37 protein-coding genes and 6 pseudogenes (1 of these 43 running past the window's edge) are annotated in these 57,671 nt (G+C 64.3%); 16 read left to right on the plus strand and 27 right to left on the minus strand.

The features are described from left to right. The first annotated feature begins 77 nt into the window (after window positions 1-77). Together MKK69_RS07820 and MKK69_RS07825 are read left to right on the plus strand one after the other, a co-directional pair. Window positions 78-1,246: pseudogene (locus tag MKK69_RS07820) on the plus strand (IS3 family transposase). 33 nt (window positions 1,247-1,279) lie between these two features. Next, window positions 1,280-1,570: pseudogene (locus MKK69_RS07825) on the plus strand (integrase core domain-containing protein); the annotation flags it as partial. 644 nt (window positions 1,571-2,214) lie between these two features. Here MKK69_RS07825 and MKK69_RS07830 read toward each other — a convergent pair. Beyond that, window positions 2,215-2,733 (minus strand): annotated as a pseudogene (locus MKK69_RS07830) (sugar phosphate nucleotidyltransferase); the annotation flags it as partial. Between the two features lie 506 nt (window positions 2,734-3,239). On the opposite strand from MKK69_RS07830, the gene MKK69_RS07835 reads away from it, so the two are divergent. From MKK69_RS07835 to MKK69_RS07870, 7 genes and pseudogenes are all read left to right on the plus strand, one after another. Then, window positions 3,240-3,965: a glycosyltransferase family 25 protein gene (locus tag MKK69_RS07835; RefSeq protein WP_243967217.1), complete on the plus strand. Its 726-nt coding sequence runs from the start codon at window positions 3,240-3,242 to the stop codon at window positions 3,963-3,965. 15 nt (window positions 3,966-3,980) lie between these two features. Further along, on the plus strand, window positions 3,981-6,227 hold the full coding sequence (locus MKK69_RS07840) for a polysaccharide pyruvyl transferase family protein (RefSeq protein ID WP_243967218.1): 2,247 nt from the start codon (window positions 3,981-3,983) through the stop codon (window positions 6,225-6,227). Between the two features lie 176 nt (window positions 6,228-6,403). Further along, entirely contained in the window at window positions 6,404-7,711 is a 1,308-nt protein-coding gene (locus tag MKK69_RS07845) for a hypothetical protein (protein ID WP_243967219.1), read from the plus strand. Window positions 7,712-7,896: 185 nt separating this feature from the next. After that, window positions 7,897-8,202 (plus strand): annotated as a pseudogene (locus tag MKK69_RS07850) (transposase); the annotation flags it as partial. 537 nt (window positions 8,203-8,739) lie between these two features. Further along, entirely contained in the window at window positions 8,740-9,174 is a 435-nt protein-coding gene (tnpA, locus tag MKK69_RS07860) for an IS66-like element accessory protein TnpA (RefSeq protein ID WP_243967220.1), read from the plus strand. Beyond that, window positions 9,171-9,527, plus strand: a complete 357-nt coding sequence (gene tnpB / locus MKK69_RS07865; protein ID WP_243967221.1) for an IS66 family insertion sequence element accessory protein TnpB — start codon at window positions 9,171-9,173, stop codon at window positions 9,525-9,527. Before tnpA ends, tnpB begins: the two co-directional genes overlap by 4 nt. Window positions 9,528-9,596: 69 nt before the next feature. Continuing rightward, window positions 9,597-10,393 (plus strand): annotated as a pseudogene (locus MKK69_RS07870) (transposase); the annotation flags it as partial. An 83-nt stretch (window positions 10,394-10,476) separates the two neighbouring features. On the opposite strand, the pseudogene MKK69_RS07875 reads toward MKK69_RS07870, so the two are convergent. The 8 genes and pseudogenes from MKK69_RS07875 to MKK69_RS07910 all read right to left on the minus strand — a co-directional run bounded on the left by MKK69_RS07875 (window position 10,477) and on the right by MKK69_RS07910 (window position 23,686). Further along, window positions 10,477-11,217, minus strand: a pseudogene (locus MKK69_RS07875) (IS5 family transposase). Window positions 11,218-11,429: 212 nt separating this feature from the next. Beyond that, the gene (locus MKK69_RS07880; RefSeq protein WP_243967222.1) at window positions 11,430-12,686 is read right to left on the minus strand and encodes a glycosyltransferase; all 1,257 of its coding nucleotides are present in this window, start codon (window positions 12,684-12,686) and stop codon (window positions 11,430-11,432) included. A gap of 34 nt (window positions 12,687-12,720) precedes the next feature. Next, window positions 12,721-14,211, minus strand: a complete 1,491-nt coding sequence (locus MKK69_RS07885; protein WP_243967224.1) for a galactosyltransferase-related protein — start codon at window positions 14,209-14,211, stop codon at window positions 12,721-12,723. Window positions 14,212-14,403: 192 nt separating this feature from the next. After that, window positions 14,404-16,299 carry a tetratricopeptide repeat protein gene (locus tag MKK69_RS07890; RefSeq protein ID WP_243967225.1) on the minus strand — a complete coding sequence of 632 codons (1,896 nt, stop codon included), beginning with the start codon at window positions 16,297-16,299 and terminating at the stop codon, window positions 14,404-14,406. Further along, on the minus strand, window positions 16,296-17,636 hold the full coding sequence (locus MKK69_RS07895) for an HlyD family type I secretion periplasmic adaptor subunit (protein WP_243967226.1): 1,341 nt from the start codon (window positions 17,634-17,636) through the stop codon (window positions 16,296-16,298). Before MKK69_RS07895 ends, MKK69_RS07890 begins: the two co-directional genes overlap by 4 nt. A 10-nt stretch (window positions 17,637-17,646) precedes the next feature. Further along, window positions 17,647-19,869, minus strand: a complete 2,223-nt coding sequence (locus MKK69_RS07900) for a peptidase domain-containing ABC transporter (protein WP_243967227.1) — start codon at window positions 19,867-19,869, stop codon at window positions 17,647-17,649. A 207-nt stretch (window positions 19,870-20,076) separates the two neighbouring features. Then, complete coding sequence (locus MKK69_RS07905) at window positions 20,077-22,758, minus strand: beta strand repeat-containing protein (RefSeq protein WP_243967228.1); 2,682 nt, start codon at window positions 22,756-22,758, stop codon at window positions 20,077-20,079. Between the two features lie 52 nt (window positions 22,759-22,810). After that, window positions 22,811-23,686: a hypothetical protein gene (locus MKK69_RS07910; protein ID WP_243967229.1), complete on the minus strand. Its 876-nt coding sequence runs from the start codon at window positions 23,684-23,686 to the stop codon at window positions 22,811-22,813. Between the two features lie 891 nt (window positions 23,687-24,577). Between MKK69_RS07910 and MKK69_RS07915 the strand changes: the two genes are divergently transcribed. Beyond that, window positions 24,578-24,853, plus strand: coding sequence for a hypothetical protein (locus MKK69_RS07915; protein ID WP_243967230.1), 276 nt, complete (start codon window positions 24,578-24,580; stop codon window positions 24,851-24,853). Window positions 24,854-25,002: 149 nt separating this feature from the next. On the opposite strand, the gene MKK69_RS07920 is transcribed toward MKK69_RS07915, so the two are convergent. From MKK69_RS07920 to MKK69_RS07940, 5 genes are all read right to left on the minus strand, one after another. Then, a complete protein-coding gene (locus MKK69_RS07920; protein ID WP_279598257.1) occupies window positions 25,003-25,653 on the minus strand; it encodes a ParA family protein in 651 nt (216 codons plus the stop codon). Window positions 25,654-25,903: 250 nt separating this feature from the next. Beyond that, complete coding sequence (locus tag MKK69_RS07925; protein ID WP_243967231.1) at window positions 25,904-26,425, minus strand: hypothetical protein; 522 nt, start codon at window positions 26,423-26,425, stop codon at window positions 25,904-25,906. Between the two features lie 151 nt (window positions 26,426-26,576). Next, a complete protein-coding gene (locus tag MKK69_RS07930; protein ID WP_243967232.1) occupies window positions 26,577-27,563 on the minus strand; it encodes an NAD(P)H-binding protein in 987 nt (328 codons plus the stop codon). Window positions 27,564-27,640: 77 nt separating this feature from the next. Then, on the minus strand, window positions 27,641-28,759 hold the full coding sequence (locus MKK69_RS07935; protein ID WP_243967234.1) for a metallophosphoesterase: 1,119 nt from the start codon (window positions 28,757-28,759) through the stop codon (window positions 27,641-27,643). Between the two features lie 239 nt (window positions 28,760-28,998). After that, entirely contained in the window at window positions 28,999-29,382 is a 384-nt protein-coding gene (locus MKK69_RS07940; protein ID WP_243967236.1) for a hypothetical protein, read from the minus strand. A 200-nt stretch (window positions 29,383-29,582) separates the two neighbouring features. Between MKK69_RS07940 and MKK69_RS07945 the strand changes: the two genes are divergently transcribed. After that, on the plus strand, window positions 29,583-30,545 hold the full coding sequence (locus MKK69_RS07945) for a TAXI family TRAP transporter solute-binding subunit (RefSeq protein ID WP_243967237.1): 963 nt from the start codon (window positions 29,583-29,585) through the stop codon (window positions 30,543-30,545). Window positions 30,546-30,833: 288 nt separating this feature from the next. Here MKK69_RS07945 and MKK69_RS07950 read toward each other — a convergent pair whose 3' ends face one another. The 5 genes from MKK69_RS07950 to MKK69_RS07970 all read right to left on the minus strand — a co-directional run bounded on the left by MKK69_RS07950 (window position 30,834) and on the right by MKK69_RS07970 (window position 37,606). Continuing rightward, window positions 30,834-32,324: an amidase gene (locus MKK69_RS07950; protein ID WP_243967238.1), complete on the minus strand. Its 1,491-nt coding sequence runs from the start codon at window positions 32,322-32,324 to the stop codon at window positions 30,834-30,836. A 404-nt stretch (window positions 32,325-32,728) separates the two neighbouring features. Next, complete coding sequence (locus MKK69_RS07955; protein ID WP_243967271.1) at window positions 32,729-33,697, minus strand: zinc-binding dehydrogenase; 969 nt, start codon at window positions 33,695-33,697, stop codon at window positions 32,729-32,731. Between the two features lie 283 nt (window positions 33,698-33,980). Continuing rightward, entirely contained in the window at window positions 33,981-35,258 is a 1,278-nt protein-coding gene (locus MKK69_RS07960) for an MFS transporter (RefSeq protein ID WP_243967239.1), read from the minus strand. A gap of 70 nt (window positions 35,259-35,328) precedes the next feature. Beyond that, window positions 35,329-36,078, minus strand: coding sequence for a hypothetical protein (locus MKK69_RS07965; protein WP_243967240.1), 750 nt, complete (start codon window positions 36,076-36,078; stop codon window positions 35,329-35,331). Between the two features lie 148 nt (window positions 36,079-36,226). Continuing rightward, a complete protein-coding gene (locus tag MKK69_RS07970) occupies window positions 36,227-37,606 on the minus strand; it encodes an MFS transporter (RefSeq protein WP_243967241.1) in 1,380 nt (459 codons plus the stop codon). A 1,065-nt stretch (window positions 37,607-38,671) separates the two neighbouring features. On the opposite strand from MKK69_RS07970, the gene MKK69_RS07975 reads away from it, so the two are divergent. Both MKK69_RS07975 and MKK69_RS07980 read left to right on the plus strand, forming a co-directional pair. Next, a complete protein-coding gene (locus MKK69_RS07975) occupies window positions 38,672-41,884 on the plus strand; it encodes an efflux RND transporter permease subunit (protein WP_243967242.1) in 3,213 nt (1,070 codons plus the stop codon). Between the two features lie 12 nt (window positions 41,885-41,896). Then, window positions 41,897-43,153, plus strand: coding sequence for an efflux RND transporter periplasmic adaptor subunit (locus MKK69_RS07980; protein ID WP_243967243.1), 1,257 nt, complete (start codon window positions 41,897-41,899; stop codon window positions 43,151-43,153). A gap of 396 nt (window positions 43,154-43,549) precedes the next feature. Here MKK69_RS07980 and MKK69_RS07985 read toward each other — a convergent pair whose 3' ends face one another. Both MKK69_RS07985 and MKK69_RS07990 read right to left on the minus strand, forming a co-directional pair. Beyond that, window positions 43,550-44,854 (minus strand): MFS transporter, encoded by a 1,305-nt coding sequence (locus MKK69_RS07985; RefSeq protein ID WP_243967245.1) that lies wholly within the window; start codon window positions 44,852-44,854, stop codon window positions 43,550-43,552. A gap of 116 nt (window positions 44,855-44,970) precedes the next feature. Beyond that, complete coding sequence (locus MKK69_RS07990; RefSeq protein ID WP_243967246.1) at window positions 44,971-46,347, minus strand: NAD(P)H-dependent oxidoreductase; 1,377 nt, start codon at window positions 46,345-46,347, stop codon at window positions 44,971-44,973. Between the two features lie 168 nt (window positions 46,348-46,515). Between MKK69_RS07990 and MKK69_RS07995 the strand changes: the two genes are divergently transcribed. Then, window positions 46,516-47,421, plus strand: a complete 906-nt coding sequence (locus tag MKK69_RS07995; protein ID WP_243967247.1) for a LysR family transcriptional regulator — start codon at window positions 46,516-46,518, stop codon at window positions 47,419-47,421. Here MKK69_RS07995 and MKK69_RS08000 read toward each other — a convergent pair. Next, window positions 47,413-48,351: a LysR substrate-binding domain-containing protein gene (locus MKK69_RS08000; RefSeq protein WP_243967248.1), complete on the minus strand. Its 939-nt coding sequence runs from the start codon at window positions 48,349-48,351 to the stop codon at window positions 47,413-47,415. The two genes, MKK69_RS07995 and MKK69_RS08000, sit on opposite strands and share 9 nt — an antisense overlap. A gap of 130 nt (window positions 48,352-48,481) precedes the next feature. On the opposite strand from MKK69_RS08000, the gene MKK69_RS08005 reads away from it, so the two are divergent. Together MKK69_RS08005 and MKK69_RS08010 are read left to right on the plus strand one after the other, a co-directional pair. Next, window positions 48,482-49,786, plus strand: a complete 1,305-nt coding sequence (locus MKK69_RS08005) for an MFS transporter (protein WP_243967249.1) — start codon at window positions 48,482-48,484, stop codon at window positions 49,784-49,786. 35 nt (window positions 49,787-49,821) lie between these two features. Beyond that, window positions 49,822-50,685 carry a class II aldolase/adducin family protein gene (locus MKK69_RS08010; RefSeq protein WP_243967250.1) on the plus strand — a complete coding sequence of 288 codons (864 nt, stop codon included), beginning with the start codon at window positions 49,822-49,824 and terminating at the stop codon, window positions 50,683-50,685. A gap of 242 nt (window positions 50,686-50,927) precedes the next feature. Here MKK69_RS08010 and MKK69_RS08015 read toward each other — a convergent pair whose 3' ends face one another. From MKK69_RS08015 to MKK69_RS08035, 5 genes are all read right to left on the minus strand, one after another. After that, window positions 50,928-51,245, minus strand: a complete 318-nt coding sequence (locus MKK69_RS08015; RefSeq protein ID WP_243967251.1) for a hypothetical protein — start codon at window positions 51,243-51,245, stop codon at window positions 50,928-50,930. 151 nt (window positions 51,246-51,396) lie between these two features. Further along, window positions 51,397-52,614 carry a glycosyltransferase gene (locus tag MKK69_RS08020; protein ID WP_243967252.1) on the minus strand — a complete coding sequence of 406 codons (1,218 nt, stop codon included), beginning with the start codon at window positions 52,612-52,614 and terminating at the stop codon, window positions 51,397-51,399. Between the two features lie 64 nt (window positions 52,615-52,678). After that, window positions 52,679-53,317, minus strand: a complete 639-nt coding sequence (locus MKK69_RS08025) for a class I SAM-dependent methyltransferase (RefSeq protein WP_243967254.1) — start codon at window positions 53,315-53,317, stop codon at window positions 52,679-52,681. Between the two features lie 86 nt (window positions 53,318-53,403). Then, a complete protein-coding gene (locus tag MKK69_RS08030) occupies window positions 53,404-55,773 on the minus strand; it encodes a glycosyltransferase (RefSeq protein WP_243967255.1) in 2,370 nt (789 codons plus the stop codon). Then, window positions 55,770-57,671: the 3' portion of a glycosyltransferase gene (locus MKK69_RS08035; RefSeq protein ID WP_243967256.1), read on the minus strand. The gene runs 681 nt beyond the window's last position; the window shows 1,902 of its 2,583 coding nt (coding positions 682-2,583); its start codon lies off the right edge, out of view; its stop codon occupies window positions 55,770-55,772. Before MKK69_RS08035 ends, MKK69_RS08030 begins: the two co-directional genes overlap by 4 nt.

Consider the following 57,671-nt stretch of genomic DNA (forward strand, 5'->3'; position numbering starts at 1 on the left):
GTGCGAGCAGACTGGCCTGCCCCCTGGAAAGTGGTCCTCCCTGAGGTATGGCTTCGAGCCATGTGGAGGATGTTATCATGGGACGGAAGAAGCATACGGCTGAAAAGATTGTCGCCAAGCTGCGCCAGGTTGATGTCTTGGTCTCGCAGGGCCGTAAGGTTGCCGAAGCAATCCGCTCCATCGAGGTGACAGAAGTCACGTATTATCGCTGGCGGTCCGAGTACGGCGGCTTGAAGGGTGCCCAGGTCAAGCGGCTGAAATCTCTGGAGACCGAGAACCAGCGACTCCGTCGAGCAATCTCCGACCTGACCTTGGAGAAGCTGATTCTGAAGGAGGCCGCCTCGGGAAACTTCTGAGCCCGGCTCGCCGCCGGGCATGTGTCGACTACGTCGTTGCCGAGCACGGTGTGTCCGAACGCTTCGCTTGCCGTGTCCTGAGCCAACATCGTTCGACCCAGCGCAAGGTCGCCGTCCTGGCCGAGGACGAAGCTGCTTTGACGGGCGCCATCGTCGCCCTGGCGCTGCAGTATGGACGCTACGGCTACCGTCGGATCTCGGCCCTGCTCCGACGTGACGGCTGGACGGTGAACGTGAAGCGCGTCGAACGGATCTGGCGGCGCGAAGGGCTCAAGGTCCCGGCTCGCCAGCCAAAACGGGCACGCCTTTGGCTCAACGACGGCTCGTGCCTGCGACTGCGGCCGGAGCGGCCCAACCACGTCTGGTCCTACGACTTCGTCGAGCACCGCACGCACAACGGACGCAAGTACCGGATGCTGAACGTCATCGATGAGTTCACCCGCGAGTGCCTGGCCATCCGCGTATCTCGCAAGCTCAAGGCACTGGACGTGATCGACGTACTTTCTGACCTGTTCAGTCTGCGCGGAGTGCCAAGGCACATCCGCTCGGACAACGGGCCGGAGTTCATCGCCAAGGCCGTTCAGGACTGGATCGCGGCGGTGGGATCGACGACCGCCTACATGGAGCCGGGCAGTCCGTGGTAGAACGGCTATTGCGAGAGCTTCAACGCGAAGCTGCGGGATGAACTCCTCAACGGCGAGGTGTTCTACACCCTCAAGGAGGCCAGCATCGTGATCGAGCAATGGCGGAAGCACTACAACGGCATCCGGCCGCACTCGTCGCTCGGCTACCAGCCGCCTGCGCCAGAGGTCGTCATCTGGCCAACCGCATCGAGCGGATCAGTGCCGTCCGCTCGCCCTGCCATCGTCACGCGACCGACGATGCACTAACTTCGAACATGGGCCACCAAACGGGGGCAGGCCAAGACGAAGATCAAGCATCGTCTGACCAAGCCGCGCCGCCCGTGGACGAACGGTCAAATCGAACGGATGAACCGCAGAATCAAGGACGCGACGGTCAAGCGCTAACATTACACCAGCCACGACGAGCTCCGGCTGAACCTGCAGCTGTTCGTGGATGCCTATAACTACGGCCGCCGGCTCACGACCCTACGCCGCCTCACGCCCTACGAGTTCATTCGCCAGACCTAGACTAAAGGGCTCGAACGCTTCAGGCTCGATCCGTCATACCACATGCCGGGACCGAACATTTAATCAGCTGCGAAGATGGATGACGAAACGCTTTGGTGTCGAGCTCCCGAATATCAAATTCATAGAGGACATCCCGTTAGCAATCCGAATCATTCTCGATGAGACGGCCAAAGTGATCATCGAGCCTAAGATAGGATGAAAAATGATCAACATGACTGCCAGTCCCCTGAATTCGATAGAGTATTCTAGCCTGATTGAACAGTTAAAGTGGTTAGATCATTCAGCCAGGGATTACATAACATTTTCTCAGAGCTAGCATAGAGCGTATCGAAAACATCAAATGGTTACAGCGACACGTGTTGATTGTTACGGTTCCATACAATCGAATAATCGCGGAACGAATAGACTGAACGTATGAACGAATGCGCGACAAGTTCGAGTACCTTTCGCACAGAAACTTGGGGGGTGCGCATCAATAAATGTTGCTGCGGCCAGGAAGGGCCATCTAAGAGGCCGCAGGATCTATTGGTTCACAACATCGTCAAGTAAATCGTCCTGTAGATAACCGCCTGCGCCCCGTCCCATGAAAGACCCTCGAGCTCTACGAAAAAAATGAGTCTGCGTCACGCCGCAGCGGCAGGCGCATCGGGGCCGGAGGTAAGATCATGGCTGTCCAGCGGACCTGCCGATCGAAGTAGCTGTCCCGCTCAAAGAATCAGGGGCGTCTCGCCCCTCCCCCCCGGCTCCTCAACGAGGCGCAGCAGGTTTTTGCCGCAGACGATCTTGAGGGATAGCTGTCCGCAGGCGACGAGTTGATCGCGGGTGATGAAGCCCTGCAGGTAGGCGATCTCCTCCAAGCTGGCTACCTGAAGCCCTTGCCGGTGCTGGACAGTGCGCACGAACTTCGAGGCTTCCAGAAGGGTGTCATGGGTGCCGGTGTCGAGCTAGGCGTAGCCGCGGCTCATCTTCTCCAAGTAGAGCTGACCCCGTTCCAGACAGGCCTCGTTGACGCTGGGGATCTCAAGCTTCCCGCAGGGCGAGGGCAGCACCTGCGCGACGATGTCGAGCGTTTGATTTTCGTAAAAGTACGGCCCCGTCACCGCCAAGGTGGATTCAGGTTGCTCGCGCTTCTCGACGATCTTCATGGCTTTGACGGGCGCGTCCAGGCTGACCAACCCGTAAGCCTGCGAGTTCTTCATATGGTAGGCCAACACTGAGGTCCCGCTTCAACACGCGGAGACCCAGCCGCAACGACCGCGTTCTAACGGCGCTACGGCCGCCCGATTGAACTCCAGAGAAAAACCTCGTTTCGTTGTCACCATCAGGCACCTTCCCGCTCGCTCAAAAGCGTTGCATACGTGGCCCCATTCGGAAGAGGACCAGCTACCCATCTCATTAGCGGGGGGGGCTCAACGCTGAGCTGCTGGAGGCCAAGGGGAATAATGCACAAGTAGAAGACGAACGCCATTGACCCAAAATAGGCTTCAATAGCAGTGATGAACCAACCACAATGCGCTTTCTACAATCCGGTAGTCCACCCACCTGAACCATGTGGTATGACGCAGGAATTAGACCGTAGTCACAAAGGATGAGCTCGAAACCATTTTGCCGCAGACCGAGATTTCCGCTCCCGCGTAAATATGATAGTTTAAGCCGCCCAACGAGCGCCGGAAAATCACCACCACAAAGCAGACGGATTTTTGCGAATCAGATCAGCGAAAGGAGCAAGAGTATGGAAAAAACACCCGCGTTCATTATTAGCCTTCCAGAAGACGGGGCCAGCTTCGCAGCAACTGCATCCCAATTAAGCAACACCACTTACGAAATTTATCGACTGCCGGCGCTGCCAGGCAGTGCACTGCCAGATTGTGTATGTATGAAACTTACGCGAGATCCGCATTCTAAATTCAACAAAGGAGCGCTGGGCTGTATGCTTAGCCACATACGAGTCTGGGAACAGATTGCAAAATCGAACGCGCCGTATGCCTTAGTACTGGAGGACGATGCGAAAAATATAGCCCTGCAAAATACGTCCTGGCTTCGAGAGTTAAACTTCGATCTGATATTTTGTAACGACCGTATGGCAACGAACACCGGCGACAAGTCCCTTGCTGTAAACAATAATTTTATCGGAGCTTTGAAAGCAGTCGACACACATGGCCATTCAGTGGGTGCGGACGCTTACTTTTTATCCCCAAAAGGTGCTGCTAAATTAATTGAGAGATTTGCGGAAGATTTGTACTTCGGGCACGTCGATGTAAGAATGGCAGCATATTGTGTGAACGTGTGTAAAGACGACGCAATCGGAAATGTTACGGCTGAAATTAATCAGATTCACGCGATTATAAAATCTAGAGATCCGTTGGACGCTTATATAACCGGCGAGCCTCTATTTAGCCACCCCTCAAGAGAAAGCAGAAGGATATACCAAGACATCGCCGGTAAAGCAAGGCTGTAGATAGGAGGCTTACGTATGGCGCTGCCCGTGATCTCTAACAAAAATGTAATGATACTCATAAGAACCCATTTCTTCGACGAAAAGGTTTTAAGTCTCGCTCAGAATCTGAGTGGCGGCGGCAAGTATGAGGTTGCTATATTAGCTGATCACAGGTCCTGGGAATTTCCAACCGGTGATTGGCCGGTAATTTCCGTTACTTGGGACAACGTCAATGCACTGGGCCTAAAAACAGACGGAATGAGTGACGTGCTGTGGCAATGCGGCGACTACGGACTATACATCGCCAGAGAAAAATTTCCGCAAGTTAAATATTTTTGGCTTTTTGAGTACGATGTAGTCGTTCATGCTCCCAACATAGCGGAAATTCTGGAAAAGTTTGATCAGGTGTCGATGGCGGATCTTCTTGCGCCGGAGATCCGGCGAGTAGACGAAAATTACGTCTGGAGCCGCTGTGTTTCACGGACGTTTCCCATCCTACTCCGCTGCGCGTTCAGCCTGGTCCGGGTTTCTGCTCCTGCATTGGACGCGATGCGACGGTGTCGGCACCAATTGACCGAGCGGTACAGCCTTGGGGACTTTAAATGGTGCGAAGAGGAGGGCATCCCATCTTGGCCGAACGACGAAGTACTTACAACTACAGCTACTTATCTCGCCGGGCTCACAATCTCAGACTTCAATGACGTCGTTTCAGACTCGTATGACGAGTACAGTTTCTCGACAAACGATTTACTCCATCATCCATCAGATCTTATAAACCAAGCCTGTGATGGAAAGATCTACCACCCTGTTAGGTGGGGACGCCATTACCTAAATGGTGCATTAGCAAGATCTCAGCTTCTCAAGCCCGAGCTACTGCCTGCGACGATAAACACAATTGTCAAAAACATCGGATCCGACTGGGAAGCGGACGAGACTGTGCAGTGTCTCCGGGTCCTTTCAAATGCTGCGGTGAAAATCAGCCGTATTCAACCTAAACGTTTAGAGAGTTCAAGATTTAGGACTCGGGGAGCGGCACCTCCTCTAGAAGCGGACCGGATTGCTTATTGGAGCTGGGACAGAATTAGAAATTTCGGAGACGAGATTTTTCCGGTTCTACTAAGATACTTAGCTAATCGCGACGGCGTGCGTGTTACAAGAGATCGCCCGCATATACTTGGACCCGGCAGCATATTTTCATATGCAACGACTGAGAGTTTAATATGGGGCTCTGGTATACTCAATCCAGCAACTCGAATTCCGGATGTCAACAGGGTACAGATCAGGGCCGTGAGGGGCAAGCTTACTGCAGACTTACTCACACGACGAGGCATCTCGCTAAACGACGTTGCCCTAGGAGACCCGGGTGTACTTGTTGACGAAGCGTTGCGTGCTTTCGGAGTAAATAAAAGTTCGCAAAATTGCAGAGTTGCTATTGTACCACACCATTCGTACCGGCACGCCAAAATCTTTACAACAGAACGCCCGGACGGCGAAACATGTGTAGCTGATCCAAGTGAGAATATGCGCAGCTTCATACAAAAAATCGTAGACAGCGAAGTAATTGTGTCTCAGAGCCTGCATGGCCTTATCCTCGGCGAGGCTCTGAATAAGCCAACTCTTTGGATCGCCGATACGGAGCAAGCAGCTGATGAAAACTGGACATTCAAATTCCACGACTGGTATACTAACAGCTTAAATCCCCAGACCAAGCCGTTATTGATAAATCCAGATTTGTCTCGTAGAGAGGCCTTGAGGTGGAGCATTGCCGCAGAACTCCGTCCGGTAGGGGTAGATAGAGCACACCTCCTTGCTCAGCTGCCTAACGAGCCGCCGCTGTTATCAACAGGCCGTTTTATCGATTTTGAGGTTTGCCGAAATCTTCCACCTGCGGTGGTTTTTATCGATGATCTTGGAGCAACAGGCCGCCCGTACGAAGAAATTAATCCATATGTATTGGCGTCCTTATCGCGAGCTGCAAAAGACGCCGTCGATAATCACTTCAAGATGTGTCCGGAGCGCCGTTACTGTTTTTTAATTTCAACTTCGTTCCGTGATCACATTTCATATGATCAGATGGAGATCATCGAAATGATAATGGATAATATCTCGCACACTGATTATCTATGTCTGAGATCGCGTGTCGATGAGCAATATGATGGAGTCCCGGAGGATTTCGGTTGGGGCATCTCGGTCCTCAGAGAATCTGGGTTGTTCGGACATGCATTCTGCGTTCGGGGTGATTTCTCGGGTTTTAGTAGCAACTTCCTTACAGCTCTTATATGAACTTGACCTTAGTCTCCACGCTTCCCACCGCATTAAGCGTGTTGGAGGCTAACGACAAAGTGTTGACCATTTGGCTTTTCCTATAGTGCTCAAACGGATCGACAATCGCCTAGCGGCACCTAGGTCTGAGGCCACAACATGCTCAGTTTGTTCCGGGTTATTCCGCGAGACGGTACGTGGATGATGAAGTGCCTGATAAAGTCTCAGCAAAAATGGTGAGAGCTTATTGGAAGCTCGCGGCCGCATCTGCCGGCTGTGCGCTACATCTCGTCCCAATCAGCGTCGCCACACAATTAACGCTATACCCAGGGCTGATTGAGCTCAAAAACTATAATGCTCGCTGCGATGGTAGTACGAATGATAGGGACGCTTTTGCGGCGGGTATAGAGGACTACAACCGTGCGATGGCACGAGGAAGGCTCGCGGTTTTGCGCGTTCCGGCAGGCCAGTGCGTCATCGACGGCACCACGTTACCTTCGTTTGCTCCAGGCGTGGGCGGCGCTGTGGTTGGCGAGGGAAATTGGAAATCGGTCATACGGTTGGGCCAGCATTACTCGGGGGATTTATTCAGCTGGTCGGATTCATGGGGTGGCCGCTACGAACGACGGGTCGGGCACGGCAATATTGCTAATCCGCAGATATATGGTGCTAGGCTGTCCGATCTGACTATAATTGGAGATAGGAGCTCAACTAAGTTACAGAACGCTATTATGATGTATGACCACGAAGATTTCGTTACAATTTCAGATATTGATGTGCAGGATATAAACGGACGTGTATTTTACGGGGGCGGAAAGAAATATGGCCCGGTAAGCTATTTACGAGAGTCACTTATTACGAGGATGAGGATCTGGAACTCAGGATCGCAAGATGCACCTGTGTTTGAGATCACTTCTGAGTGCTCAGAGCAAGACTGTTCGAAAGAAGACAGCAGCAATGAGGTTATCTTAGAAAACATTAATATCTATGGTTCGCATGGTACGGGGATGGTCATACGTAACTATCAATCCGCTTCAGGAGGTGTCCTTCGCGATATTTCGCTTTCGCACGTCCGGATAGAGGGTACCGAGGGTAATCCACACTCTACTGCGGCAGACGAAATGGTCATTGGCGACCCAACTACGGACGGACGCATCAGAAACGTAAAGTGCAGCGACTGCGAGCTGATTTCGCCCTACACCGGCTATGTATCCCTCAGAATAACCGGCAGATCTCCTGTAGCGGCGCCCCATAACGTTTTCTGGCAAGGAGTCATTATCGCCGGAGCCGGCGGCGGGGGAGGGGTTAGCATAGATGCGGCGCAAAAGGTCGAGCTTGATTTGAGAGAGCTGAGTTCGAGGCAGGTGAACTTATCCGTACGCGGTCGAGAAGGTGTCCGCGGACCGATAAGAATCACCGGCCATGGGGAAGCAAAGTTCTGGAGTTGGAAAATTGACCCAACCGCACGCCCTTTCATACGCATTCTTGACCCCGGTGACGAATAGAAATCTGAACCACAACCGTCGCAATCATTAACACGATCTTCATTCGACAGTTTGATTAGATTATTTTCGATGATTTCGAGCGCGGTTGCTGGAACACGTCTTTGCTGGGCTGAATAGAATATTGCGAAAATTTATGGTTTGAATGAATGCTGGTACACTGCTTTGTTCGCAATTCGCTACATAGAAGGAACACCTCTTTTGCAGATTGGCTTGGCCTTGTGCCGCGGTAGGTCACGACTGGTGGACGGCCGAAACTCGTCGGCATCACCAACCGCGGCAGCAAGTACCCGAGCGAGAAGCTGTTCCAGGGTGTACGGTCCGTGATGCCGACGCTTTGGCAGAGTGAGACCCGCCTCGGGCAGTGGCTGCGCGCTTCTGGCTTGAGCGCGCGCCAACACAGCCGTGGTCGCGCTGGCTGCCAGGATGGCAAGGACTTTTGGGCGCTTCTGCGCAATGAACGTGTTTACGACGCGGCTGTCATCACCTCCTGAACCAAGCTCGGTCAGCGAAATCTTCGCTGATCTTCCGATGTCTGCGTGTGGTGAGAGGAAGATGGTCTGACAGTCAATTAGACACCTTGAAGAACCGGTTAACTGGTGAGATTGGCCGTTGATTTGACGCCGCCCGGAGCACTGGCGTGATCGGACTGGCATTCTGGTACTGTGCCGGAGGTGGTGAGTAGGCTCAGGGGCCGCTCTCGAGCGTCGCTCAGGCCACCACCGGCCGGGTTGCGATCCATAGAAAGCGCTTGAGGTTGTAGGCGAGGTTAGCGAGTCCAATTTTGTCCGGGCTCGGGCCAGACCGATGGTGCGCACGAAGAGGCCGAAGCGGTGTTTCTGGCTTGCGAAGACCGTCTTGACCGCTGAGCGGACCTTGGAGCGGGCGCGGTTGGCCTTGCGCTGCGGCGGCGTCAGTTCGTGGTCGACTTGTCGCCGTAAGTGGATCGTAAGCGGTGTCTGGATCCGCTCTTCTTGATGAACTGACGATGGTGGAGGCTGACGGTCCCTGGTTCGGATCGCTTTGTGTCTATGCTTGAAGATAGGGTCGAGTTGCCGCGGCGGGTACGCCGGCTTGAGGTTTTCACGGGCGTGGGCAGTCGTCGGCGCTGGTCCGACGCCGAGTGTGACCGCATCCTGGCTGAGGCGACCGCCTCCGGTGCGGTGGTCTCGGTGGTCGCACGCCGGCATGGGATAAGCTCGCAACACCTGTTCACGTGGCTTCGCGCGGCCCGGCGTTCGGCAGCTTTGCTTCCTGCCGCCCTGCCACTGACGTTCGTGCCGGCGCTGGTGGAGGATGATATCCCGGATCCGGCGGCACGACGGTCGCGGCCGCGGGTCTTGCATCGGGACATTCTTGCTGCCGAGATCGAGCTGGACTTGGCTGGCGTGACCGTTCGGATCGGTGCGGACGCGCGGGAAGCGACGATCACGGCGGTGATCCGGGCTTTGACGGCCACAGTATGATCGGACCGTCCGGTGCGGTGCACGTGATGATGGCGACGCGGCCAGCGGACTTCCGCATGGGCTTGGACGGGTTGGCTGCTCTAGCGCGAGATGCGATGGGCGCGGGACCGTTCTCTGACACGGTCTACGTGTTCCGATCGAAGCGAGCGGACAGAGCCAAGCTTCTGTTCTGGAACGGGAGCGAGGTGGTTCTGGCGACCAAGCGCCTGGAGGCTGGTCAGTTCTGCTGGCCGAAGATCGAGGATGGCTTCGTACGCCTCACGGCGGCGCAGCTCGCGGCCTTGTTCGAAGGGCTCGACTGGAAGCGTGTTCACACGGCTCGCACGGTCATCGCCCCAGGGCTGGCAGGGTGAGCAAGAAGGTCGAGCGTGCGGGCCAAATTACGATGGTAAGCTTCTGGCGGATATGCTTTAATCCGCTTCGTGGCTAAGACTGCTTCACGTCTGTCCGACGATCCTGACACGCTTAAGGCGCAGCTCGTCGAGGCGCAGGCTGAGAACGAGCGGCTGCGCCAGATCATCCTAGCGATGCAGCGCCACCGCTTCGGACGCCGGGCCGAGAGCCTGCCCGAAGACCAGCTCCTGCTCGGGTTGGAAGAGGCCGAGCAGGTCGAGGCCGCGGGTTTTGCCGCCGAGGAGGCCGAGCCGGCCAACAAGGCGGTCCTGGTCGGCTAACGTCGCACCAACCGCGGGGCGCTCCCAGCTCATCAGCCGCGGGTCGAGACCCTCGTCGACATCAACGGCACCGCCTGCCCGTGCTACTCGGGTGCTATGCACAAGATCGGCGAGGACGTGTCCGAGCGCCTCGACGTGGTGCCGGCGCAGTTCCGGGTTCTGGTGATCCGCCGCCCGCGCTACGCCTGCCGGACCTACGAGGACGCGTTCGTGCAGGCCCCGGCACCGCCTCGGCTGATCGAGAGCGGCCTCCCAACCGACGCGCTGGTCGCGCAAGTGCTTGTCTCCAAATACGCCGACCACCTGCCGCTCTATCGCCAGGCGTAGATCTTCGCCCGCCAGGGTGTCGTCCTCGACCGTTCGAAGCTCGCCGACTGGGTCGGACGCGCCGCTTTCCTGCTCCGGCCGGTGCACGAGCGGTTGCTGGAGACGTCGAAGCGCTCGGGCAAGCTGTTTGCCCACGTGGACGCACCAAGACCAGTCAGCTCTGGGCCTACGCCCATGACGACCGGCCCTGGGGCGGATCCGATCCAACCGGTGTCGCCTAACGGGCTCTCGCCCGAAATGGTGCTGCGTCAGCGCACAGACGGCGATCCCGCACCCACCTACCCAACCTCAAACCACTCACTCACGTCTCATCAACCAAGCTCTCTGCATCGTTGAAGACGCTGAGGTTTTTCACATCCAGACAGGTGGCGATACGGCGGAAGTCCTTAAGGCGGCCGAACATGCGCTCAATGCCGTTTCGCCGGCGATACAGGACAGGCGGGAAGCACGGATTCCACCGGAGGTTGATCTTCGGCCGAATAGGGTGCAGCTCCAGCCGCCCCGAGCTGCCTAATGATGGCGTCGTTGTCGAAACCCTTGTCCGCCAGAACCATCCGGCAGGCTGGCAGGCATTCGAGCAGCAGTGCGCGGGCCGTGCAACGGCAGCCTACCGGCCGGTCAGCAGGAAAGCGAGCGGCCGGCAGAAGGAGGCGATCGGTGAGGGCGCAGATTTTCATCGTACAACCGCCCCGCAAGCGGCCGATGGCTTGAATCTGCTTCCCCCTTTGCCCCCTGCGGCGCATCTAAAAGCATTCACGGCGGTGGAGTCGACCAGCGCCTGAAAAGGCGGCCAGCGGCTAGCGCCAGCGTCTCGAACAGCCCGAACCAGCCGCCCTTGGCCGCCCAGCGCACGAAGCAGTCGTAGGTTGTCTTCTTCTGACCGTATACCTCGCGCAGCGCGTCAGTCCAGCGACCGCCGCATTTGAGCCCATGAACCACTAATTACCCGCCGGTCGTCTACGAGCACCTTGCCCCGCGTGTCGTTCAGCAAACGCGGTGCGATCTTCGTGAACTGCTCGTCCGTCAGCCATGAGTGATTAATAGGCTCCACCCGCGGCAGCCGTGAAGCACACCGCGCAATCCGCGTTACCGTTATGGGTCCGGCCGATAGGATTGAAAGTTGGAAAGGCGAGGCAGGGGAGCAAACGAATATCAATTGAATGCACCCGTAAACATAGCAACGGCGCGTATCATTTGAGCTGTAGATTTTTGGCAACGGAAGGGCGTCTGCAAGACGCCTGGAAGAGTGAGACCTCAAAAATTGTAAATCGGCTGATGTAATTCAAGCATCTTGAAATTATCAATTATTTGAGGTGCAGCAGAACCCAGCTTTTCATGAAGAGCAGCGTTGTAAGCACATGACTTAATCGTCTGCGCCAACGCAACTGAACTGCCGACATCAAAGTGGAGACCGTTCTTTAAGTGCTCAACTCGCTCTGATAAAGCGCCAAGATTGCTGACAATCGGGACTTTGCCGAAGAGCCAAGCTTCAGAAACAACTAGTGCCCAAGTTTCCCACCAGACCGACGGGACTAAGACCCAGTCCACTCGCGCCATACGCGCGGCGAGTCCCGCCCTATCGTACTCACCGAGAAAATTGATTTCTACGCCAGCAGTCGCTAATTCGTCCCTTCTGACTCGGTACTCTTCGTAAATAGACTTTAGACGCGGGGATGCAAAACGAAGGTTGGACCCGTTGATGTCAATGACGATGGGCCTCCTTACCGACGGATCTTTGATAAGACTAAGAGCCGCATGAAAAATAACATCCAATCCCTTATTATCGACAATTTGGCCAAAAAAGCCGAACCGGTTGACTTGCTCAGACCGGCCTTGCGGACGAAAGCCCGCATCCCGCTTGGTACCGTTGGGTATCGCAGTAATCCTGTTCTTATCTATTCCCCAGTCAATGTAACGATTCATTAAAAAATTAGTAGGCGCAACAAAATGATCAACAAGCCTGAAAGCGGACTGAATCATCTCTTTCCTAATAAAGAAAAAGTCAGGGTCGCTCTCTGGAAAACATTTATGACAGGCAACTGGGGACGAAGCATAGCATAGCCGACGATCCGACGTCAGCATCTGCCCATCTTTCATACAAATCGCAAGCATCTCGTGAAGATGCAATACAATTTTCGCGCTCGGTAAAACCTTTTTGCAAAGTACTATGAGATCCGTACTTGCGAACAAATAATGATGGATATGAACCACACTAGGAGCAATATCCTGGAGGAACTCGGATAAAAAGTGAAGCGTCCGCTCGTCATTTATTTGAAAAGTATCATGCTTGTAATTCTGAGGGAAAAAAAGATACTCATGCGGCCGTCCCTCAAAGCCTGTGATTACAGCGCCCGGCTTCGATAGCTTCAAAGGATTATTCGGATCGATCGCAGCAAGGAAGGAAGCCTCGAATTTGGCCTCCGTTGCAGCTTCAAACATCTCGTAGGCGATCTGCTGAGCCCCACCTGGCGCAACCGCAGGATGAAGAAAGCTCACATACAAAATCTTCATTGACTTAGCCCAAAGAACAACGAGATAGTAAAATTTACTCAATGGCACTTGCAAGAACAGACGGATCCAAGGAAAAAAGCCACCGATTTAGCTTCGCTGCTCCGCGGTATGGTTCTTTATCGCCGTGAGAACCTTTCGACTCAAGATGCACAAATTTTATCTGATAATTCACCCGCACCGACCCAACTCCAAATTTCTCCCTCCAGCGGAGACAGAGGTTAGCGTCCTCGTAGTGCCCAAATATAAACTTCTCAGCAAAGCCGCCGATCGACATAAAGGCCTCTTTGCTGCAAACCATTAGGGCTCCTGAGAGCGCGGCCAGATCACCATTCCTATCGCGATCCGAAAATCGAGCAGGAGCACCCTTGTCTAGGTGCTCTACGCGGACCGCAGGGTAAAACGGTGGCCCTGTGTCTATCGACCGCCCCGGGAAGAGACGGTCCACGTAAAAATTCATCCCGTTATGCATGATAGTACCATCGGCGTAATAAAGCAATGCTCCCTGTAGGCTTTCGCCTTCACACTTTAAGATTTCGTCGAAGGCTAGTTTCTCAACCGGAATGATGTCCGGATTATAGATACAAATAATTTCGCCAACCGCATGCTTTGCCGCAACGTTATTCGCCAGTCCAAAACCTACATTACCATTGAAATTGATAACTTTCACGGAGGCATCATACAGGCCAGACACAATCCGTGCTGCCTGCAGTACGTCGTGAGCAAGTTCGGGCGAGTTGTTAGCAAAAATCCACTCAAACTCAGCGCCCGCGGCAGAAATAGCAGTTGACCCGATCATCCTAATCGGAGAGTGCATCCCGAATAGAACTGTAATCACACTACATCTGACTTTCTTTTCGTTGAACGCATTTATCGTATAATGTTGATGTGAAACATTCTTATCTGCGTAAACTTTGCGGACCGAGTCTGCGAAACCTGCCTCAAAGATTCTGAACAGGTGATACAGGTGGTCTCCATTGAAGCGAAGAGAGTTGATAAACGTCAACGAATGAAGACAGAGAGCTTCTTCGGTAGTCATTGAGCAAGCAAAGATTTCCGACGTCACGCCGGTATCGGTTACAATGGTGATGTTAACGCCGCCACGCACAAGTTCCGGCCGCTCCAGCCTGAAAAGTGTAAACATCCCGTAGTCGTGAGACTGTTTTAGAGCTGATAGTTCAAATGCCTCTTCAACATCGTCCCTCCTGTAGCGAAAAACTTCCTTATGATCGAGTCTCGCACGATAGGGCCCCCAGCTGAGCCATACCTCGAGTATCGGACTCGCGAAATCATTGCACCAGCCGCTCAAAAAAACATGCCCACGAGGGCTAAGCATGAGCCGTTCTATTTGGAAATTAGCAACTGCGGCAAGCTCGCCGCCGATACTGTACCGATTCTCTTTGAATCCCCTCTCCAAGTAGTGTGATACGCCTGACGTGTAGTGTTCCGCTGCCACCGCTGCTGCTACGTCGGGATTACTGTCAAGATAAAGCTTCTCATCAAATCCCTCCATATCTTCAACAGGCATAACGAAAACCTCTACACTTCGAGCAGTTCATCTTGACGCGCCAGCAACCAAAAAAAGAACACGTATGAAATTGGTAGAGCCCTACCACAGAAACTAGCTTGCTGCCAACCAACCGGCTTTCCCCCTGCTTTCAAGTACATGCCCCAGAAGACGCCCACGGTACTGCGCTGCCAGCCATAAGACGTAATCAATTTAAGGTCGATCCGGTGAGAGACTTTCCACGAGCTCCTTCGCTTTTAAGACGCCCTGTGCTGCCGCCTCGGTTAAAAACTCGGTGGCTCGGGATACGTCCCGCTCGCTTCCCACGCCGTTTAAAAGCATCAGCCCGGCGTTAAACTGTGCAATTGGGTGACCGGCTTTAGCTGCCTGTATATAGAGCGCCAGTCCCCTTGATAGGTCTTCGGTATCTCGATTACGTTTGCAATGGAATACACCGAGCTCGAAGGCAGCTGTCGGATCTCCGGTGCTGGCGGCAGAACCTAAGAGACGTTCGGCACGCTCCGGCTCGGCGGGTATGAAACGTCCGCTTAGAAGCTCCCTCGCTATGACTACCATCGCACGCTGGTTCCCTGACTCTGCCGCAGTGTCTAGAAGATCGAGCGCGGCTGGGATTGCTGAGTTTTCATCCACTCGCCGTTGCAAACTAGCTAAAGCGAATTCGGCCGCGCCTAAATGCCCCTTGGCCATCGCGCGGATGAGTAGATCCTCGGCGCGCTCCGCTTTCTCGCCTTGACTGTCAGCCAATAATCTTCTGGCGAGTTCAAACTCACCATCTGCATTATTTTGGGATGCTGCGAGCTCATACAGTCTCATTGCCGACGCGCAGTCGGGCGTACCGACTTGGCCAGAGGCAAGAAGAGATGCCAGTCGAACTTGCGCTTGGGCAATTCCACCATCCGCGGCTACCTTCAGCCATTTGATGGCCCGATCCAAATCCTTCGGAACACCTTCACCTTTTTCGAAAAATATTCCAACATTGAGGGCCCCAATAAGATGACCGTTCGTTGCACTCAGATCGAAGTAGCGCGCAGCATTAATCAAATCCCGAGGTACGCCCTCACCTCGGGCATAGAAACAGCCCATCTGGAATTGCGCTTGTACATGCCCGGAATCGGCTGCTTGGCGGTACCATAGAGCTGCCTCTCGTAAGTCCGGCTTTATCTTTTCGCCCCTGCTGTAAAGCTCACCAAGTAATAGAGCTGCGGGCGTGTGAGCTGACTTCGCCACAGATCGAAGGTGCTCGACCGCCAAATCGGACTCACGTTCGTCTGTACTCAACGCAAGGAGCAGTACAGCTAATTCGTAGCCCGCGGCTGGGTGGCCAAGCGAAGCCGCCATTTCTAAATAGCGCTTAGCGTCGCTGTAACCTTTTTCACCAGCTTGGTCCCGCATGAGTGTGCCAATTTGAAATGCTGCCGACGCATTTCCAAGATCTGCCGCTGTTTTTAACCAGCGCCGAGCCTCAACCGGCGAGAATTCTACTGACCGCTGGTCCGCATAGTACTCGGCCAAGCCAAGCGCCGCTTGATTGACGTTTTCTCCGACTGCGGCTTCAAACCAGTACCGCGCTCTTTCACGGTTTGGCTCACATCCCACTCCTCTCAACAGCAACCATCCAAGATTTGCTTGCGCTTCCGGCTTTCCGGCAGCTGCGGCTTTCTGAAGCCATGACAGTGCGTCTTGCTCGTTCCGTTCGTGGGTTAGGCCATTGTTGATAATTAACCGAGCCGCCTTGCTACCTCGCTCTGCGGATGATTGCGCCCAACGCGCGGACGGTCCAGCTGACCACGCCGCGTCGTGATCGGATAGCATTGCTACTCCGAGTTCAAATTGTGCTTCGCGATGGCCAGCATTTGCCGCTTTCTGGTACCAATGAAGCGCCTCAGCACCCGATCTCGCACAATTAAGCCCTTGAGCGTAGTTCAGTCCGAGCTGATAGGCGGCCTCAGAATGACCGTGACGTCCTGCCGCGACAAGGTGAAGAAAAGCCGACGCTCCGCGGGCTCGAAGTGTAAGTCTTTTCGCGCAGTAGAAATGAAAACTCGCATATATACGTTGCGCAATATTGATCCTCAGCTTTAACCTCATGGCTCTCGCATCGCTTCGTCCAGGCCACCTGTCACCCCGGCGACGAGGTAGCCTAGCACGGACCGCTCACCGATATGAATGTCGGCATTAAGGGTCATGCCGGGTATCAGGCGAAATGAAGACGGCACGCGTGTGAAGCGCATGTTTGTGACGGACACGCGAGCCTTATAATACGTGTCAACAGGTTTGCCGTCATCGTCCAAGGAAAACGCGCCCTCGCTCACCCAGTTCAATTTTCCTAGCGCCATTCCGTGTTCAACAAAGGGAAAAGCATCAACCTTCAACGCGACAGAGTCGCCTGCTCTTACGAAGCCGACTTCTCTTGCCGAGATGTTCAACTCAGCTTCGATCGGTGCATTTTCAGCTACTACACTCAGTAAAGTTTCGCCAGCTTTGAGCACAGCTCCAGCTGAAATTTTAGCGCGCGTAAGTACGAAGCCGTCCTCGGGAGCAACTAGCTGAACCAAATCTTTGTGGCGGGCAGCCTTTGCCATCTGCGTTGCTACGGTATCCCTCGTGCCTTGGGCAGTAACCAAATCCTGACTGCTGGCGGACAGCCACTGTTGGACAAACGCAGCTCGATCAGCCTTCAAAGCCTGCATTTGGTGTTTGGCCTCAGTAAGGCTATTCTCGCCGTTCTCCATCGTTCTAAGCATTTCGATCCGCGAGTCGCTTGCGACCAGCAAATTCAACAGACTTCCCGCCTGTCTCTCAACCAATGTTTGTCTCATCCCTTCGATCTGCTGAGAAATCTTCTCGCGTTCCTTATACCGCGCCTGATCCCCCTCGAGGCGCCTGATTGTGGACTCGGTCTGCGCCATTTTCTCGTCGAAACTTGCCGTCTGCGCCTTGAACTGCGCCTTCCTTTGATCAAAAAGCGTCTTTTGAAGATTAATGTATACGTTGCTCGCTTGATCTGCCGCCCCCGGCGAGTAATCTACGCCCCTCTGCTCAGCGCCAGCTCGACCAATTTGCGCGTCGAGACTAAATAGTTGTCTTTCAAGCTGGTCGACATCTGCATCCGCAAAAGTAGGATCAAGGGTAGCAAGTAACTGCCCTTTTTTAACGTGATCGCCTTCGCGAACATCGAGCGTCTTGATGAGCGAGTTGTCCAAGGCCTGGAACAAAACGGCTCCCTGCGCTGGAACGATTTTACCCCGATCGCTTGTGACAACTCGATCGACTCGAGCCACTGCGGCAAAGGCGATAGTTATGGCTACGGCTGCTGCCGCGCAAAAAGTTGTGACGCGTAGAGCTAGTGGCTCCGGTGCCTTACGGATCTCGTCAATCTCTGATTGAAAGCGTTCAATTTCTTGACTAGTGCGGTCTTTGGTCATTTATCAGTTCCTAGCTGACTAGCCATAACTTCTTTTCAGCATGGACGTTTGACGATCTATGCTGCTGGTTCCAAAGATCGCGGTAAATGTCACATCTTTCGAGAAGTGTGCTGTGGGGCGCAAGGTCGTGAACTCGCCCCCGCTCTAATACAAGGATCGTGTCGGCAGAGACTAAAGACGAAAGTCGATGAGAGATTACTATCACCGTTCGGCCCTCGCTAATGCGCTGCAAATTTGCGTTAACTATGGCCTCGCTATCGGGATCAAGGGCGCTTGTTGCTTCGTCGAGGATCAAAATACGTGGATCAGTGATGAGCGCTCGGGCGATAGCTAAACGTTGCCTCTGTCCACCAGACAGATTGGTCGAGCCCTCATTCAGGTATGTTTCGTAGCCAGCCGGCAAACGGTCGATAAACTCCTCCGCTCCTGCGAGACGTGCAGCCCTGACGACTTCGCTAAAGCTAGCGTCTATTTTCGCTGCCGTAATGTTGTCGCGAATCGTACCTGCGAAAAGGAAGTTGTCTTGGAGAACTACGCCTAAGCTGCCTCTGAGATGATCCAATGCGTATTCACGAACGTCCACACCGTCGATTTTGATCAGGCCGTCGTAGTCGGCGTGCAGCCGTTGCAAGAGGCGTGTTACTGTTGTTTTCCCTGAGCCGCTGCGACCCATAATGCCCAAGGTCGTTCCTGCCGGAATCTCGAAGGAAACATCGTTCAATGCTGGAGTCGTAGATCCTCGATATTGAAAGCGCACTGCATTGAAAGCTAGATGACCTGATAGCGGCTGGCGAACTCCTTTGCCACGTCTTGTATCTTCTGGCTTATTATTGATCATGGCGCTTACTAATTCGACTGACGATCGCGCTTCTTCGAACTGCTCCAGAAGTTGCGCCATCTGTTTCAGCGGCCCTACGAGTCGTTGCGACAAAAGAAGGAAAACAAATATTCCCGCTATTCCAGCCTGGTCCTTGGTTGTTACTGCAGAATACACTCCTACAGCGAGCACTCCGGATATCATAAAGCGCTCTATCGGAATAATTGCTGATTGAATAATGTTAGCGAGGTTACCTTCTTTCGCGCGTAGCTTTGCGACGTGCGCCACGTGAGTTTCATATCTTTCTATCTGGGCATTCTCCAGCGCTAGAGATTTAATTGTTCTAATTCCCTGTAGAGTCTGAACTAAAAAAGATCCGCGCGCGCCTTCCGCTGTGATCACGGCATTGGTTCTTTTTCCGAACTCTGGCAGCATGAGCATCGTCCAGATAAAGATTATAGCGCAACAAAATAGGACCATGAACGTTAAAAGTGGGCTATATAGGAACATCACTGGCAAAAAGATCAGCAAACACAAGCTGTCCAACATCGTTCCGAGTAATTGATTACTGATAAACGCGCGGATTTTTGTTGCTTCGCTCATATTTCTTGCTATGAGGCCCACGGGGGTGCTTTCAAACAAATCAACGGGCTGGCGTAGGACTCGTTCGTAAATTAGTGTCGTCAGCTTCACGTCTACTCGAGTCGTCAAATGCAGAAGCAGCGCTCTTCTTAGGGCTGCGAAAGCTGTTTCGAACACTACGCATAGCGCTAATGCGATGCACAGAACTGTAAAAGTGCTCATGGCGTGATGCGTGACCACTCGGTCGGTCATCAAGCGAAAAAACAAGATTGGGACGAGCGCGAGTAAAGATAAAAATGCGGCTGCCGTTATTATGTCGCGTAGAATTCGCTGTTCCCTAAATATTAAGGACGCGATGAGTCTCATACCGAACGGCTGCTCCTCATCTCTGAACGTGTGGTCGCGTTTCAGGAGGAGCGTTCTCCCGGACCAAATATTCGCTAGCCTGGCGCGTTCGAGGATCACAGGTGCGTCCTCGGGAGCCTCTGGGTCGAGTAGCGTCACTTGTTCTAATTTGTCGGTGGCCTCGGCCCGGGTGAGGACCATAGGAGTGCCATCGTTGAGAAAAACGATGGCAGGAAGTGCACGCCGTAGCTTAATTAGTTGGCGCCAGCGTAGGTTTATCGTTTTCCCTTTAAGACCGACGCGGCTTGCATATTTTAGTAAGTCGCTTGGGCCAATTTGGTCACAACGAATTTGATTATCTTGGATTAATTGCTTCGTCGAAAGATGAATTCCGTGGGAGCGGGCCACTAGCACCAAGCTGGCTAGTCCAGCGAGCACTTCCTGACTTGGGCTGTTTGATTTTTCTGGAAATGCGCCGGATTGGTTCATTTCGATGCTCTCGACTGACGTTTCGGTCTGCAACGTATTAGAAAACTGAATCTCACGTTATTGGTTTAGTCTGGCCCTGAGCTGCTATAACCGTGATTTAATGGCTTACTTTAACCGTCGGTTGGAAAAAAAGGGGGCGGCGTGAGCCGCCCCTCCAAGAGGCTATAAAAATCTTTTGCTTTCATGCTGAGCAAAAAGGGCGCGTTCTTAGCCAATTTTGTGATCGGTGTTGTTTCCGCCGAAGTGAAGCGTGTCGATATTTGTAACGGTGACTGACTGGCTGCTTCCGGCGAACGTGATCGTCGTTGATCCGTCGCCATTCGACCTGTACTGCGCGTCGGTTGAGCTATGGCCGTCGATAACGACAGAAGCTGAGCCGGTTCCCCCGACGATTGTGTCATTGCCGGTGAGACCGGTGATTTCAAAGCGGGTGTGGCCGGAGCCGCCGTAAAGCTTCGCGTCGCCTGACCCAGCGTAGAGCGTGTCGTCGCCCGAGCCAGCGTGGAGCGTGTCCGTACCGCCTGAGGCGTAGAGCGCGTTGTTGCCCTGTGTCACCGACAAGAGGTCATTGCCTGCACCGCCCATGAGAGTATCGTGGGCACCGGTGCCGAGTCCGCCGTACAGGGTGTCACCACCCGAGCCGGCGTACATTGCGCTCTGACCACCGCCGTACAGCGTGTCGTGTCCGGTGCCTCCCTGAAGTGTGTCGAGACCGGCGCCGCCAAAGAGCACGTTATTACCTTGTGACACCGATAGGAAATCGTTGCCGGCGCCGCTGTTAAGCGTGTCGTGGGCGGCGGCGCTTTGGCCCCCGTACAGGGTGTCGCCACCTGAGCCCGCATAGAGGGCGCTTTGGCCACCACCGTAGAGTGTGTCGTGCCCGACCCCGCCCTGGAGCGTGTCGAGGCCCGAACCAGCCCGAAGGACGTTATCGCCGTATTTTACAGACAACAAATCGTCACCGCTGCCGGCGGTCAGCGTATCGTGGGCGCCCGCACTCAGCCCCCCATACAGGGTGTCTCCAGCCGAGCCGCTATACAGAGTGCTCTGACTGCCCGCGAGATAGCTGGGGTTGTAGTTGGAGCCGCTCGCCATCGTGTCGTGAGTAATGCTCGTCCCCGCCGCAAGCGTGCTCGTCCCCGCCGCAAGCGTGCTTGTGCCCTGCGGCACGGTGAATTCCTGCGTGCCCCAATTGAGCAGGCTGAGGCTGCTATCAGATACGGACGCACCGTTGTAACTAGCGGAGTCGACGTACAGGTTTCGGTCGTTGCCCGGACCGTTGTAGGCGTCGTTGAGGAAGTTGACGCTGACCGTGTGCGGACCCGTACCGAAGCTGCCCTGCACCGTCACGGTATCGTCCTGCGCGGTCGAACCGGCCACGTGCGCGCCGCTCGCGGTCAGGGTGCCGCCGACCTGCTTGCCATCGACCGAGACCGTGTACTGCGCGTCGCCCTGGTAGGCGTCCTGGCTGACCTTCAGCACCAGATGGTCCGGGCCGGTCCCGACCGTGGTCGAGACCGGGCTCGACCCGCCGCCCGACGTACCGGTGCCCGGCGTGCCAGAGCCTGATGTTCCAGTACCCGGCGTGCTCGTGCTCGTGCCCTGCGGCACGGTGAATTCCTGCGTACCCCGGTAGAGCAGGCTCAGGCTGCTGTCAGAGACTGCCGTGCCGTTGTAGCTCGCGGAGTCGACGTACAGGTTTCGGTCGTTGCCCGGGCCGTTGTAGGCATCGTTGAGGAAGTTGACGCTGACCGTGTGTGGGCCCGCGCCGAAGCTGCCCTGCACCGTCACGGTATCGTCCTGCGCGGTCGAACCGGCCACGTGCGCGCCGCTGGCGGTTAGGGTGCCGCCGATCTGCTGACCGTCGACCGAGACCGTGTACTGCGCGTTGCCCTGATAGGCATCCTGGCTGACCTTCAGCACGAGATGATCCGGTCCGGTGCCCACCGTGGTTGAGAACGGGCTCGAGCCCGAGCCGCCGCTTCCGACGGTCGCCGAGCCGATCGCGTTGCTCAAATTAGAGCCGGTGTACTGTGTCTCGACGGACGACAGCGACTGCCCAGCCGGGACGCTCGACAGCGCCGACGTGGTCGCGCCCTGTGCCACCTGCTGCACGGCGGCACTCGAACTCAGGAGCTGCTGGCCCCCACCCGCGCCGGTGGCGGCGGTATCCAAGGCTGTGTTGCTGGATGCCGCAATGGTGCTGATGCTCGCCGCGGTGCCGGTGCTGATGTTGGCGCCCACCGACGTCGCCGCCGCGGTGACGACGTTCTGCAGCGTCGAGGCGGCGCTCAGATTCAGGGCCTGCCCGGAGCCGGCCGCCGCCTGGATCTGGTGCCCGAGCGCTGCGGCGATGCTGCCGCTAGCCGCGGCCGCCGACACACCGCCCTGGCTGCTCAAGCCGGCGCTTAGAATCGAGATGGTGTCATAAACTTTTGCGCCAGCGACGTAAGCCTGGGTCGCGGCCGCGTCGCCGCTGAGCGTGCCTGCGACCGGGTCCAGGGTCAGGAGGCTCTGCCCCGACGCGAGCGTGATCCCGAGACCCTTCGCGACGGTGCTCTCCGCTGCCGTGACGTCGGCCGCGCTGGGATTTGATGGCAACAGTGCGCTGATGAGCGTCGTCAGCGGCGTGATCACCGTCGCCCCCGCTGGCGCGGTGAGCGTCGTCGTGATCGTCTGACCGGTTGAGGTATCGACGCCGCCTACACCGATGAGCGGTCCAGACGCGTTCTGGAGGAAGTATTGCCCCAGGGCGTCCGTGATCGAACTCGCCTCACCCGTATCGAGAACACCGTTGCCGTTTGCGTCCGCGAACACCGTCGCACCAGAGACATACCCCTCGACCATGTGTCCGGAGAGGGTTTGTCCCCCGTAGGTGAGATCAGCCACGTATTGCCCCCTCGATCAAAGATCTAATGTCCGTGCGCCGTCTGGCGACGCGTCAACGCAGGTCCGCCGACCGGAACACGCGCACACGTCCTGCACGCGCTGCCGACTGGGGGCTCGCGGCCGGCGCATCCGCCGACCGCTGAGGAACAGGATTGGCCGCGGCGACGAGAAGCTTCAGACCGACCAAGGGATCGACTCCCGAGCCGCTGATCACCTCGATCGCCTGTCCCTTGAGGCGCATGACCGTCGCGCCGAGGAACAGGGCCTCGGCATCGATCTGGAACTGCGACGCCCGAGCGCCGACCAGGCGCAGCCGCGCACCGAGGAGCGCGCGCGCCTGTCCGCGGGTGCCGGCGAACCCGCCGGTCATCCACGGCGTCCAGGCGCCGCCCGGTCCGCCGACCTGGACCTGATACTCCAGGGCGAGGCCCGACGTCCGATCGAGCAAGCCGACTTCCAGGCCCTCGATCGGCGCCGGGCTCTCCGGCCCCGCGACCCAGCGCCCATCGCCAACCCGGACATCGCCGCGTCGCGAGACATGCCCCATCACGTCGAGCCGCGGGGCCGGCGGCGCGACCGTGGGCGGCTGGACGGAAGGCTGCGCCGTACCCTGGACGGAGGCGCCCGGCCGCGCCGCACCAGCCAGCGACTCCAGGCGCAGCTCGGCCTCGGCGCCCCCGGACGCGAGCGCGGATGAGATGGTGACGTGCAGGCTGCTCGCCCGCTCGGCGCGCACGACCACGCATCCGCCCGGGGCCGAAATCGATCCGGGGCGCTCGCCGGGCGGCGAGATCACTTCGACGACATCCTCGCTGCCGGGCGACGGCCGCACGAACACGTGCGGCGCACCATGGGCTGTCGGCGCCTGAACGTACCGCAGCACGTACAGCCCGGTCTCCAGCGGCACGGATGTGACGCGCTCAGCCATTGTCCCTTTCCGAATTCGATCTGAGCGCTCGGCGCGCATCTGATCTTTGTTTACGAGACACTACTGAATTCGGTCAATGAAAACTTAAACCAGGATTCAATGGCAGTTCTACTTAGGGTTACCGCGTTGCAAAATCGCAACGAAAACACGGCGAGAATCAACCCAGAGCGTCGTCCGGGCAGCCCGAGAACATCGATATTGGGACCGTTTTATTGAACTTTATCAGCCCGTTACGCCCGTCTGCCGCTGGCGGCGCCGGATCTCTGGTTCAGCCTTTTTCCGACGTTCTCGACCGGAAAATGCCGTCTCTCAGCCCGGCCCGGAATCGTTAACGATCCAGCACGCGGCGGGCTGAGGCAGTGCAATACTTAATAAACCGTCAACGGGGCCTGTCATCATTCATTTGAGTGAGACCAGTATAGTTTCTCGCCCTGAAGCCCCAAGACTGTCTGCGCGCCGCAATCCGAGCGCTGCAGCACACCGTCGCGACGGCTCGAACGACCGCGCCGCACGGTCAGGCCGGCGATAGTGATTCGGCCCCGTCTCGACCGGGATGATCAGTGTATCGGAAGGCGGCAGAATTTTGATCCAGCGCGGGGGGCATCGGCCGTCAGATGCGGACCATCCGCCTTCGAGCGAGGATCGCCGCCAGGTGATGCCCACCGGGAAGCGGTCGCGCGGTACTCCCGTCGCGGGCCTCTCGCATGTGCGAAGCCGGCGCCGGGCGAGGACGGCGGCGGCCGCGCGGCGCCGGACTTGCGGGCGTTCCCCTGCAAGTCGTACGCCCGGGATAGCGTTCGCGTGAGCACGCGAAACGCGCGATGACACGGGGACGCGCCGCGCCTACGGTGCCTCCCATCGGGACGCGTGTTTCACCCGGCGAGCGAGACGATGGCGATCTATCTTGCCAGCTTCGACATGAGGGCGGTCGGCCACGATTACAGCGTGCTCTATGGCCATCTCAGCGCGATCGACGCACATCAAGCTCAGTCTTGCGCGTGGCTGATCGAGAGCGCGGAAACCTTGCGGGATCTCAGCGAGAGCTTGCTCGGATATCTGCACAAGGACGACAGCCTCCTCCTGATCGAAGTCGCTCCCTCGACCGCCTGGGCGGCCACGCATCTCTCCGAGCAGACCGGCGAGTGGTTGAAGCGCAAACGGCCGTGACCGCCGCCGGGCCGGACCTAGGACTGCCCCCCGGAGGGCCCGGGTCTAACGGGCGCGCGTTCGCGCGGTCCCGAAATTCCCGGCGCTGTGCGACGTCAGGGGAGGGCGTTTGACGGGGTGAGGTGCGGACCGACGTGATCCCGCACCGGTCACGCGCCGCTCGCGGCCAGCGATTCGAGCAGGAAGTCGGTGAGGACCTTGATCTCCTGCGCGGCGTTGCTCGCCGGCGCCGCGGCCGTCACCGAGACGCCCTGCGTGAACGCGCGCACGAAATAGACGTCGTGGCTCAGGGGGGGGCTGACATTCTCGCCGAGGGCGCTGAGTTCGTCGGTGATCTGCTGCCCCTCCGGGGTGCGCACGTCGACGCGCGTCGGGACGATGGCGATCTGCGTGCGCGATCGGGCGTCGCTGCGCAGCGCGGAGACCACGTTCAGCAGCGTGGTGCGCGCGGCGTTGATGTCGAGGCTCGACGGCCCGCACGGGATCAGCACCAGATCGGCGACGTCGACGGCGGCGCGAAACACGGAACTCAGGCCGGCTGGCGTGTCGATCAGGATCACGTCGGCGCGCTGCTTGAGGATGTTGCGCAGCCAGATCGAGAGCGTGCCGTTGGCCAGGAGTTCGGCCTTCACCTCGAACCCCAGCTTGCGCGGGAAGGCCCAGGCGGTCGCGGAGCCCTGCGGATCCGCATCGACCACCATCACGGACAGGCCGCGCTGCTTCAGGGCGCCGGCGACGTTGATGGCGAGCGTCGTTTTCCCCACGCCACCTTTTTGCTGAACGATCGAGATGACCTGCATGGGAGCCGTGCGAGAGAGGCCGCGGGCGCAGCGTTCGGGGGGAGGGCAGCGACGTCCCGCACCGGTGAAGCCGGGGCTGCCGAAGGCGGGGAAGACTGACGATCGCTGTGTCGCACGACTGATCTGTTACCGGCAACAGAAGAACCGTGGGCGTGGAGAGTCTCTATCTCCGGCGCGCGCCGCGACGGTCAATCGATCCGGGCGACGCCCCTGAACGCGGCCCATGCCTGTTGCCATCGGGCGACACGCGTCACCGGGCCCGGGGCGGGGTACAGGTACACCCGGACCAGATTGGCCCCATCTGGCGGAAACCCCGACCCTCTCTCCCGGAGCCTGTTCGGGCCACGTCGAGGAGATAGTCGTCGAGCCCGACGGCGCCCGAGACGGTCCCGACAGACCAGTCGCTCGCCTCCGACAGGGTCGAGGCCGTCTCCCATGCCACGACGATCCGATTGAAACGGTTCGGTCTCGCCTCGCAGGTGCGAAGCCACTCGCGGCGGATCACGGTGCCGCCGGCGGGCGCGGGATCCTGCCGGTACTGCGCCTGGAACGTCAGCGAGCCTTGGGCGCGGCGCATCTGCGCCAACACCGCCATCGGCTCGCGCTCACGGTGCAACAGCTCCCCGCCCTGGCGCCGGCAGACGTCCCCCGGTGTGTCGCTCGGGCGATGACGGGTCTCATCCGCGGTGATCGCGGGCAGCGACACCACCTCCGCCGCATCCCGCTCCACGACGTGTCCGACCAGATCGTCAGCGTGCAGCCGCTGCGGCACGATGATGATCGCCCCGCTGATCGTTCAGGCGCGTGCGCAAGGTGTCGTCGAACGCCTCGTTGACCCGACGCCGCTCGGCCCGCGAGGGCGCGTCCACCACCGTGATCGGATGGTCGCGCCATCAGCTCGCGTCACTCGGATCGGAGCATCGTCAGAACACCGCGTGGTCGCCACGCTCGGCGACGGCCTGACCACCGATCACGCGCGCATAATAGTCGAACAGCGTCTCCGACCCCGTCGAAGGGGTGGCCTGCGCATCGTATCGCCCGGTCGCCGGGTCCCACACGAGCATGGACTCGGTCGCGTAATACCGGCCGATCCGCGCGAGTTCGGATTTGGCGGCCACGGTCGGCACCCATCGTCCGATCGTCGCCAGGACGGCGACGATCACATCCAGGAGCGCCACCGGAACGTGCGTGAAGCGCGGTTCGCGCCCGAGCAGGGCGAAGAGCCGCTCGCCCTGCGCCTTCGGGGTGATCGCTTCGCCCGGCCCACCGATCGGCAGCACGCGATTGCGCCGGTTCTCATCGTCGAGGCAGTCCGCGAGATAGCGCCCCAGGTCGTCGTCACTGATCGGCTTGCAGGCGGTCAGGGTCCCGTCACCGAAAACCAGGAACGGCTTGCCGCGTTTCAGGCGATCGATCTGCCCCGAGAGCGATTTGAAGAAGGCCGTCGGCCGAACGATCGTGTAGTCGAGCCCTGAAGCGATCAGCTCGGCTTCGAAGGCAAGCTTGGCGTGCTGGAAAGCCAGGGCCGGCTTCTGAACGCAGATCGCCGACAGGAGCACGACCTGCGTTACGCCGGCCGCCTGGCTCGCGTGCAGGGCATTGACATGCGCGCGGTAATCGATCGCCCAGGCGTCGTCGGGCAATCCGGTGCGCGATGCGAGGCACGACACAAGGACGTCGAACGGTTCGCCGCGGACGCCCGCGCGCGCCAGCGATTCCGGATCGGTCAGATCCACGATCCGTTCGGTGGCGCCTGCGGGGATGGCGGTGTCGGCGGGGCGCCTGACGAGGCAGACGACCTCGTGACCGCGGGCCACCAGCGCCCGCACGGTCGCCCGGCCGATCGTGCCGGTCGCCCCCAGAAGGAGGACGCGGCGCGGCCTCACACGCTCCGGTCGATCCGTAGTCATGATCGCTTCATCCTGCCGTTACGTCATCTAACGCGACGGCGACGCTTGCGCTGCTCAGCCGAGCGGCACAGGCGGTGTCACGGCGCGGTTCGCAGCGTGATCCGCGTCAACTCGGAGGGGCGGCCGAGCCGAAGCGCGAAGCCCGGCCACAGCCCGGTGCCGTTGCTGACATAGAGCAGCATGCCCCCGACCCGGTACGCCCCGGAGACGAACCCGGCGTTGCCCCGAGCCACCAGCCGGTCCAGCCCACGGATCATGCCGCCATGGGTGTGCCCCGACAATTGCAGCCGCACCCCGTGCGCGGCGGCCCGTGCCGCGTTCGCCGGCTGGTGATCCAGCAGCACGACCGCCGCCCCTGCGGGCGCGCCCGCCAGCGCAGCGGCGAGATCTGGAGCCGCATGACCGGTCGCGGGCGCCGAGCGGTCGGTCACGCCCGCCACCACGAGCGCACCGCCATCGCGCCTGAGGACCGTGTGGGCGTTGGCGAGAACGCGTATCCCCAACCCGGCGAGGTGGGCCATCCAGGCGTCGTAGTCGAAGAAGTACTCGTGGTTGCCGGGCACAGCCCAGACGCCGTCCCGCGCCGTCAAGGCGCGCAAGGGCTCGACGTCGGTCCGTCGGGATGCGAGCGACCCGTCGATGAAGTCGCCCGTCACCACGATCAGGTCGCTCCCGAGGGCGTTGGCACGTGCCACCACGGTCTCCGCCCACGCTTCAGGGAACAGACGGCTGATGTGCAGGTCGGAGAGATGCAGGAGCGTGTAGCCGTCGAAGGCGGGGGCCAGATCCTGGATCGCCACGGTGATGTCCTTCAGCGGCGGTACGCGCACGGCCTGAGACACGGCCACCACCGCCAGCACCACGGCCGCGAGGACCGCCACGTAGCGCCAGGCCATGGGGACCGCCCATCCGCCCCCGGACAGGACCCAGCCCACCAGCGACGCGGCATCCAGGGCAAGGAGCATCGGTGTCGCCAGCGCGAGCGCACCGAACGCCCCGTTGAACAGGATCACCACCGGGCGGGGGAACTCCGGCGCGAAGACCGATCCGGAGGAGAGGCGACACCAGAGATGGTATTGGGATGCGACGAGCAGGAGGACGGTCACGCTGAGCTTGAGCGCGAGCGGCCACGGGCTGGGCCACACCACGCGTGCGATGACGTAGACGGCGGGCAGGCTGGGGATCAGTCGGATCATGGCCCGCTACATGGCGAGCGGGCTCCCCAAAGCAAAGCTTATGGCTTGGCCCCGGGGCGCGACGGCATTTGTGGCCGCCGCGGTGATCGTCAGATGACGGTCTGCGCGGATATCGCCGGCGCGCCGACCGCCTCGATGACGAGGTCGCGCACGGCTGCTCTTCAGCTGGGTATGGCCGGGCAGGGGCTGACGGGCGCGTCGGTCGCCCGCGAGCTGCCCGAGCCAAAATATCCGTCCGGTCACGTTGATGCGGCGACGGGCCTGACGACGACGTCCTCGGCGGAGACAAGGGTCGCCATGATCCCGGACTGGATCTGGACGAAGACCGCGTCGAGATCACCGATGCTCTGCATCAACACAGCGCACGAGAGGGCGACAATCTGCGGCGTGCGATCGGTCCCTTCGGCGAGGAACGCGCGGATCGCATCGCCGAATGACGCGCAGGCATCCGCCTCCACCGAGGCGCCGACGACCTGTGCGCAATCCTCCCGCAGTGAGGCGATCTCACCATCGACGACCGAGACCCATTGGCGCTTATCGTCATAGATCAGCCAGCGCACGGACCCCATAGCCACCGGGGCTAATCCCGCGAGATAGCGCTGAGCGGCTGCGTCATCGAACATGGCATGGGCTTTAACGCCCGCCCTTCGGGACGCCAATGCCCAGCGATCCGATGCTGTCGATCGCGCGGCATCGCGGTAACGCCATGCGCCTGCGGAACAAATCAGTGGTCAAAATCTCACGTCCATAGACGGTCCGGAATTCGCCAGGCACCGGAAGCGGTGGTTGACGCATCGGGACGGGCCCGTCGGTGGAGCGCAGCATGGGACGGCGACGGGAACTGCTCCTCGGGATCATCACCCTCGCTGCGACCGGACCCGCGCGCGCTCAACTCTCTGAGCCAGAGCTGCGTCTGACGCTCGGGACGGCGACGCCCGGTGGCTCATTCCCCGCCTTCGGCCGGGCGCTGATCGCCGCCGTCCGTGAGGTCGACCGAGGTGTGGTGATCGAGCCGAGGATCACGAAGGGCTCGACGGAAAACCTGACCCTGCTCAGAACGGGCACGCTCGACCTGGCCCTCGTGCAGGGTGAGTATGCTTACGAGGCCTTGTCCGGTGGACCGGCCGACGGGAGCGGCTTGTCGGTCGTGGCACCCATCGATGCCTCGCCCGGCATGTTTGTAGTCCCCGCCTCCAGTCCGATTCAGAACGTGCAGGATCTGCGCGGCCGTGCCGTCGCGCTCGGCACGCGCGGCTCGGGCTTCACGATCATGGGGCGAACCGTGCTCCAAGGCTCCGGCATCGATCCGGACCGCGACATCACGCCGATCCTCCTCGACGACGCCGGCGACGGCGCCACGCAAGTTCTCGACGGCCGCGCGACGGCTCTGTGGGGCGCGAGCCTCGGCTGGCCAGGCTTCAAGACCCTCGCGGACGCGCCCGGCGGCGCCCGCTTCTTCGGCCCTGCGCCTGAGGCGATCCCGAAGATCCTGGCCCTGCGCGCCTCCATGCGCCGCTTGACCGTCCCGGCCGGCTCCTTCCGCGGACAGGATGCCCCCATCGCAACCGTCGGGTCTTGGAGCTTCATCCTGGCTCGACCCGGCCTCGACGCCGCCCGTGTCACCCGGCTCGTGCGGGCGATCGACCGAGGTCGGGAGGCCCTGGCCCGCGCCTATCCCCAGGGCCGCGAGAGCGACCCGCGCACCCTAGCCTCGACCGTACCGGCCGCTTGGCTGCACCCGGCGACGGCGTCGTATCTGCGTGACATCGGAGTTCGTCCGGAGTGACCAGCGGCTGACGACGTCCGAACAGTCGATCGTTCGACGGTCGATCCGTGCGGGCGCCGCAGCGTTCGGAACGTTGCGCAGGCGCTGTCTTCCGCAGCTACTCAGAATGAGTCATCCGCCGCAGGTCCTCGGCGTCCGGCAGAGAGACCGCGGCTCTCAGGCTGCGCCTTCGTCGGGCCTCCGGCTGTCCTCCTGGGTCGTCGGGCCGGTGAGCGTAGCCGTACGGGCCGCCGACGCCGCGCGCATCAGCCGGTCCGGCAGATCCCTCACGGGGCTCGCTGCCCCGACCTAGATGCTGGGCGCGGTCCAGCCGCCGAAGCGGGTTTCCAGTCGTCGGACGAGGGCGAGCGCGATATCCTCCCGCCACGGGCGAGCCGCCACCTGCACGCCGAGCGGCAGTCCCTCGGGCGATGTCCCGATGCGCACCGTCGCGGCCGGCCAGCCGGTCAGATTGTGCATCTGCGCGTAACCGATGCCCTTCTGCAGTTCCTCGTCGAAGCTCGTGCCATGTGGCGGCGCCACGTAGGGCAGGACCGGCGAGAGCAGGGCATCGTAATCCTGCATGAAGGCCAGCATCGCGTTGCGGTAGGCATCCCAGCGATTGAATGCGGCGAGCGCCTCCGTGATGCTTCCCATCGCGGGCGAGGAGCGCGACTGCAGCGACCGCTCGAACAGCGGCGAGATCTGCTCGGTGCCCACCGATTTCAGGAAGGCCCGGACACCGGCTGCGCCGTCGCCGCGTGTCATATCGTAGTAGATGGTCCCTGCCTTGGCCGCGTCCGGCGGCCGGCGCTCCGTCACGGCCACCCCCGCCTGTGCCAGGGCCTCGACCGCCTGGTGTACGGCCGCCGCGATCTCGGCGGTGGGCGATGCGAGGCCATCGTCGTCGAAATACGCCAGCCTCAACGTCGCGATATCGACGCTATGGCTGTCGAGCAGCGGCATATCGACGACGGTGTAATCCTGAACATCGGGCCCGGCGATGATCGGCAGAGCCAGCGCCAGATCATCCACGCTCCGGGCGATCAGACTGACGTGGAAGACCGCGTTGCGCGCGCCCATCGGCCGGGGGAACTGGCCGGTCCGCGGGACGCGCCCCGCGGTCGGCTTGAGCGCGGCGAGGCCGCAGTAATGCGCCGGGACACGGATGCTGCCGCCCGCATCGGTCCCGAGGCCGAGCGGCGAGCCGGCCGCCGCGACGATCGCGGCTTCGCCGCCGCTGCTTCCACCCGGGGTGCGGGCGAGATCGTAGGGATTGTTGGTTCGCCCGTAGACGAGGTTGTCGGTCTCCAGGGCTCCGGCCAACTCCGGCACGTTGGTCTTCCCGAGCACGATCGCTCCGGCCGCCCGCAGCCGCGCGACGGCGGTGGCGTCGGTCCTCGGCACGGAGTGCGCCCGCCCGAGGGTACCGCCCGTGCAGATCGTGCCGGCCGTCTCGAGCGTATCCTTGATCGTGACCGGAACACCGTGGAGCGGGCCCTTGACCTGACCACGCGCCAACATCGCATCGGCCTCGTCCGCCTCCCGGCGCGCCGCATCGGCGGTCAGCTGGACCACAGCATTCAAGCGCGGGTTCACCGCGGCGATGCGTTCGAGATGCAGATCGACGATCTCGCGCGCCGAGCGGCGGCCGCCCCGGATCGCGGCAGCCAGTTCGCCCGCGGAGGCGGTCGTGCTCGAACCGGTCGCACCTGTGGCCGGTCCGGGCCCGACCGCCGACAGGGCGCCGGTGGCAGCCATGCCGACGAGCGCGCTCCGGCGGTTGATCTGGTCAGCCATCGTGTCCCTTATCTTCCCCGCCAGATGTCCGGATCGCCATCGCGAAACTCGTGCCCGCATCCAAACCCTGGCCCCATCGCCGTGGAGGTCGTCCCGCGGAACTCGAGCACGCGGCAGAACGGCTTCACCCGTCCGGCGGGCGCAGGCGTAGCGGGACCGCGCGAAGTGCTCTTGCGGCGATCGCAGGGCGGACATCGCTCGACCATGCCGATCCCGCGATGCGGCAGCCCGCGCGTCCGGCCGCGGCGCCGAGAGGCGGAGATCGGCGCGATCGGCGCGCCATGATCGCCGGCCGGATGCGATCGCGTGGCCCGGTATCGCGCCGCTGAAGCGCGACGATCCGGCCGGGAGCGCTGCGGTCGCCGCGAGGTTGGCCGCGCAGCCTGGACGATGCGGGCCGGGCGTCAGACGCTCAGGACGATCTTCCCGAAATGCGCGTTCGCCTTCATGCGCGCGAGCGCGGCCGGCGCCTCGGCCAGCGCATACCGGCTGTCGATCGGCAGGCTGAAGCCCCCGGTCGCGATAGCCTGCCCCAGGTCGGCCCGGACGCGCGCGGTGATCGCGCGTTGCTCCTCGATCGTCCGGGTCCGGTTGGTCACGCCGATGTAGCTGATGCGCTTCGTGGCGTGCAGGTCGAAGTCGAACTCGCCCCGGCTGCCGCCGAGCCGGCCGACGTTGACGATGCGTCCGAGCACGGCTGCGGCCTGCAGGTTGCCGTTGGCCACCGGCGCGGAGACCTGATCGATGATCACGTCGACGCCCCGACCGCCGGTCGCCGCCTGCACCTGCTCGGGCCAGGTCGGATCCTTGGTGTCGATAGCCAGCGTGGCGCCGAACTCGGACAGGCGCGCGCGGTGCTCGGGGCTTCGCGACGTACCGATCACGACCGAAGCCTTGCGCCACCGGGCGATCTGAAGCCCCATCAGCCCGACGCCGGAACTCGCCCCCTGGATCAGCACGGTCTCGCCCGGCTGCAGGCGCGCCTGCGTGATCAGGGCGTCGTGCATCGTCTGCAGGGCGACCGGTAGGGTCGCGGCGACCTCGAACGACAGGCCCGCGGGGAGCGGAAGGGTCCGCCCGTGATCCGCCACGGCATACTCGGCGTAGCCCCCGGCGCCGGAACACATGACGCGGTCACCGGGATGGATATCACTCACGGCCGCGCCGACCGCCACGACCTCTCCGGCCCATTCCAGGCCCGGCACCGCGCCGGAATCACCGGCCGGGCCGTGCGGCTGCCCGGCGGCGACGGAGAGATCGGCGCGGTTGAGGCCGGCCGCCCGAACCCTCACGAGCACCTCCGTCGGCTTCGGGGAGGGAATGTCGATCTCGGTGAGGCTCGCCCCCTCCGGTCCGGCGACGATTGCCTTCATCCGGCCGCTGACCGGGGGGATGGGGCGATCCTCGGCCGAGGCGGTGCGGGTGGGCAGGAACTGCGCGGCCGCGCCGGCCAGGAGGACGCGTCGGTCGATGTCCATGGGTCTCTCCTGACCTTTACCCCGCCCGCTGTCGTACGCCGTCCAGCGGTGATGACGGGCGCGCGGGAGATCCCGCTCGCATGCGTGGGACGTCGCGGCGCACTGCAGCCGGATCGCGGCAGACATCGTAAAACCATCCCGCGCGAACGGCTATCGTGCCTGGCGGGCGCGGCTCGGATCATCGCGGCCCAACATCGGGTGCGCCGACGCCTCCCAGGTCGACGCCGGTCGTCTCGGGTAGCGCCAGGGTCGCGGCGAAAGCTATGGCGTAGGCGCCCAACGCGCACGCGCCCATCGCGGTGCCGAGCGGAGCGGCCGCCGCGATGAGCCCGACCAGGGCCGGCATCACCGAGCCGAACCCCCGGCCGCCACCGAGGCAGAAGCCCTGGGCGTTGCCCCGCAGGCTCGTCTCGAACAACTCGGCGAAGGTCGGCGTCATGCCCGACGCCAGGGCGTTCTGGCAGGCGCCGAGGGCAAAGCTCAGCCCGATCAGGGGGCCGAGGCTCGGCGCGGCGAACACGTACAGGCTCACATTGAGCGCTTGTAGGAGCAGGAACACGCCGAAGGCCGGCCGGCGGCCGACCCGATCGGCCAACTGGCCGTAGAGGAGGGGGCCGACCAGCGAGCCGGCGATGTTGGCGGCGAGGTACCCCGCACTGGTCGCGACCGTGAAGCCGAGCGCGGTCCGCAGATACGTGGGCAACCAGATGATCATCACGTAATTGCCGCCGAAGATACCCGTCGACAGGGTCGCGGCCACGAGCGTCGTCCGCCGATGCGCACGCGTGAAGATCCGCAAGACATCGAGTCCGCCGGTACGGCGCGATGCGGCGGCGCTCTCGGCGTACACGCCGGATTCCGGCACGAACCGGCGGATGAGGAATACCGCCGCGGCCGGGATGAGCCCGATCGTGAAGAACACGCGCCAACCGAGGTCCTGCGGGAACAGGTTGGCTATGATCGGAAACAGCGCCACGGCACCCGCGTAGCCGACGGCGTAGCCGCTGCTGACCGCGGAGGCGACGCGCCCGCGCAGGGCGGGCCGCACCACCTCGCTGATCAGGGTAGCCCCGACCGCTGCCTCGCCGCCGTAGCCCATGCCCTGGCCGAAGCGCAGCAGGGCCAGCGGCGCGAATCCGGTCGCGAACGCGGCGCCGAAGGTGCACAGCGCGACCCATAGGATGGTCCCTTGCAGCACGCGGATCCGGCCGATCCGGTCCGCCGCCACGCCGGCGCCCCAGCCCCCCACCGCCGCGCCCAACAGCGCCGCGGTCGCGAGGTAACCCGCTTCGGGCCGCGTGATTCCGAGCGTGGCGATCAGGGCCGGGATCACCAGCGCGTAGATGCTGTTGTCCATGGAATCGAGGCCAAAGCCGGCAAAGCAGGCCCAGAACGTCCGGCGCTCGGTCGCATCCAGTTGGCCGTACCAGCCGATCGCTGCCGCTCGTGTCCGCAAGGGGCCCTCCCGGCCGTCTCGTTCGGGGTGCCTTCGCGGCACTGAGCCTCGCACCGCCGCGGGGGGCGCCTCAGCGACCCTCAGACCGGCCATCGGCTCCCGCCAACAGGGCGCCGTACCCCGGAACGGCCTCGCGCAGGCCCGCGGCGCGAAGCGCGTTCCACATCATACCCGAGGCCGCCGAGATCACGGGCTTGCCGAGGTCGCGCTCCAGCGTGGCCATCGTCGCAAGGGTGGGCATCCCGACGCCGCTCAGCACCAGGGCCTCGGCGTCGGGATGATCCACGAGGCGGCCGAGGCCGTAGGCCCGCTCCGCCGTCTCGTCGTAGATGTTGCGCACGCCCGGCAAGTTGCCGTGATTGACGACGGCGAAGCCGTGCGCCTCGAGCAGCGCCTTGCCCTGCAGGGTCGCCTCCGGCGCGTAAGGCGTGCCGAAGGCGATCGTGCGGACACCGAGGTGCCGGAGCCCGGCCACGACGCTCCCGAAGGCGGTGATGAAGCGCGTGGCGTAGCGCTCCTCCATCCGCGCCACGAGAGCGGCCTCCTCGGCCTGCCCGAGCGTGTAGCTGGTCGCGGTGTGCGCCAGCACGACGACCTTCGGCTTGACCAGACAGAGCAGGGCCATGTTCGCGTCGAGGCCGGCGATCTGCTCGCGGTTGCGCGCATTCTGTCCCGCGAGACTGCCGGTCTCGCCGGTCGCGTTCATCCGGGTGTAGTGGACGGAGACGCCCGTCACGGCGGCCAGAGCGCCCATCTCGACCTCGACCGTCGGATTACCCGGAGGAACCAGGAAGCCGAGGCGCGCCCGCCATCCTATCATGCCCGCTCTCCCTTTGGCTCTATGTCGGTTTGGATCGCGCCCGGTCGGACCGTCATCCCGCTGCGCGGATTCATGCTGGCCTGGGCATCGGCAGCGAGTGGCTCCGCCCCGCCGAGCAAGGCGAGTGGCTCGCCAGCCGGCGACGACCTTATGAACTTACGGCCAGACGCAGGAAACTCACCGCGCTTGCAAATCCGGCAAAGGCACACCCAAGGCCCATGGCGAGCGCCGATCCGTGCACGCCCGCGACCGCGAAGCACGCAGCGACGAGGGCAGCGCCCAGGGTCTGGCCGAGAAGCCGCGCCGTCGCCACGATGCCGCTCGCCCCGCCCGAGCGGGCCGGCGGCGCGCTCGTCATGATGGCGCGTAGATTCGGGGCCTGGAAGAAGCCGAATCCAGCCCCGCAGATCGCCATTCGCCAGATGATATCCGGGACGCTCGGATTCGCGGGCAGCACCGCGAGCAGACCCATTCCGACCGCGAGGCCGGCGAGCCCGACCCCGCCGAGCAGACCTGGGGCATACCGATCCGAGAGGCGCCCGGCCACAGGCGCCAGAAGCGCGACCACCACGGGCCAGGGCGTCATCAGGAAGCCGGTCTCGACCTGCGAGCGGCCGAGCGTGTGCTGGAACAGGAAAGGCAGCGAGACGAAGGCGAGGCCCTGCGCCGCGAAGGCGCACACCGCGGTCAACGCCGACAGGGCGAACAGGGGGCGCTTCAGGAGATCGGCAGCCAACATCGGCGCCGGGTGGTTCCTTTGGCGACGGAGAAGGAGGGCGCCGCAGACGAGCGCGGCGCCGATCTCCGCCATGACGCGCCAGAGCGGTTCCTCGTGTGCCGCCTCGCCCAATCCGAGCACGAGCAGCGCGAACGCGGCCGCGTTCAGGAGCGCGCCCGGGGCGTCGAAGCTGTGCCCGGACCGTCCTGTGTCGGGCAGGGCGATCCAGGCCAGTGCGAGAGCACCGAGGCCGATCGGCACGTTGACGGCGAACAGCCAGGGCCAGGGCGCGGCTAGCAGGATCAGCGATGCCACGGTCGGACCGACCGCGAAGCCGACGCCGACGACGAAGGCATTGAGCCCGACGCCGCGGCCGAGCTGATGCGCGGGGTAGATGAAGCGGATCAGCGCGATGTTGACCGCCATGAGGGCGCTCGCCCCGATCCCCTGGAGCACGCGCGCGGCGACGAGCGTTGGCAGGGACCAGGCCAGGGCACAGACCAGCGAGGCGCCGATGAACAGGATGAGCCCGGCGACGTAGATCCGGTGCTGCCCGACGATCTCGCCGAGTGCCGCGATCGGCAGCAGCGTCGCCACGACCGCGAGCTGGTAGGCGTTCACGATCCAGACCGAGGCGCCGGGATCGACCCCGAGATCTGCGGCGATGGTGGGCAACGCCGTGTTGGCGATCGCGGTATCGAGCGTGGCGAGCGCCACCCCGGTGAGCACCGCGGCCATGGCCCGGCCGCGCTGGCCGGGCGGCAGCCCGTCGCGCAGTTTGGCGGTCGGTTTCAGCGTTGTGATAGACATTCGGACGGAAAGTCCCGCGTTTCGAGCCGACCTCGGCCTGCGCCCCCTGCCGCAGCTTGGCAATCAGGCACCGGCATCACCTCTGCGCGAGACGGCGCCCCACGGTCCTGCCGGGGAGACGGTGTCGACGCAGTGGGGCCCCAGCGGCGATCTTGGCTCCGGCCCGGCTCATGGACAACCGGGGCCTACGCGCGCGTGCAAGCCCGCGCCGGCGGATCGGCGGGATCGACCACCCTCACCACCGAACTGGCCACCGAGCGCCCTGAGACGCCCACGGCCGGCGACGATCGCTGCTTCGGCCAGAGAGGTCCGCCAGATCCCCGATACCCGCGCAGCTGGGCCGGCCTCGCGATCGGCTGCCGGGTGCCGATCACCGAGGGCGAGGTGGACGGCTGGTATGACGCCGTCGTCGTGTCTCAAAGCCGGGCGGCGAGGTCACACGGCGATGGCGTGACGGGCCGGATCTGCCGATGCCGACGCGCCGGCGGGATGAGATCGCCTTGCTACACCCGAGTGCTGCGGCGGCGACTGAAGACACAGTCGGCCGGCGGCGCGATGTGCGTTGCCGGCCGGCGGGCCCCTGGGAGCAGGGCATGTCATGTCTGAAATGCGTCCATCCTGGTCATGCCAGGAACCGCCGAAGCCGCGCCAGAGTGGCCCAGCGCATAGCTGCTGCGTGGCTGAATTCATCAAACCAGGGCGCTGTCTCAGCTCAAAGCCGCGTGCGGAGCGTCGATTTTATTCTGCGATCCGATAGCGAATGCTTGAAGGCAACGCCCCGCGATTGGGTGACGGATAATCGCGAAGGGCCAAACGCAACCCACGGACTTACCGTCACGAAAATTTTCACGATCTGGACATCTAATCCGAGCAATCTTTAATATTATATTAGCAGAAACATCCTTGTTGTCTAGAATCCAGACATTGTCTCTCGATGTTTCTGATCGTCACGCGCGATCGACATCATCAAATTGCCGCACTGGCCCTATGAATGCATAATACGGTATGCGGATGAACGCGGTCGGCGGCTTTCGTCAACCGAACTGATTGAGGCGGATCCAAGGCATGGCGGCGATCGTCCGACTGGCTCTGCTGCGGCCTTACACCTTCGTCGTGATGTCGATCCTGATCCTCATCTTCGGGGTCATGTCGATCGTCCGGACGCCGACCGATATCTTCCCGCGTATCGGCATCCCGGTCATCAGTGTCGTCTGGCAGTATACCGGTCTGCAGGCCGATGACATGTCGGGTCGGATCGTCTCCGTGTTCGAGCGCTCTCTGACCACCACGGTCAACGACATCGAGCACATCGAATCCCAGTCGGTCCCGGGCTATGGGATCGTGAAGATCTACTTCCAGCCCGGCGTCGACATCACCGCCGCCCAAGCGCAGGTCACCTCGATCTCGCAGACGCAGCTCAAGCAGCTGCCGCCGGGCATCACGCCGCCGCTGATGCTCGCCTACAACGCGTCGAGCGTGCCGATCATCCAGCTCGCCCTGTCGAGCGACAGCCTCTCGCAGACGGCCCTCAACGACCTCGCCCAGAATTTCATCCGGCCGCAGCTCACCACGATCCCCGGGGCCCAGCTGCCCTACGCCTACGGCGGCGCGGCGCGGCAGGTGCAGATCGACCTCGACCAGTCGGCGCTCCACGCGCACGGCCTGTCGGCGGCCGACGTCGGCGCGGCACTGGCCCGGCAGAACCTGATCAACCCGGTCGGCACGCAGAAGATCGGGACCTTCGAGTGGATCGTCGACCTCAACGACTCCCCGAAGACGATCGAGGCGTTCAACGACCTGCCGGTCAGGGTCGTCGACGGCGCCGTGGTGTTCATGCGCGACGTCGCCCACGTGCGCAACGGCTCGCCGCCCCAGACCAACGTCGTCCAACTCGACGGCAAGAAGGGCGTGCTGATGTCGATCCTGAAGATCGGCAACGCCTCGACGCTGGACATCATCGCCGAGGTCAAGGCGCGCCTTCCGGCCATCCAGGCGACCCTGCCGGCCGGGGTCGACCTCAAGTACGTCGCCGATCAATCCGGCTTCGTGCGGGAATCCGTGGTGGCGGTGGTGCGCGAGGGTGTGATCGCCGCCGCCCTCACCGGCCTGATGATCCTGGTGTTCCTGGGCAGCTGGCGCTCCACCCTGATCATCACCGTCTCGATCCCGCTCGCCGTGCTGTGCTCGCTGATCGCGCTGTCGGCGCTCGGGCAGACCATCAACGTGATGACGCTGGGCGGGCTCGCGCTGGCGGTGGGCATCCTCGTCGACGACGCCACCGTGACCATCGAGAACATCAACCGGCACATGGAGGAATTCGGCGAGGATATCGTCACGGCGATCACCCGCGGCGCTCAGGAGATCATGCCGCCGGCCACCATCGCCCTGTTTTGCATCTGCATCGCCTTCGTGCCGCTCCTGGCGCTCGGCGGCGTGGCGGGCTTCCTGTTTCGACCTCTGGCGATGGCGGTGGTGTTCGCGATGATCGCGTCCTACGCGCTCACCTATACCCTGGTGCCGACGCTGGCGCGCTACCTGCTGACCGAGCACACCCACGGACAGGACCCGGCCGCCAAGCCGGGCCCGTTCGCCCGGTTTCAGGGGGGCTTCGAGCGCCGCTTCGAGGCGCTGCGACAGGCCTATCTCGGGCTGCTCGCCCTGGCGCTGGCACATCGGAAGACGTTCGCGGCCGGCTTCCTCGGGGTCGTCGCCCTGTCGTTCGGCCTCGTTCCCTACCTCGGGCGCGACTTCTTCCCCGATGTGGACGCGGGCGCGTTGCGCATTCACCTGCGGGCGCCGACAGGCACGCGCATCGAGGAGATGACGGCGCTGACCGGGCGGGTCGAGGGGCGCGTGCGCGCCCTGATCCCCGCGCGGCGCGTGGCCAGCGTCGTCAACAACATCGGGCTTCCGATCAGCGGCATCAATATTTCCTACGGCAACAGCGGCACCATCGGCACCTTCGACGCCGACATGCTGGTGACCCTCGACGAGGCCGGCGGCCAGGGGGAGGCGGCGGGCGGCCCGTCGACGGCCGCGTTGACCCGCGCCCTCCGCGAGCGGCTGCCGCAGGACTTTCCGGGTGTTACCTTCGCGTTCCTGCCCGCTGACATCGTCAGCCAGATCCTGAACTTCGGCTCCCCCGCCGCGCTCGACGTGCAGGTTGCAGGGCGCGACGTTGTTGGGGGGCGCGCCTACGCCAACAAGCTGCTGGCCCGGGTCCGACGCGTGGCGGGGGTCGCCGATGCGCGCATCCAAGAGCAGGCGCGCAACCCAGCCCTCCGGGTCGACTTCAACCGCGCGCTCGCGGGTGTCGTCGGCCTCACCGAGGGCGACGCCGCCACGAGTATCCAAGCGACGCTGTCCGGCAGCACGCAGACGGCCCCGACCTACTGGCTCGACCCGCGCAACGGCGTGTCCTACCCGGTCTCGGTCCAGACGCCACAATACGCCATCGATACGCTGGGCGACCTCAACAACCTGCCGATTACCGCCGCCCGCTCGGAACAGCTCCTGGGTGGACTGGCCTCGATCGCGCCTGAACCGCTCAGCGCCGTGGCGACCGACTACAACATCGCGCCCACCGTCAACATTCTGGCCACGACGCAGGACCGCGACCTCGGCGGTGTTACGGCGGACATCGAACGGGCGATCGACGCGACGAAATCCGACCTGCCGAAGGGGTCGACCGTCACCGTGCGCGGGCAGGCGGTGACCATGGCGCAGGCCTACCAGCAGCTGCTCGTCGGTCTCGCCTTCTCGATCGTGCTGATCTACCTGCTGATCGTCATCAACTTCCAGTCCTGGATCGATCCGTTCGTCATCGTGACGGCGCTGCCCGCGGCGTTGGCCGGGATCGTCTGGATGCTGTTTGCGACGCACACGCACGTCTCGGTACCGGCGCTGACCGGGGCGATCATGTGCATGGGCGTGGCCACCGCCAACTCGATCTTGGTCATCAGCTTCGCCCGCGAGCAGCTCCGCGCCGGGCGCAGCGCGCTCGAGGCCGCGCTGGCAGCCGGAGCGACGCGGCTGCGGCCGGTGATGATGACCGCGCTGGCCATGATCATCGGCATGGCGCCGATGGCGATCGAGCCAGGCCAGAACGCGCCGCTCGGCCGCGCCGTCATCGGCGGCCTGCTGTTTGCAACGCTGGCGACGCTGTTCTTCGTGCCCGTGGTCTTCGGCATCGTGCACGGGCGGCCGCGTCGAGCGGGAAGCCGGCGCACGACGCCGCTCGACGCCGCTGCCCATGCCGTCCCGTCCTCGTCCGCCTGATCCGGATCCCGCATGCATCCCCGAGACGACATCGATCGCGATCGCGTCGAACCTCCCCTCGCGCCGCCCCGCACGCCGTCGGCGCGCAGGGTCAGCCTGCTCCTGGCCGGCGTGGCAGTCGGCGCGGCGGCGCTGGCCTGGCTCGGCATCGGCGACCGGGCGAAAGGAATGCAGGACGTCGAGGCTTGGACCGAACGCCAAGCGGTACCCACCGTCCGGGTCGTGCAGGCGCGGCGCGGCCCTATGGACGAGGACCTGACTCTGCCCGGGTCGCTCAACGCCTTCTACACGGGCTCGCTCTACGCGCGCGCCAGCGGCTACGTCACGGCCTGGCATCGGGATATCGGCGCCCGGGTGCGCAAGGATGAGATCCTGGCCGAGATCTCGGCGCCCGACCTCGACCAGCAGTTGGCGGAGGCGCGCGCCACCCTCGTCCAGCTGCAGGCCGCGGTCGATCAGGCCCAGGCGAACGCCGACCTCAGCGCGGCCACCAACAAGCGCACCGCCCGCCTCGTGACACAGGGTTGGTCGAGCGAGGAGCGCGGCGACACCGACCGCTTCACCGCGGCCTCCCGGGCCGCGGCCCTGTCGGTGGCCAAGGCAAACATCGTCGCCCAGCAGGCCAACGTCGGGCGCCTGGAGGAGCTGACGCGGTTCAAGGAGATCAAGGCGCCGTTCGACGGCGTCGTGACCGCGCGCAATGTCGACATCGGCGACCTGCTCACGGCGGGGGGGACGGCGGGGCGGCCGCTCTATCGGGTGTCTGACATCCATCGCGTGCGCGTCTACGTGAACGTGCCGCAGGCCTTCCTGGCCGTGATGAAGCCAGGGCTTCAGGCGGCCCTGAGGGTGCCTGGGCAGGACTCGCCGTTCACCGCGGAGGTCACGTCCATGTCCAACGCGATCGCGGAGGATTCCCGGAAGGGCTTGGTCGAGCTTCAGGCGGACAACCCCGAGGGCAAGCTCTGGCCGGGCGCGTTTGTCGAGGTCCGATTCCACGTGCCCTCCGACCCCGGCATTCTGCGCGTGCCCGCCACCGCGCTGATCTTTGACCGCAACGGCACGCAGGTGGCGGAAGTGGCGGACGACGACAGGGTCGTCTTGAAGCCCGTGACGCTGGGCCGGAACCTCGGCAACGAGGTCGAGGTGCGCTTGGGCATAACGACCGCCGAAAAACTCATCGACAACCCGCAGGAGTTCCTGGCCAGCGGCGATGTCGTGCACATCGCCGGAGGGGAGGTGGCCCCGCGCACGGCGGCGGCCGACTGATGCGCATCTCCCGCGGCTGGCGTTCCACACCCCTCGGAGGCCGGCAGGACCGACCGTCGCAGGGGGGACGGAAGCGTCGTGCGTTCCGATCGCGCGACGCTTCCGTTCGCCGCGGACGATCAAACCCTGCGGATCGGAAGCAGACGCCTGCGGGACCCGTCCTGACCGCTTCCGGCACGGGTCCCTGTATGGCCGCATCGACCTCACGGCAGCGGCCTGACCGCGCTCGGCCGGTTCCGACCGGCCGCTTGGCACCCAACCCGGTCATTCCGGGCCATTCGGACCCGGAGCCGGAGGAGACATTCAGCGCGACACCCGCGAGGCCGGGCCGTTCGCAGAAGTCCGGCTCCATGACACCCGCCCCGACCCCACGGCTTCGGATCGGCGAAGGCGCCGCTATCGATCGCTCAGCGAGGCCGGGATGATCCGGATCAACGCCGCGCCCACCAGCATGCAGGCAGCCACCGCGTAGAGGCCGATCGCCGGATTGCCGGTGAGGACGTTCAGCCCCCCGACCATGTAGGGCGAGACGAACCCAGCGAGGTTGCCGATGCAGTTGATCGTCGCGATCCCGGCGGCCGCCGAGGTGCCGGCCAGGAACGCGCAGGGCACACCCCAGAACAGCGACAGCGCCGAGAGCATGCCGGCGGTGCCGACGCACAGGCAGGCCACCGCGGCGGCGGGGCTCTGGCCGACATAGCCGGCGAGCGCCAAGCCGACCGCGCCGGTCGCCAGGGCCACGGCGAAATGCGCCCGGCGCCGGCGGGTGCGATCGGCACTGATCCCGGTGAGGATGATGGACGGGATCGCGACGAGGTAGGGGATCGCCGAGAGCCAGCCGATCGTCGCGACGTTCGTGATGCCGGATTCCTTCACGATGGACGGCAGCCAGAAGCTGATCCCGTAGAGACCGATAATGGTCATGAAGTAGACGCCGCTGAGCTTCCAGATCCGCGCATCCCGCAGAAAGGCCGCCGAGGAGGCGTGCGTCACCTTCTCGCCGTCCTCCCGGCGCAGCTCGGCACTCACCTCCGCCTTCTCGGCCTCGGTCAGCCAGGAGGCCTGCTCGGGCCTGTCGACCATCAGGAAGAGCACGGCGATGCCGGCCAGCAGGGAGGGCGCCGCCTCCAGCAGGAACAGCCACTGCCAGGCCTTCATCACGGTGGAGCCGCTGAAATGCTCCAGGATCAGCCCCGAGACCGGACCACCGACGACGCCCGCGAGGGGGATCGCGATGTAGTAGAACCCGAGGGCGAAGCCGCGCTTCTTCGCCGGGAACCAGTAGGTCAGGTAGAGCATGATCCCGGGCGAGAACCCGGCCTCGGCCAGCCCCAGGAAGAACCGCGCCACGTAGAACTGGAGCGGGGTCGCCACGAACAGCGTCAGGGCCGAGATGATCGCCCAGCTGATCATGATCCGGGCGATCCAGACCCGGGCGCCGAGCCTGTGTAGGGCGAGGTTGCTCGGGACCTCGAACAGGAAGTAGCCGATGAAGAAGACCCCGGCCCCGAAGCCGTAGACGGCATCGCTGAAGCCGAGATCCGAGATCATCTGCAGCTTGGCGAAGCCGACATTCACCCGGTCGAGATATGCGCACAGGTAGCAGACGACGATGAACGGCATGATCCGCCACGTGATCTTGCGATAGACGTTCGTCTCCGCCACCCGCGCGTTCAGGCCGAGGCTGGTTGCATGGTCCATGGTTTCCTCCGATCGGCCCGTTGGGTGGGCTCTGTCGCGGTCGTGCTGGACTGTGGCCCGCTCCGCCGCACGGGCGGGGCGGGCTCCCGATCAGGGGGGCGGGGCGGACGCGCGGCTCAGGCGACCTTCCGGGCGGCCGCGCCGAGGCCCAGTTCCTGCCGGAACAGGCCCTCCATCTCGCGCCGGACGCGGATCGCCTCCTGGCCGGCGTCGAACGCGACGTCGCTCCAGCGCACGGCCTGGCCGGCGGGCACGTCGTTCCTGAGCACCATGTTATGGGCGAGCCCGATCGGCAGGGCATCCTGCGCCAGGGAATCGCGGGTCGGCATCAGCTTGCCGTAGACGGTGAAGCCGCCCTCGCCGTCGAGCTTCTCCCCCGCCCGCAGGGCCCGCTTGGCGGTGGCCGCCACGTCTCCGCGCCAGTCCCCCGTGGCGCCCGTGGCCTCGCCGCGGACCGCGATGGAGGCCACCGAGATCCCGAGTTCCAGGCCGATCAGGTGATAGGGCTTGTAGGTGGCGGCGAAGCGGCCGCTGTCGTCGGTCTTGAGGCCGTACTGGGCGAAGCAGTCGCGCACGTAGGGGCTCGGCGCCTCGAACACCGCGTAGACGCCCCAGCGCAGGTCCCGGAACACCGGCCGCCCGTCCCGCTCCAGCGACGAGACCACCTCGACGGTGCCGCGCTCGGTGAGGCAGCCGCCGTCGGCCACCGGCCGCAGGACGCCCGGCAGGTCGTCGACGCCGCAGGGCGGGAAGGCGAGCCCGTCGCGCGGGGGCGTCAGGCCGCAGGCATTGGCCACCGCGGCCATCTCCAGCGCCGATTTGGTGCCGTCCAGGAAGGAGTTGAACATCTGCGGGTTGAAGTCGCCCCCCGCCACCTGCTCGGCGCTGAAGCCGTAATGGCCCCAGACCGTGTCGGGCGTGGAGGCGTGGTAGGCCGGCAGGTACTTCGTACCCTTGCCGGCGCAGATCACCTCAAGCCCGATGGTGCGGGCCCAGTCGACGAGTTCGGCGATCAGCGCCGGTTGGTCGCCCGAGGCCATCGAGTAGATCACCCCGGCCTCCGCGGCCCGGCGGGCCAGCAGCGGGCCGGCGAGCACGTCGGCCTCGACGTTGACCATCACGACGTGCTTGCCGTGCGCGAAGGCCGTCAGGGCGTGGTGGATGCCGGCGGCCGGGCTGCCGGTGGCGTCGATGACGATGTCCACGAAGGGGCTCGCGATCATCGCGTCCGCATCCTCGGTGACGAAGGTCGTGCCGGCCTGCGCCGCCGCCTCCATCCCGCGCGCCGCGAAGCCGGCCTCGTCCCAGCCCACCCGCCGCAGCGCCTGGCGCGCCCGGTCCGGCGACAGATCGGCCACGGCGATCAGGTGGATCCCGGGCGTGCGCGGCGCCTGCGACAGGTACATGGAGCCGAACTTGCCGGCGCCGATCAGGCCGACCCGCACGGGCCGCCCCTCCTGCGCCCGCCGCTGAAGCTTGGAAAACAAGGCCATGTGGCACTCTCCCTGGACGATCCGCGATCGGTCCGGCTTCGGCCCGGTCCCCGCCGCGTTTGCACTTTGTCGCGAGATCGGAATTATCATTCGATCTGGCGCACGCCCATGCGAAGGATTGCAAAGGCGCCGTGCGCGAATTCCCATGCCTGGCACCGGCGGGGCGCGATGTCCGACTTCGACTGGAACGACCTGCGCGCCTTCCTGGCCGTCGCCCGGCTCGGGCGGCTGACGATCGCCGCCCAGCGCATGGGCATCGACCATTCGACCCTGAGCCGCCGCCTGTCCGCCCTGGAGGGCGCCCTGGGCACGCGCCTGTTCGACCGACGCCCGTCCGGCTTCGCCCTCACGGCTGACGGCGAGCGGCTGCTGGCGGATGCGGAGCGGATGGAGAGTGTGGCGATCGGCCTGCGCGCGCGTCTGGACGTGGATGCGCATCAGGTCGGCGGCACCGTCCGGCTCGGCACCCCCGAGGCCTTCGGGACCTATTTCCTGGCCCCGCGCCTCGCCGAATTCTGCGCCGCCCAGCCGGCCCTGGAGATCGAGCTGGTGGCCAACCCGCGCAGCTTCAGCCTGTCGAAGCGGGAGGCCGACCTCGCCATCGGCATGACCCGTCCGGAGACGGGCCGGCTCTACGCCCGCAAGCTCGTGGACTACGCGCTCGGCGTCTACGCGGCGCGGGCCTACGCGGATTCGGCGGGCGCGATCCGGTCTGCGGACGACCTCCCGCACCACCGCTGGATCGGCTACGTCGACGATCTGCTCTGGACGAGCGAGCTCAACTACCTGCCGCAGGTCTCGGCGGCGATCCATCCGCAGGCGCGGATCTCGAACGTGATCACGCAGCTGGAGGCGGTGCGTGGCGGGGCCGGCCTCGCCGTCCTGCCGCATTTCCTGGCCCGCACCTGCCCGGAGCTCGTCGCCGTCCTGCCGGGGGCGGTGCGCATCGTCCGCGCCTACTGGCTGATCGCCCACGCGGACACCCGCGACCTGCCGCGGGTCCGATTGGTCTCGGACTTCCTGACCCGGCAGGCCGAGGCGGCCGGCGATGCCTTCTGGCTGGGATCACCGTGACCCGGCCCCGTCGCGTGCGGGCGGATGCGGTCGGGCCCGGCTCGCCTCCTCCACCGCCAGGAGCCAGTGGCGGAAGGCCTGGATCTTCTGCAGCGCCCCGTCCCGCTCGCGGTAGCAGATGAAGTGGAGGTCCCGGTACAGGCTCTCGACCTGGCCGCCGCCCAGGCGCACGAGCTGGCCCGCGCCGATCTCGCCTTCGGCGAACCGCAGGGTCTCGAGCGCGACCCCGAGTCCCTGAACCGCGGCCGAGATCACCAGGGAGCCCCGATCGAAGGCCGCACCGGCCGCCGCCGCCGGGACCGGCAGGCCGTTGCGGGCGAACCAGTCCGGCCACCGCACCGGGCTGAAGGACGAGTCCAGCCGCGTGAAGCGCCCGGCCACCCCGGGCCCGACCGGCCCGATCGTCCGGGCGAGCTCCGGCGTACACAGGGCAGCGATCTCCTCCGGTCCGAGGGATTCGACGGCCAGGCCCGGCCCGCGCGGCGGCCGGCCATAGGCGATCAGGATGTCGATCTCCCCGTGCCGGCCGAGATCCACCGGATCGGCGCTGGTGGAGAGATGGATCGCGATGCCGGGATGCGTCTCCACGAAGGCGGGAAGCCGGGGCCCGAGCCACTTGGCCGCGAAGCTCGGCGTGCAGTGCACGGCGAGCGACGAGGGCGGCGGGGGGCTCAGGTCGGCGCAGATCGTCTCGATCGCGTCGAAGGCACCGGTCAGCCCCGCGAGCAGCCGCTGGCCGTCGGCGGTGAGCGTCGCCTGGCGGTTCGCCCGCCGGAACAGCGCGCGCCCGAACCAGCGCTCCAGGGCCCGGATCTGGTGGCTCACCGCAGACGGCGTGAGGTGCAGCTCCCCGCTCGCCCGGGCGAAGCTGCCGAGGCGCGCAGCGGCCTCGAAGGCCCGCAGGGCGGGGAAGCTCGGGATCCGGCGCATGGGCAATCCATGAATTGAATTCATGAAACGCGTGAAAAATCGTCGTTTGTCAACGCCCCGACCGCGCAGGATAGTGCCGCTCGCACCGCAGAGACGGTCGCGGAACGATAAAGTCTAGGGAGACGACGCGATGGCACAGGGGGTCATGACCCTCGTCGAGCCCAGTCTCGACGAAACGACGCGGGTCTACCGCAAGGTCACGTGGCGCCTCGTGCCGTTCCTATTCGCCTGCTACGTCGCGGCCTATCTGGACCGCGTCAATGTCGGCTTCGCCAAGCTGCAGATGCTGGGCGACCTCCAGTTCAGCGAGACGATCTACGGCCTCGGCGCCGGCATCTTCTTCCTCGGCTACTTCCTGTTCGAGGTGCCGAGCAACATGATCCTGCATAAGGTCGGCGCCCGGATCTGGATCGCCCGGGTCATGCTCAGCTGGGCCGTCATCTCGGCCGCCATGATGTTCGTGACGTCGCCGACCTGGTTCTACGTGCTGCGCTTCCTCCTCGGCCTCGCGGAAGCCGGACTGTTTCCGGGGGTGATCCTCTACCTGACCTACTGGTACCCGTCCGAGCGGCGCGGGGGCATCATCGCGCTGTTCATGACCGGCATCCCGATCGCCGGACTCGTGGGCGGCCCACTGTCCGGGTGGATCATGAATGCGTTCGCCGGCACGGGCGGCCTCGCGGGCTGGCAGTGGCTGTTTCTGATCGAGGCGCTGCCCTCCTTGGTACTGGGTTTCTGCGTCCTCGCCTATCTCGACGACGGCATCGACAAGGCGAAGTGGCTCAAGCCCGACGAGAAGGCGCTGCTCGCCCGCACCATCGCGGCCGACGGCGCCGCCGTGACCGCCCACCGCTTCCGCGACGGCTTCACCAGCGGCTGGGTCTGGCTGCTCTGCGGGATCTATTTCTTCTTCATCATGGGGCTGTACGGCGTCGGCTTCTGGCTGCCGACCCTGATCAAGGGCGCGGGCGTCTCCGATCCGCTGCGGATCGGCCTCCTGACCATGCTGCCCTACGGCGCCGCCGCGGTGGCGATGATCACGGTCGGGCGCCTGTCCGACGCGGCCCGGGAGCGGCGCTGGCACATCACGGTGCCGGGCCTCGTCGGGGTGGCGGGCTGGCTGGTCAGCATCCGGTTCAGCACCGACCTGATCGTCGCCGAGGCGGCGCTCACCGTGGCGACCATCGGCGTGCTGGTGACCCTGGCCCAGTTCTGGTGCCTGCCCACCGCCATCCTGGCGGGGGCGGCGGCCGCCACCGGCATCGCGGTGATCAACTCGGTCGGCAACCTCGCGGGGTTCGTGAGCCCCTACCTGATCGGCTGGATCGTCGACACCACCAAGTCCACGAGCCTCGGCGTCTACACCCTCGCCGCCTGCCTCGCCCTGGGCAGCCTCCTGGCGCTGACGGTGCCCAAGCGCCTCGTCAACCGCTGATACCCCGCCCCCCACTGCGACTGAAAGGATATGCCATGCTCGACGATCATTCCCACGACGCGGCGACCACCCTCGACCTGCCCGACGACGATGCCGGCCGCAAGCGGACCTCGATCTACCAGCCCGAGCAGGCCGGCCTGATCTTCCCGGAGATGCCGGACTTCGCCAGCCATGCCGAGGCGCGCGACTACCGCAAGAAGCACCTCGTGGCCGCCTGCCGGGCCTTCGCGATGCACGGCTTCGACTACGGCTTCGCCGGACACCTCACGATCCGCGATCCCGAGCGTCCGGAGCTGTACTGGACCAACCCGATGTGCGTGCACTTCTCACAGGTGCGGATGTCGAACCTGATCCTGGCCGACCACAGGGGCCGGGTCGTCGAGGGACGCCACGCGATCAACCGGGCGGGCTTCGTCCTGCACGCCGCCGTGCATGACGAGCACCCCGAGGTGATGGCGATGTGCCACGCGCACACCACCTACGGCACCGCGTGGTGCGCCACCGGCCGACCCCTCGACATGATCAGCCAGGACGCGGCGGCCTTCTACAACAGCCACGCCGTGATCGGCGCCTCGGCCGGTGCCGTGGCCGTGGAGAAGGAGAGCGGCCTCTCGGTCGCCCAGCAGATCGGCCGCAACCGCGGCGTGCTGCACCAGAACCACGGCCTGCTGACCTGCAGCCACCACAGCATCGACGATGCGGCCTTCTGGTTCATCGCCCTGGAGCGCGTCTGCCAGCAGCAACTCCTGGTCGAGGCCAGCGGGATCAAGCCGCAGCTCCTCTCGGAGAAGACGGCCCGCTACAGCCGCGAGCACGTCGGCAGCGACTATATCGGCTGGCTGCACTTCCAGACGTTGTACAATCACATCGCCGAGACCCAGCCCGACATGTTCGCATGAGGTCGGCGGGGCCGGCTGCGAGGCCGGTCCCCCGCCGCCTGTTCGGCCTGGGGGCTTCTGCGCGACGGGCGGCCACTGAGCGCGGGCTGGACCCGTGCCATCCGGCCGTGAAAGCCGGCCCGCTGTACCGGAGGCCCTGTAAAATCGCGAGAACAGGGCGCCGCGTATCCAGGCCTGTCCCTTGACCGCGCACAAGGCACCGACACCCTCGCCTCCGCTGCATCGCGCGCGGTCCGACAGGCTCAGTGCAGGAACGGGCTGCCGGCCGTCTTGCCAGGGGTGCCGCGCGGAAGGGCGGGGGTGCAGGTGGATTGGGCCTGCCGGCGGATCCGCTCGAGGGCCTGTTCGACCTGGGCGGATGCGAGGGCGAGGCCGGCCCGCACGGTCTCCGTCGGGCAATCGGCGATCTCGACCGCGCCGACCTTGGCGCGCACGGCCCGCTCGAATACGGCGATGTCGTCGCGATGGCGTCCGGCCACCAGTTCGGCCCCCATGAGCCGGATCAGGTTGGTGAGGGCGGCGAGCGCCACGTCCTTCGGGTCGCAGGATGCCTCAGCCACGTCGAAACCTCCGTCCATGCAGCGGAGAACGCCGCACGAATCAAAAGGTTACGCGGCGCCTGTTGCTGGTGCGTTAGCCGCTACGGCGTTCCGCCGCCCCGGCCGCGGCGGGTTTTCGCGCGACGCCCTCCGGTGCGGCTGGCGGGTCGGGTCAGCGCAGCGCCGACTGGAGGAGGGCCAGTTGCCCGGCGGCGGCGCGGCGGCGTTCGAAGCCGGCGGTCGCCGTCTCCCGCGCGCGCTGCCTGAGCCGGGCGAAGCGTCGGGGGTCGCCGAGCGCCGCGATGGCGGCGGCGGCGAGGCTGCGCGCGTCGAAGAACGGCACGAGCAGCCCGTTCTGGCCATGGGTGATCACCTCCCGCACCGGGGCCGTGTCCGAGCCGACGATGAGGCACCCGGCGCTCAACGCCTCGATCAGCGACCAGGACAACACGAACGGGTAGGTGAGATAGACGTGGGCGCGCGAGACCTGGAGGAGTTGCAGGTAGTGCCCGTAGGCGAGGGCGCCGACGAAGTGCACCCGGCGCGGGTCGAGCCGGGGCGCGACCTCGCCCCAGAACACGTCCTTCCAGGTCCGGCCGTCCGGCGAGGACGGGCCGTACGAGACCCCGTCGCCGCCCACGATGACGACCTGCGCCTGCGGGCGGGCGTGCAGGATCTCCGGGAGGGCGCGCATGAACACGTGGTAGCCGCGCAGCGGTTCGAGGTTGCGCGCCACGAAGGTCAGGACCTCGGTCTGCGCCGTGAGCGCGAACCCCGAGGGCAGATGGAACACGGCGCGGTCGTCGGGGCGGACGGCCTCGGTGTCGACGCCCTCGTGCGCCACCGCGATCTTGCCCTGGAACGCGTCCGGATAGGTCGAGCGCTGCCACAGGGTCGGCGACAATCCCAGATCGCATTCCGCGAGGGCCAGCAGCTGGCTGGCGTTCTTGGCGCGCAGGTAGGTCATCCCGTCGACCCCGAATTGCGGGAATTCCGGGTCGAAATGCACGTCCTGGCCGTGCTCGCGATAGAAGTACTCGCAGTACACGATGAGGCGCGCGCGCGGGAACTTGGCGCGCAGCGGCAGCGTCTCGCCCCAGCCGCTATGGGCCACGATCACGTCGGGGATGAACCCAGAATTCTCGAGCGCGATGAGCGTGTACAGCACCTGCTCGGCCCGGCGCGCCTCGGAATCGAACCGGCGCGCGAAGGAATGCACGGCCGCGTGCCCGACGTCGTGGAAGTGGTACCGTTCCAGCCTGACCCCGCGCAGCTGGCCGGCGGTCTGGGATCCGATCGCGGCGACCCGGTGTGCGGGGTCGGCCGCCAGGACCTCGGCGAGGTACCGGAATTGCGCCGGGAAGTTCGTGTGAACGAACAGGATGTTCATGAGGTCCGGTGCTACCCAGGTTCGAGGCCCGAACGCGGTGCGACGCGCCCCGCGCTGACGGCGGTCACTGGGTCAGGGCGCGCTGTTCCGTCCCGGCGAAGATCGCCTCCAGCCGCTCGCTGCGCGCCTCCGGCATCAGGGCGAGCGCCCAGAGATCGAAGAACCCGCCCTTGGTCGTGCGCACCTCCGCGAAGCCGGCGTCGAGGCAGACGCGCGCCATCCGGTCCGCGGTAAAACCCGTGTTGTGCGCCATGTAGACGCCGCCGGACGCGATCGACTGGGAATGTCCGTAGAGCATGTCGAGCGTGGAGATGGGCCCCGCCGGCGCCGTGTAGATCGTGGCCTCCGCCTTGCCCTCGAGGACGAGCGAGGCGATCGCCTGCAGGTCGGGACAGGTGATCAGCGCGAACCCGTCCGGTTTCAGGACGCGGCGGAGTTCGCGAAACGCCGGCAGCACCTCGTGCGTGTGCAGGTGCTCGACGTTGTGGGACGACCAGATCGCGTCGAACGACGCGTCGGGCACCAGGGCGCGCATGTCGAAAACCGAGCCGACCAGATCGGGGTTGAGGCGCGCGTCGATGTCGAGGCGCACCTCGTGCCAGCCGCCGGTGCGAAAGGCGGGATGCAGCTTCAACGGATTGAAGGGACCACTGCCCGTGTTCAGGACGCGCTTCAGGTGCGCGGATTGAGCTTCGCCGAACAACAGCTATTCCCCCCGACAAGAGTGACATCAGGTTGTTTTTTGATCGCCGACTACGCTTACCATCGTGCGCGGCGGCGAGCCAATTCTCACAGTCCCGACGGCATCGCGGCCGGCGCCCCGAGGCTGCGCCGGCGCGGATCCTGGGCCCGCGGCGGGCAGGCCAGCGCCGTGTAGGGCGGCTCGGACAGCGCCAGGAGCGGATTGTAGGCCGGATCGGCGAGCAGGGTCGCGCCCCAGCGCGCGCGCAGGGCGGTCAGTTCACGCGCGCGGCGGGCGCGCGCGCCGGCCGACAGGCCCCGATCGTCATCGCAGACCCCGTGATGCACCAGGTCGAGATGCGGTGTGAGGATCACGCGGCCCCCCCGCGCGCCGAGCCTGAGACAGAGGTCGACGGCGCCGAAGTGGATCGGGAAGTGGCGCTCGTCGAGGCCGCCGGCGGCTCGATAGGCCGTCCGGCGCACGAGCAGGCAGGCCGCGGTGACGGCGCTGGGTTCGGATGCGACCCGGAGCAGATCGGCGTAGCCCGCGTCGTCGGCCATCCGATCGGTCATGGCGGGGCTCGCCGCGACTTGCGGCCCCAGGACGATGCCGCCGCTCCGGACGAGGCCGCTCGGCCAGCGCAGCACCGCTCCGGCGGCCACGGTCGTGGGCTCGCCGAGGCGGCTCAGCAGCTCCGGGAGCCACCCGTCGCCGCGCGCCTCGACGTCATCGTCGAGCAGACACACGAGGGCGCCGCGGGCGGATTTCACGGCCCGATTGATCAGGCGCGCCTGCGTGAACGGTCCCGGCTCGGCCAGGACGCGACCGCCCGCCGCCCGGACCCCGTCGAGCAGCGCCGCCATGGCCGGATCCGAGGAGCCCGTGCCCACGACGACGAGCTCGGCCCGCGCCCGATCGAGGGCCGGCCGGATCGACGCGAGGCAGCGCGCCAGGCACGCGGCGCGATCGCGCGTCGGGATGATGACGCTGACCTCCGCCTCGGCCGGCCGGCGCGTGACCCGCACGGCGGGCAGGATCGCGCCGCGGCCCGGCTGCACCTCCCCCGGCATCGCCCGCGCCTCGAGATGACGGAGCGTGGCGGCGGCCAGCGCCCGCGTCGCCGCCGGCAGGTCGAGGTCCGGCAGGATCCCGGCGACGCCCGGCAGATGCACGACCGCCGCGCGGGCCCGGGGGAGATCGTCGAACTGGGCGTTGGCGAGGCGGTAGAGGCTGTCGGCTCCGGCCCGCGCCGCCTCCGCGGCACAAGGCGGGCGCAGGGCGAAGACGAGCGCGCCGTAGCCCTGTTCGAGCCAGCGCTCGTAATCGAAGCTCGGGAAGGCCAGGATGGTCGACCGGTCGGGCGGACCGACGGCGAGATCCCCGTACACGAGACGCGCGTCCGGATCCGCCTCCAGGACCCCGGCGAGGCGTCCGGGGGCGCCCGGCTCCAGGATGATGCCCGCCGGCACGATCAGCAGGCTGTCGGAGCCGGCGGCTGCGCCGTCGAGGAAGGCGAGGAGATCGGCCGGGTCGAAGCCGATGCGATCCGGGGAGGGCAGGACCGCCACGGGCCAGGACGGGTCGGGCCTGTCGCCGAGGCTGTCGCGCGTGCGGGCGACGTCGGCCGGCCCATCCCCCACGATCGCGACGGCCGATCGGCCCGCGCGCAGGGCGGGCGCGGCCGGCGGATACCGCCGCAGCCAGGGTCTCAGCTGGTCGAACGGGAGCGTACGGGGCAGCAGCGTGTCGAACAGACGGGCGCGGGCCGCTGTCGTCCCGGCGTCCGGCCCGTAGGCCCGGGCGGCCAGCTCCTCCAGCGGGTCGGGAAAGGCCACCAGGGTCAGGGGGCTGCCGCTCAGGGGCGTGCCGGCCCCGTCGGTCACGATCACCTGCCGGGTCAGGCCGGTCGCGAACCGGTCGGGCAGGTGCAGCACGAAGGCGGGGGCCGGCGGCTCGCCGCCGCGGCCGCGCGGATGCCAGCGGTCGGGCCGTGCCTCCACGATCAACTCGCCGTCGATCCAGACCCGGGCGCGCAGGCGCGCCGGATCGCGGCCCGGGGCGAGCCAGCCGCTCACGTGGAGACCGCCGCGCCATTCGACCGATCCCGCTTCGCCGCCGGGGGAACCGCGGGTGACGGCCGGGCGATCCAGGGGGATCGGCGGGGCGAGCGCGATGGCGAGATTGGCCAGCCCGACCTGGACCAGGCCGCCCCCCGAAACGGCCTCCGGGGCGAGCACGAAGCTGAAGCCGTAGCGGCCGTCGCCGATGCCGGCCCGCTCCAGGTCCGGCCGATAGATCTCCGCCCGCGCGAGTGCGACGGGCAGGCCGTCGATCGTCAGCTCGACGACGGGGTGGGCCGAGGGGTCCGCCGGATCGTAGACGAACCCGGTGATCGCGGCCGGCCCGCTCCGTTCGACCTGCGCGACGTAAGGGTGCGCCGCATGCGCGATGGCCGGAGGAGCGCTCGGAGCGGTCAAGACGATGGATTCGACGGGGCTGTGAGCCAGCGCACGATCTGCGCGGCCGCGTCAGTGTCGCAAATCGCCGGATCGAGGACAAGGTCGCCGGGTTCCCGCCCGTAGGCGCCGTCCGACCAGTCGAAATAGGCGCGGCGCCCGCAGGCGGCCTGCTCCAGGCACGCGAACAGCGCGTCCCGATAGGGCAGCAGCAGCGCCGCGCACCGGAATCGCGTCGCGCTTTCGGCGATCTCGTCGGCGGCGATGGGCCCGGTGACGAAGGTCGCGCTCCCCGCCATCAGGCCGAGATCGTGCAGCGTCCCGCCGATGACCAAGAGTTGCACCGCGGCGCCGACCTGACGGGAGCGGGCCTCGATCGCCAGCGTGAGACGGCTCACCGCCGCGCTCGGCAGGGGGCTCAGGATCCCGAGGCGCAGGCGACGGGACGCGGGCCGATCCGGGCTCGCCGCGACGGTCCGGTCGACTCCGGCATCCGGGCGGGCTCCCGCCGCGGCGGCCGGCGGCACGAGCTTCCGGCGCATCGGCGCCGGCAGCGCCGCCCGCGCGCGCGCCAGGGTCATGCCGTCGCCGCACAGTAGGCGGTCGGCGCGCCTCCAGAGCCGCGCGAGGTCGCGGGGGCCGTTCAGTTCGGCCTCCGGCGGTGCCGATTCCGCCGGAGCCTGCGCCGGCGGGACCGGGGCGGGGGGCGCGAGATCCCGCGCCCCGGCGACGAGGAGGTCGACGGGCACGCCGAGCCTGTCGCAGAGCGCGCTCAGGACCCGGGGGCAGCGTTCCGGCGCGACCACGACGACGCGGTCGAGATGCACGGCCTTGAGGTAGGCGACCAGGGCGCGCCGCTCCCGCGCCACCCCGAGGGCGAAGCCCAAGGATTGCGGCAGGCCGCCGGCGCTGCCGCGGAGCCGGACCCGGAGATCGCAGGCCTGCCCATCCAGCTCCACCCAGAGGCAGCGCAGGCCGGCCGCGCGCCAATGCGCGAGCCAGGACGCCAGCGCGGGACCGACCGTCGGCAGGGGATTGACGATCACGACGTCGTAGGGGGGAGGGGCGATCCGACGCTCGACCGCCGCGTAGGCGACGCGGAGAGGATCCGCCAGGCGGAACGCCTCGATCTCGGCGCGATAGTCCGGGTAGCGCAGGTCGAGGCTAGCGGCGTTGCGGACCACGAGCCTGCGTTTCCCGGCGCCGAACGACAGGGATCCGGCGTGCCCCACGACCAGGTTCGTCGCGCAGAGATTCTGGAACCCGAGCTGGCGCGCCTTCAGGCAGAGATCGACATCCTCGTAGTAGCCCCGTCCGTAGGAGAGCGGCATCCCGCCGACCGCGGTCCAACACGCCCGCGTGACCAGCAGGCAGAACCCGATCCCGTTCGGAAGCGCGACCGGTTCCGGGGCGGCCAGTCGCGCGGCCCGGTCCCAATCCGCCAGCTCCTGGACCGAGGGAAGGTCGTTGGCCGCGTGTCGATTGGGGAAGCTCGTGATCACGCCGTTGTTCGAGATCGGCGTGATCGTCCCAAGGTTCGGCGTCGCGGCCGCGAGCGCGACGAGGCGTTGGAGCGCTTCGTCGGGCAGGATCGTGTCGGCGTTCAGGAGCAGGAGATCGCCGGCCCGGGTCTGGCTCGCGGCAAGGTTCACCGAAGCGGCAAACCCCCGGTTGGAACCGTTGCTGATCAGGGTCAGCCGTCCCTCCGCCGCGCGTCGCGCCACATCCGCGACCAGCGCGGCATTCGGACTCGCGTCGTTGATGACGATGATCCGCCAGCGCCGCCCCGGCAGAATCTGAGCTTCCAGGCTGTCCAGGCAGATCCGTGTCGCCTCGGCATCCTCGAACACCGGCACGATCACCGTGAGCACGCAGGCGTCGTCCGCGTGGGGTGATCGCGGCTGCGGCGGATCGGCTCC

This window comes from Methylobacterium sp. J-026, assembly GCF_022829585.1.
In the GTDB taxonomy this organism is placed as follows: Bacteria; Pseudomonadota; Alphaproteobacteria; order Rhizobiales; family Beijerinckiaceae; genus Methylobacterium.

Coding starts and splice junctions, on each gene's coding strand:
- MKK69_RS07835 (WP_243967217.1), top strand. CDS start 3,240: ATGGAAAAAACACCCGCGTTCATTATTAGCCTTCCAGAAGACGGGGCC.
- MKK69_RS07840 (WP_243967218.1), top strand. CDS start 3,981: ATGGCGCTGCCCGTGATCTCTAACAAAAATGTAATGATACTCATAAGA.
- tnpA (WP_243967220.1), top strand. CDS start 8,740: ATGCTTGAAGATAGGGTCGAGTTGCCGCGGCGGGTACGCCGGCTTGAG.
- tnpB (WP_243967221.1), top strand. CDS start 9,171: ATGATCGGACCGTCCGGTGCGGTGCACGTGATGATGGCGACGCGGCCA.
- MKK69_RS07880 (WP_243967222.1), bottom strand. CDS start 12,686: ATGAAGATTTTGTATGTGAGCTTTCTTCATCCTGCGGTTGCGCCAGGT.
- MKK69_RS07885 (WP_243967224.1), bottom strand. CDS start 14,211: ATGCCTGTTGAAGATATGGAGGGATTTGATGAGAAGCTTTATCTTGAC.
- MKK69_RS07890 (WP_243967225.1), bottom strand. CDS start 16,299: ATGAGGTTAAAGCTGAGGATCAATATTGCGCAACGTATATATGCGAGT.
- MKK69_RS07895 (WP_243967226.1), bottom strand. CDS start 17,636: ATGACCAAAGACCGCACTAGTCAAGAAATTGAACGCTTTCAATCAGAG.
- MKK69_RS07900 (WP_243967227.1), bottom strand. CDS start 19,869: ATGAACCAATCCGGCGCATTTCCAGAAAAATCAAACAGCCCAAGTCAG.
- MKK69_RS07910 (WP_243967229.1), bottom strand. CDS start 23,686: ATGGCTGAGCGCGTCACATCCGTGCCGCTGGAGACCGGGCTGTACGTG.
- MKK69_RS07915 (WP_243967230.1), top strand. CDS start 24,578: ATGGCGATCTATCTTGCCAGCTTCGACATGAGGGCGGTCGGCCACGAT.
- MKK69_RS07920 (WP_279598257.1), bottom strand. CDS start 25,653: ATGCAGGTCATCTCGATCGTTCAGCAAAAAGGTGGCGTGGGGAAAACG.
- MKK69_RS07930 (WP_243967232.1), bottom strand. CDS start 27,563: ATGACTACGGATCGACCGGAGCGTGTGAGGCCGCGCCGCGTCCTCCTT.
- MKK69_RS07935 (WP_243967234.1), bottom strand. CDS start 28,759: ATGATCCGACTGATCCCCAGCCTGCCCGCCGTCTACGTCATCGCACGC.
- MKK69_RS07940 (WP_243967236.1), bottom strand. CDS start 29,382: ATGTTCGATGACGCAGCCGCTCAGCGCTATCTCGCGGGATTAGCCCCG.
- MKK69_RS07945 (WP_243967237.1), top strand. CDS start 29,583: ATGGGACGGCGACGGGAACTGCTCCTCGGGATCATCACCCTCGCTGCG.
- MKK69_RS07950 (WP_243967238.1), bottom strand. CDS start 32,324: ATGGCTGACCAGATCAACCGCCGGAGCGCGCTCGTCGGCATGGCTGCC.
- MKK69_RS07955 (WP_243967271.1), bottom strand. CDS start 33,697: ATGAAGGCAATCGTCGCCGGACCGGAGGGGGCGAGCCTCACCGAGATC.
- MKK69_RS07965 (WP_243967240.1), bottom strand. CDS start 36,078: ATGATAGGATGGCGGGCGCGCCTCGGCTTCCTGGTTCCTCCGGGTAAT.
- MKK69_RS07970 (WP_243967241.1), bottom strand. CDS start 37,606: ATGTCTATCACAACGCTGAAACCGACCGCCAAACTGCGCGACGGGCTG.
- MKK69_RS07975 (WP_243967242.1), top strand. CDS start 38,672: ATGGCGGCGATCGTCCGACTGGCTCTGCTGCGGCCTTACACCTTCGTC.
- MKK69_RS07980 (WP_243967243.1), top strand. CDS start 41,897: ATGCATCCCCGAGACGACATCGATCGCGATCGCGTCGAACCTCCCCTC.
- MKK69_RS07985 (WP_243967245.1), bottom strand. CDS start 44,854: ATGGACCATGCAACCAGCCTCGGCCTGAACGCGCGGGTGGCGGAGACG.
- MKK69_RS07990 (WP_243967246.1), bottom strand. CDS start 46,347: ATGGCCTTGTTTTCCAAGCTTCAGCGGCGGGCGCAGGAGGGGCGGCCC.
- MKK69_RS07995 (WP_243967247.1), top strand. CDS start 46,516: ATGTCCGACTTCGACTGGAACGACCTGCGCGCCTTCCTGGCCGTCGCC.
- MKK69_RS08000 (WP_243967248.1), bottom strand. CDS start 48,351: ATGCGCCGGATCCCGAGCTTCCCCGCCCTGCGGGCCTTCGAGGCCGCT.
- MKK69_RS08005 (WP_243967249.1), top strand. CDS start 48,482: ATGGCACAGGGGGTCATGACCCTCGTCGAGCCCAGTCTCGACGAAACG.
- MKK69_RS08010 (WP_243967250.1), top strand. CDS start 49,822: ATGCTCGACGATCATTCCCACGACGCGGCGACCACCCTCGACCTGCCC.
- MKK69_RS08020 (WP_243967252.1), bottom strand. CDS start 52,614: ATGAACATCCTGTTCGTTCACACGAACTTCCCGGCGCAATTCCGGTAC.